A 57,286-nucleotide genomic window follows, 5' to 3' on the forward strand; every position below is an offset into this window, starting at 1 on the left:
GACTGGAACTGGAAACGATTCTTCACGGCAGCCTCCTCGGATGGAATGTGCCGTGATTATATGAACCACCTACGACGTAATATGTCGCGCTTGTCTTCCAGCGGAAGATTGGCGCTAATCAGGTAGAAAATTTTGTTCAGACTAACCTCGAAACAGCATTTCCAGAAGCGAGAGTGTTTTCACGCGAAATTTTAAATGGACCTGGTGGCAAAAGGGTGACAGATTTGTTAGTGAGAATAGGTGATCAGTTGTACAACATTGAATGTAAATCAAAAATTCCTCGTGCAGGTAGCGCATTCAGGCGACTTGTTGGTCAATTAAAAACATTTTCTGCCCCGTTAGAAGATGCAGCTAAGAATGCAACAGTTCTTGTTTATTCCAACGAATCAGAGGTTGCAGCCACAACTCTTACCAGGATATCTGGTGAATTAGGTTATGAAGTGGGGCCTCAAGTCATGAAAGGAATGGTCGAACTCATAGATTTCATAAGAACATCGCTTTTGATAGGGGGATAAGTTGAAAAAAATTTACTTAAATCACTTGAAAAAAGAATTAAGACATAGAATACCAGATGAACTGACAGGTTTCGAGTTTTTAGCTGTAAAGGTCCCTAGTGCTGACAAACAAAAATCACACCTTAGAACAAATGAACAGATATTTGCTCGAAATTTCAATGATAAGCTTTTACTGTTTTTGTGCATAACCCCTGACATTAAACAGGAAGCATTTTGGTTGGAAATAGGCTGGTCTAACAGAGGCAGGTTTCCTTACGATATAAATTTCCTATTGGCTGATATAGATGAGACCAAATCAGAATTTCAAAAAGATGAGTACGTTTTTAATTACAACTGTTTGTATGCCCTTAAAAAGGATAAGGCGTTGCCTAGCCACTCCACATGGAAAGTCTGGCAATGCTCTGTACCGGTAAACGACCCAACTTACGCTGCGAAATTTATTGCGGAAAGTTTAGCCCCTGTTAGTGAAGAGATGGCAAATCAGATGGTAAATCAGGCAATCAACATGCTTATTGAGGATGTAAAGCGGATTGTACTGCCATATTTTGAGGAGAGGATAGTTCATTTTTTAAAAACAAATTCATGAGCGAGGGGAAGGCGAAGGGGCCAGGCTGAAAGCGCCGGTGAAAGCCGGCAAAGAGTAGGAGGTGTAAGTCCTCTACACGATAACGGTTAGCGACCAGTCGTGGCCCCGAGTCATGCGTCGGCACATCGTGAGGTGGGCGGCGAAGCGTTGACAGGGGGCATGTAGGCTTGGCTATTGAGCTCCGAAATCACCTAATTCGGGTTGCCGACCTTGTAGTCTGGCTGGGAAGGCCGCACGGTTTGACGCGTTAGCGCGAGTGGCAAATCGAGCCCGCGGAGTCAAAGACCCAAAGCATGCATGCAAGCTCTTTGCACGGAAACCGGGAGATCCCGGGAGCGACCGGGTGTGTCCCGCACTCGGTCCGGTCGGGGAAGAGTACATGCTATGATCCCGACATGAACGCGAACGGGAAGTCGGACACGGGGGTAGTATCTGTGAAACGGACGAACGGAGGTGCACAACCGAATGGATTCGGCCAACCACCCGAGGAGTCCGTGGAGAGAAGCGCCGTGGCGAAGGGGAACCTTGGACGGACGCCCATGACCGGCACGCAGGGGCCGGAAGCAGTGTTGAGCGGGCTGGACAGGGTACGAGAGGCAGCAAAGAAGGACTCGAAGCAGCGGTTTACCAATCTGATGCACCACATCACCATCGATCTGTTGAGGGAGTCGTATCACGCGCTCAAGCGGAAGGCTGCTCCCGGCCTCGACGGGGTGACGTGGGAGGAGTATGGGGAGGAACTGGAAGAACGTCTCCCCGATCTTCTTGAACGCATCCGGAGCGGACGCTATCGAACAAGGCCAAGCAAGAGGGTATGGATTCCGAAACCCGATGGCAGCCGACGGCCGATAGGTGTCGCGGCAACGGAGGACAAGGTAGTTCAACAGGCGTTGGTGAGTGTCCTCCAGGCGGTATACGAGGAGGACTTTCTCGGGTTCAGCTACGGATCAAGACCGAAGCGTGGCCCGCATGACGCGCTCGATGCGATCTACGTTGCGATCAGGCGGAAGAAGGTAGGCTGGGTGCTCGATGCGGATGTCAGAAGCTTCTTCGACTCGGTAGATCATGGGGGGGCGCAGGGGGACGTTGTTAAGCAAGTTAAGTAAAAAGAACGAGAGGGCTTTGGTCGGAAGCTCAGCAGTTCTTTGATGTAACGCAAGGTGGCGGAGAAGGGCCTGATTCCTTCGTAGCGCCATGCTCTCTGACAATCAAGCGCAGATAGAGCCTTCACCTGTGGCGGTGGCATGCGTTTTTTCGCAGCAGGGAGGGGAAGGCCACCTGATCCAAACTCCACTAACCATCAGTTACCGCTTGGGCGGAGGTTGTGGTGGAGTCGGCATGGAAACGGCCGTGAAGGTGGGGCGACAAGTCGAGGATCCGCTCCCCTCTGGTGGCCGCCAAGCGGCCAGACGCGACCCCCAACCTGCGGTAGTTGGAAGCGTGGCGGGACGGGAACGATCTGGATGGAAGGGTCTACACTATAACGGCGGTGGTGATCGACCAGGCGGGCAACGTTACCACCAAGACGGCGACCGTGCTGGTGCCTCATGATATGTCACGGTAGGGAGTCACGGTACCTGGATCAAGGAGAGCGGTACCGAAACTTAGGGCTGCCATACGGAAACCGAGGATGGCGATAACGAAACTTAGGGCGGCTGTTGCCAAAATGGGGACAACGATACCGAAACTCAGGACAACGATACCGAAACTCAGGACAGCGATACCGAAACTCAGGACAGCGATACCGAAACTCAGGACAGCGATACCGAAGCTCAGGACGGCGATACCGAAGCTCAGGACGGGGATACCGAAGCTCAGGACGGCGATACCGAAGCTCAGGACGAGAATACTGAAGGTTAGGACGAGGATGCTGAAGGTTAGGACAGCAATACCGAAACTCAGGATGGTTATGCTGAAGCTTAGGATGGCGATAACGAGACGCGGGACGACGATACAGAAACTCATGATGGACACTAGGAGGATTTTTTGGGGGGGAGGGTGGGATGAGGGCGGCAGGAGGAACTGCCACTTCGGTCGAAGAGAGGAGCTATTCAGGAGGACACTGTACCAGCACCCCCCTGAACAGCTCCTTCAACAACTGGTGGATTCGGCGGATCAGGTGATCATGGTGCTCACGACGGCGGACCAGGGTCCAGGGCCATCGGGTCCGAAATGCCTCATACGGAAGAAGGTTTGTCCGGGCGGAATGCCGTCCATCGGCATCGCAAGGGGATCCGAAAAGTTGGACTTATGAAACCAGTCTTCCTCGACGGAGGGGTCCTTCTGATTGATGTGGATCTCGTGGATCAATGCGCTCGGGCAGTTACTGCCGGTCGCCAGCGCCTTGCCCGGGTCTCCAAGGTTGGAGACGCTGAAATCCACCGGTGAGACCAAGGGAAGCCTGACTCTGGCGGGACTTCTACGTTCCTGGGAAATGTTGAATCCGGTGGTCAGAAGGGCGTCGGGGTTCAGGACGCAGGCTGCTTCCAAGCCTGCCGCCAGCTGATCCATGAGCAAGACAAGCTCGTCGCTTATGCTTTCACGCTCGCGGATATCCGTGCGGCTACCATCGAGGGCTGCATGATAGGACAGGTCAAGGGCGTTCACCTTGTAGCTGAACTTTTCCACGAGGGGTTTAAGTGACTCGGGGCAATTGGGATTGTCCGTCATTCCGTGCTGCACCTTCTTGCAGCCATTCAAGAACTTGGTGGGGGTGCGCGTACCTCGGTAGTCCCGCAGTATCCTTCGTCGTATCACGTTGACACCTCCTTCGCTGATTTTTTGCCGCGGCCAGAGGAGTTTCCGGGGAGGCCGGAGGGCCGCATTGGTTAAAGCATATTAATCAGATATCAGCTGCCAGGCGCATGTCAAGTGGTTGGGGGGATAACGGAAGCCAGTGGACGATTCGCCCAGGCTATCTTCCCGCCCCTGGCCCCCTCCCTCCAGGGGAGGGGGAAGCTATTCCCCTATCGGGAAAAGGAAAGGGCGCCGGAGTTAATCGGCGCCCTTTTTTATTGCTGTTTTTTCTTCTCGTCGTCCTTCCCCCGACCGGAGGAGCATGCCGGCGACATTCAGGTCTCTACGCCCAGGCGCGGCAGGATGAAGCGCTGCAGCACCACCCAGAAGACCAGGAACCCGCCCATAAAGAGAAATCCTTCCATGGTTTACCTCCTGCGACCTCTATACCATACATTCCAGTAAAAATATATATGGAAAACCGGACCATCGAGTGGTGACGCGTACCCAAAACTCCCTCACCCCCGCCCCTCTCCCGGAGGGGGAGGGGATAGTTGGCCCTCTCCTTCCGGGAGAGGGTGGCCGAAGGCCGGGTGAGGGAGGTTTTTGCTACCCCACATCCATGCTCCGCTGCGGTATCCCCACCACGCTCATTTCGAGGATCAGGTCCTCCAGGTGGGCGAAGGACTCGGTAAGGGCCCCCGCCGGCTTCTGGATTTCGAGGTACCACTGGCCACCCGGTGTCTGGAGGCCCAATGGAGTGGCGTTAAGGAGCGTGTTCTCGCCGCTCATCTGGACCGGGCGGAGCGACTTGCGGTTTTCCACCCGCCCAAGCAGACAGGAGGCCCGGCCGGACTGGTCGACTTCGACCGATTGCCCCCACCGCTCGTACACCCCTTCCTCCGGCACCCGCACCACCAGCGTCCAGGGAACCGCCCCGCAATCCCCCATCAGCCACGCACCTATTCCCCTCAGGTGGCAGTTGTCGTGCCCCTTGAAAAGCTCGGGAGGGAGCCGGAAGCGCGTGGAGTAGCTCTCCCGCGACTGTTTGAGAACGGCCCAGGCGGTGCGCCCCATGAGCGCGCGTAACGAGATCACCCGGGTGAAGGATTGCTGGTGCTGTTCGTAGCGGGTCAGCCACTCGTTGGCGCTCCTGATCCAGATGGCGAGATTGGTGAGCGATTCGCTCAGCGTTTCCGCCTCGGTCGGCAGCGGGGAATCGAGTTCCTCATGGTCGTAGATCTTTCTCAGCCCCTGTTCGCAGACCCAGGCCCGGTTGACCGTCTCCTCGTAATCGCGGCATAGCCGCTTCAGGGTGAGGTCGCGCTGGTCGTTGAGGGCGAACGGTTGGCCGGGAGCGGATAGTTCCCGCTTCCTTTTGAGGGCTTCGACCTGGAGCTCGAGAGTGGTGAGGGGAGGGGTGGTCTCCGCCTGGTAGGTCTCTTCCGGGGGAGGTTCGGCTGCCGCTTCTTCCCCCCTCTCTTCGGCGGGGGGCTCCTCTTCGGCAGCCTCCACCCCTGAGGGTGCCGCCTCTTCCATGGCGGCGGCCGCTTCGGCCTCGCCCGGCGGCGTTTCCGGTTCGGTAACCCGGTCGATATCGATCTGCTTTTCCTGGATCTTCAGGCCGAGCTGGAACTGGGTCCATGCGTAGTCGAGGGAAGAGTATTCCCTGAATTCGGTGAGGCACCTTTCGATCAGGACCGAGGCTTCGTTGAGCAGGGCTTTCACGTGCCAGTTGCGATACCTGGCCGACAGTACTCTCAGATCCGGATGGTACATCGCCACGTTGCAGGCAGGCTTGCCCATGCTAGGCCCTCCTTTGCCTTTTTATACAAGTTTATCAAAATGAGAAGAATAGCGAAATGAACTACTTCGGCCGGTGTGCGGTCACAGAAAACCCTTGCCGGCCTCTGACAGTATTAAGCTATCACAGCGCGGCAAGGGTTCAAGGAGAGTGAATGAATCTAAGCGTGGGATAATGAGTATGCGGAGGCGGGTTGCGGGCTTTTTTTAGAGATCGCCGGTCATCTCCTGCAAAAGGTAGAGCTTCACGTTCACTTTGCGGACACAGTCGATGATGGCTTTCAGCTGGTCTTCGTCCAGTCCGCATTCTTCCTCGACGCCCTGGAAGTAGTCGTACCCCTTGGGAAGCGGCGTGAGGGCGCCGTCCCTAAGGAGCATGACGTCGACCAGGTCGTTGACCCGTCCCTCGGCCTCCCAGGGGTCCCGGTAGTTGAACTGGCGGGCGACGACGTGCATTGCCATGCCGTTGGGGAAGATCCCCTTGACCTCGAAGGAAAACTCCCTCGGTGCGCTGTAGTTCTCGCTGCGCCCGGAGCGGACCATCACCTCGGCGCCTGCCTCGGTGAGGAGTTCCCCCACCGACTCGGCGGTCATCGGCTTGAATTCGGTTTCCTCGTGGTACATCACACCTCCAATCTCAGTTCGATCCCCCAGGGGACCGGCTTTTCGCCTTTGGCGGTCAAAACCCACAGGGTCGGCCACTCCATCTCCGCGGGGGCTGGTCCCACCCCGTCGGTGAGATATATGACGGCGGCCGGCCGCGGGTGCATGGTTTTGGCGTACTCGAAGACGGGGCGCAGGTCGGTGAAACCTCCCCCGTCGTAGCGCTCGGGGACGAAGGCCGAGCCGGTCAGTGCCTCCACTCTCTGGATGCGGCTGTTGGCGTAGAGGACCGTTATGTGGGCGTCACGGCCGCGGGCGATCTGCACGAGCTCGCGGCCGAAGGCCTCCCGCATCTCGACGATGTCGGTGGAGTCGCTCACGTCGATCCCGACCAACAGGTTCAGCCGGTGGCGCTTCCTGGTCCCCGGCGTGTTGTGGGAGAAGCGGCGGTGCTCCCGCATCCAGGTGCTCTTCTTGCCGATCCTCCCGGCGGTGGCGACGAACTGCCTTAGGATCTGCCGCCAGGGAACCGGGGAGGGGAGCAGAAGCCCGTCCACCACTTCGCGGATCTCGGCCGGTACCTCGCCGTCGCTGCCGCGGAGGCTTTCCATGGTCACCGCCCGGACCATCTCCTCGGCCAGGTTGAGGGGGGTGCTGTCGGCGTCCTCCCATATGCCGTGATCGTCCAGGGTGGTCGCCGCCTCCTCTTTGCCCGAACCCGATGCCCCCCCGCTGTCCTCGAGCGCGTCGCCGAAGCCGCTACCGTCCAGGTTCCCGACGTCGAAAGGGGGGACCAGCGCGTCGTAGTACTCCTCGGCGGCCAGGCCGTCCGGCATCTTGAACTCGGCGGGGTAGGCCGCCCCCTCGGGAAGGCCCGGGGTCGACGGGTTGATGGCGAGATCGCAGGCGACGTCCCAGTCGTGCTGGTTGCGCCCCTTGCGCCGCAGCATGTGGAGATGGAGGAGGTGCTTGACCAGGTGCTCCAGCAGCGCGTGCTGCTCGGTCGCGGCCAGCAGCCGGAAGGCCGCCGGGTCGACCGCCAGGGTCGGGATTCCGTTTCTGATGGTGACCCCGGCCGGCTTGCCGTCCAGCCTGCGCTCCTCACGGCGGAGGTTCAGCAGGAAGTGCCCGTAGAAGGGCCGCTCCCGTAAAAGGCGCACCACCGCGTTCTCGAGTGTTGCCCCCTGGTGCCCATCCCGCGACTCCGCTTTCTCAGCTTCACTCCCCTTTGGAAAAGGAGGGGAGGGGGGGAGTTCTTCTTTTTTCGCCGCCATTCCCATGGATCAGTACGCCTCTTTCCTGATCGCCTGGACGGCGTCGAACACCACGCTGTCGTACTTGTCCTGGACGAGGGCGAGGGCTACTTCGGGGATTTTCAGGAGGGTTTTGACGAATCCGAAGCAGAGGTCGCGGGGGAGTACGGAGATGTAGGCGACGAGATTCTCCTCCTGCTCCGCCTCCAGCATCGGCGATGCCTTCAGGGTGGCCGTCAGGTCGTTGATGGTGGCGGCCTGCTGGTCGTCACGCTGGGCGCGCGCCTGATCGGCCACCGCGGTCCAATCGTTCAAGACCTGCTGCGCGGTGATCGGGCGCCCCTGCCGGTCGGAGAGCCAGCGCATGAAGGTGATGGCCGCTTCCTTCCCTATGATGCCGGCGTACACCTCCATCTCCAGTTCGCGCGGCAGGCGGCAGTTTTTTCTCACCGTGCTGACCATCTCCCAGCCGCGCTCGGTCGGCTCCACCTGGAGATCCATCGGCATCCCCTGCTTGGCCAGCATTCCGGTGTTACCGGCCAGAAACTGCCTGACGTCCCCGGAAAGATCGCGCTTCGCCGCGTAGTTCGACCAGCAGTTGAAGTCGCTTTCCACATAGATCATCACCATCCGGTCGATGAGCGCCCGGTCCAGGGTGGCCACCTGGTAGCTCCCGTCGGGCGGATTGATGCTGACCACCACCTTGTGCTTTCTGGAGAGATGATGGGTGTGGAGCGAGCGGAACATCCCCTCGGAGGGGGGCTCGACGAACTGGAAGATCGCCTGCAGGGTGTCCTCCTGCTGTGCGCGGTTCAGTTCGTCGCAGTGGATGACGGTCTCGGGGGAGTCCTCGTCGGGAAGCCAGGAAGGGCGGGACCACTGCATGATGTCGCCGTTTCGGAAAGGAATGCCGACCAGGTCGCCGACCTCCATCTGTCCCAGCCGAAGCGAGACGTAGCGCCTGCCGAGGTCGCGGCAGGCCTGGACGATGCCGGCCGTCTTACCCACCCCGCGATGACCGACCACACACGGGGTGAGGTCGGTCTTGGATATGATCTCCTTTACCACCAGTTTCATCTGTTCGACGTTCACGTTCTTCTTATCCTCCGAAGACGCCATCGCAATCAAGGGCGCTTTCATAGATGTAATATGCCATGCCGCCACCCAACGAGGTGTAAGGGGCGGTGGTGCACTGGCAGAGCAGGGACATATTACACGAGAATCCGGAAACAGTGAACAGTAAAAGACAATTTTTATCCGCTTTGCACGGGTTGGACAGGAAGGAATGTGTGGTAATATTAGGCAGTGTTTTCAATACTCCCAGGGAGGAAATGGGCTATGAGCCATGATAGAGAGTGCAGCTGTGAATCGTCCGATGTTGCGAAGATCATCGTGGGTGGCCTGATCGGTGCCGGTATCGCCCTCCTGCTTGCCCCCCAGGCAGGGAAGAAGACCAGGAAGTACCTGGCGGATTACGCCAAGAACCTCGGCGGCAAAGCTAACGAGGCGTGCAATGAGTTCGCCGACTCTCTGACCGACTTCGTCGACAATGCTGGTGAGCGTGCAGCCGAGATTCTTCATGAGGGTGGGAATCTCACCCAGGAATCGAAGAAGGCGCTGTTACGCGCGCTTGAAAAGGGACAGGAGATTCTCGAAAAACAGAGGAAACACCTGGAATCGATGCTCGACTGACCCGTTTCTTCATGACCCCTCCGCTTCTCCGAGATCCCCCGCATCTCCCTCTTCCGTGAGGGTGGGCGGGGGATCCTGGTATCTGCACCGACCGCACCCCGTCATATATGGCGGTAACGTCACTCTTGACGGTTTCCGCCACCAACTCCGTACCAATCCGGCCCCCCTTTTCCCCTCATAACCCGTAAAAGCGCACCCTTCCATCTCTCAGCCCCAGATTCCTTCTCTGGCACGTTAGTTGCCGGTTCCACCGATGGGAAGCTGCCGTTTGTGCGTCCCGTAGGGCAGCTCGTTGCATGAGGAGGCACCTCTGGGGAAAGGAATCCGGAATATGAAAAAATCGTCTAACATGCCGGCGCTGATACTGTTTACGGTCATAATCATGCTCCCCGGCATACTCCTTCCCGACGGCCCCCATCGCGGCGGGGGATACCGGGATGGGGGCCCAAGGCATGGGGAGGGATACCGCCGTTGAGGGGGAACGACGTTGGCCCGCAGCCAGCACGTACCGCAGGACTGTCAGTCACACACATGCAAAGGAGAGGGAAATGCGAATGGCTAAGGAAATGAGAGTATCACCGTTTCTGATCGCAGCCGCCTTCCTGGCGGCCATGTCGGGTTGCGCCAATTACGAGGTGAACAACAAGCGCGGCGGCGTCCCGGGACACTTCATCCGCACCGAGATGCAGGAGTCTGACAGAGCGTTGGATGCCGCCCGCCAGGCCGGGAAGGACAAGATCTGCCCCGCCGAGTACAAGGCCGCCGAAGACGCCAGGAAACACGCCTACGACGTGTACAGGGCCTGCTTGACCGATGAGGGGACAGCCCTGGCCAAACAGGCCACCGCAATGGCGAACGCCCTGTGTCCCGTTCATCCTGCCGCCGAGGCGCAGGTCCCGCCCGCGGCGGCGGTCGCCCCCGTACTGATCCCCGCCACCGAACCGACCCGGGAGATGATGAAATACTGCATCACCCTTGGTATCGAGTACGACATCAACCGGGCCGACATCCGCCCCCAATACCGGGACGAGGTCGCCAAGGTCGGTGATTTCATGACGAAATACCCCTCCACCACCGCCGTGATCGAAGGATATACCGATGAGGTCGGCAGCGATGAGGCCAACAGGATCCTATCCCAGCGCCGCGCTGAGACCGTGGTGAAGACGCTGGTGGATGAATTCGGCATCGCCCCCTCCCGCCTGTCGGCCAAGGGGTACGGCAAGGCAGGGGCCGTGGCAGACAACGCGACCGACGCAGGCCGCCAGAAAAACAGGCGCATCAATGCCATCATCGACTGCGCCCTAGATATCAAGGAAATCTCCCCGCCACCCGAGCGGCTCTGCATTTCCCTGAAGGTGGAATTCGCCACCGATAGTGCCGAGATCGATCCCCGCTATTTCAGTGAAGTGGACAAGGTCGGAGAGTACATGCAAAAGTATCCGACCACCACCGCCGTCATCGAGGGACACACCGACGACCGGGGCGACGCTGAGTATAACCGGCGGCTTTCCCTGCAGCGCGCCGAGAGCGTGGTGAAATACCTGAAGCAACGATTCGCTATCGAAGGCTCCCGTCTCTCGGCCAAGGGGTACGGTTCCACCCGGCGCATCGCCTACAACAACACCCCGGAAGGTAGACAGCAGAACCGGAGAATCAATGCCGTCATCGACTGCGTGACCGGGCGGTAGACAGCAGCGTGCCAAACGCCTTCTGACGCAGGATAAATCAAAGGGGGAGGCAGCCTGTACGGGCCGCCTCCCCCTTGTTGCCGAATCACTTGCCGAAGCTTTAGTACTTTTCCCGGTGGTAGAGCGAGAGGTCCTTCCCTCCTATTTCACCGTCTGATCGTTTTCACAGACTCCACGCCCTTCACCCGACGGGCAACCTCTCCCGGCTTGACGACGTTCTCCTGCCAATCGACAAAACCGCTTAACTGAACCACCGCCTTGTAGGTCTTTACATTGATCTGCGGCATTTTCAGCATTATCCCCAGACGTAGCTACTTCTGCTTGGCATACAGTTCCGCCTTGATGGCATCCAAAGCGACTAGCACCGGACCTAGGGACATCTTTAAGGCATCCCTGTCTTGGATGGATTTCTTTGCCACGGGATCTATGGCTTGAATCCCGCTAGGCGTCAGATCGTTGGAAAGAAATATCTGAATCTGCTTCAGATCGCTCAGGTAGGCGAGATAGGCACGTTGGACACCGGCGCCCGCCGCCGGTACCTGTGCGTAGGTGTCGGCCAGTTTGATGCGGCGCTCGTCGCTCAGTTCGCGGATCTCGGGATTGGTGTAGGTGTCTCCCTGCTTTTCCCACTCCGCGAAATACTCGGTATTGCGGGCCTTCATTTCCTCCATGTGTTTGATCACCTGCTTGCCTTTGTCGTCCAGCTTGCCCAGATCCTTGGTAAAGGTATCGAACGATTCCTTCAGATTGGGATTGCCGGCCGCCACCAACGCGTCCAGTGAGGCACCGGACACGTCGATCTTTACGATCAGCTCCCTGATGTCGGTGTCCACCTGCTGAATCGAGTTGGAGGCTTTCACCGACCGATCCATGCCGGTTGTTGCACATCCGCTCACCAACGTGGCCGCAGCAAGCAGGAGTGTGCCGAAACAAATTACCTTGTTGGTTCTGAAATTCATGACTGTCTCCTTAAGTTAGGCGCGAGTGGCAATGACCGGCGTTGCGTGTTCATCATAGGTGTGACAGCAAATGTTCTGCCAATGTCCGAACGGCGGTCGGCTCCGGCAACCCCTCATTGAAAACAAGGGATTAGGCCTGCTGAATGGCGGCCGGCACGGCGGCTGGATGGCTGCATCCCGCCATATTTAATAGAACCTCGATATGCGAAGGCTCCTGATGCCGGGCACCAAGAGGGGGCGGTAATGGTGAGGCGGCAACGTCGTCTGGTGAGTGCGTTGAACCCGCGCCTGACGCGGTGTGCCGCCTTCCGTCATATATGGCGGTTATGCGAAAAATGACGGATTCGGCTCACCGCTTCCGGCTCTGCCGCATGGGTCCCCGCCGCATTTCCCCATTACTTTCAACTCTTGTCCGTCGAGCGGCTGCAGGTTTTCTTTGGCACACAAGTTGCCGTTTATGAAAGGGAGGCCACCAGGGTGAAACAGGTCACCGTTGCCGCACGTCTCGCGATACTGAGGCGGTTTGGAGGGGCACTCTACATGGGCACCGTCAACCATACGCCGGATAACGGCCTGTCGCACGGTAGGTAGCGGCCCGGCAGAGCGGCGTCGCAGCTTTGGACGAAAGCCCTCTTGGTAAGAGAGGTGCATGGGGCCGGCGGCCATCGTCCGCTGTTGAAGTTGTCCCCCGGTGCCCCGTACGTTACTTGAACCGGTTCTCGGTGCAGGGGGGAAAGCTTATGAGGCGGATGACCATCTTCCTTGCTTTAGTCTTTTGTTGCACGCTATGCGCAGCCGTGCAGGCGCAACGCCCGGACCCGCTCGCGGAGCTGAAACGATTCGGCGATTTTCCCCGGATCGATACCAAACGGCTATTGGAAGGGGAGATCCTCACCCAGCGCGGCCCCTTGATGAAATTTCCCAACGGCATCTCCTCGCAGCTCTGCTTCGCCGTGCCGCTGTCTCCGGCGGAGACGGTCAAACAGCTCCAGAGCTGGGATTCGAAGCGTTATGCCGCTCTTAAGGTGTACGTCTCGCAAGACCTGAGCGACCCGGTGGCGCCGGATGCCTTCAACAGCCTTTCCCTCTACCTCGATCTCCGCAATGCTCCCGTCCGGTGGCTTTTGGACCAGACCCTGGCCACCACGGCCCGCCATTCCGACCTGAATCTCACCCAGATCTAGGCGCTGGAACTGGCCCGCTGCGCCGGCAAAGATGCCGGTGCGAAAAACATCGGCTCCTGCTGGGGCAAACTGTTGTTCGCCCGGGCCTCGGCCTTCCAGCGCCACGGCTTCGCCAGTACGCTCCCCTACGAATTCGACGTGGAAACCATCGACCCGGCCTCGCACATTAGGTCCCTGTTACAGGAACAGGAACCGATCGCCCGCGAGTTCACCCCTTTGCTGCAGAGTGCCGGCCTGATGGCCGGGAGCAACCCAAACTCGCCGTTCAAACCTACCTACTACTGTAGGCTTTACCAGGCGGACCATCACGCCACCGTAAGCCTGGGAGCCGTGTACCTGCGGGCGGTGGGCGACCGTTACCAACAGCTGGACCTCGAATACTACGTCAGCGGCACCTACTATGCCTCCGCCACCCTCTACGAAATCTGGCCGATCCGAGACGGGAGGCGAACCGGTTCCCTGGTCTGGTGCGACGTGCTCTGCTCGGCCCCGGTGCTCCGGTTCGGGTCTGGTATCGAGCGCCTGGCATCCGGCGTCATACTGACCCTGGAATTCAAGAAATTTGTCCGCTGCTTTCAGGACAGTATAAAGACCGCGGGGACGCTGCCTGCGCCGGCGGCAAGGTGATTGACATGAGACGCGACTTTTTACCCGCCGTCCTTGCGGCACTACTGCTGATGGCACTACTGGAGGGGCCGGGCGGTGCCGCGGCCGGCGAAGCGCCCCCCCTGTTCCAGGAATTAGATGTCACCCTGGGCTACGCGGGACGGTCCGCCACTCGGCTGGGCCCCGGAAGTGAACTAAGCGGTGGCCTCCGATACGTCGTCTCGCCGCAGGTGTCCAGAGACCTCTTGCTGCGCTTCGGCGCCGGGTGGCAGAGCTTTTCGTTTCCAGCCCCACGCTCCTCCACGGCGGCGCCCGCTACCCTGCAACAGGCCAATGCCGTTATCGGGTTCGACTATCAACTGGCCGAGCAGTGGCTCATGCGTGCGGAAACCCAGCCGGGCGTGTACGGAGACCGGGTACGGTTCGACGGACGGCGCTTTGACGCACCGTTGCTCGTGGGGGTGGTCTACCTGATCGATGCCGATCTGCAGTGGTTCTTCGGCCTGCGCGCCGACTTTAAGAGCCAGTATCCCGTGTTTCCGGCCGCCGGGGTCCGCTGGCAGTTCGCCGACCTGTGGACCTTGAACCTGATGATGCCCGATACCCGCCTGCAATACGACGTGAGCAGCAGGCTGCAAGCCTACCTCGGCGCAGGGGTGTCGGCGGGGACTTATGTGGTCGGCGATCATTACGGCGACGACCGCGGCAACCCGAAGTTGAACCACGCCACCCTCGACTTCACCGAGCTTCGCCTGGGTCCCGGGGTCTCGTGGAAACCCCGGGCTCACAGCAAACTGGCAGACCACGCAGCCAAACTGGTGATCGCCAATGCCGACCTGGAAGGATTCAACGCCACTGTTTTTCACGACCTTTGCACCCCCTTGACGACGATCAGCGGTTACTGCCAGGTAATTAAAGAGCTCGCCAAAGACCGGCTCGACATGCAGTGCCTTGGGTATCTCGAGGAAATCTATGACGGCACGCTGAGAATGAAACGGCTCATCGCCTCGCTGCTCGCCTTTTCCCAGGCAGCCCGTGTCGACCTGCACACCGAAAAATTCGATCTCAGCGCGATGGCGGAAACGATCGCCGATGGGTTGCAAAAGGGAGCACCCGGCAGACGGGCCACCTTCCGGATAGCCAAGGGGATAACGGGGACGGGGGACGCCGGACTCTGGCGGCTCGCTTTGGAAAACCTCATCGGCAACGCCTGGAAGTATTCCGCCCATCTGGAGGAGACGGCCATCACCATTGGCACCATCGGCATCCACGGGGAACGGGTCTGCTTCGTAAGGGACAACGGGCCGGGATTCGACATGACCCATGCCGACAGGCTGTTTGCCCCCTTTCAGCGCCTCCCCGGCGAAGAAGTCGAGGGGCACGGGGTTGGACTGGCCACCCTGGAGCGCATCGTCAGGCGTCATGGGGGGAAGGTCTGGGCGGAAAGCAAAACGGGGGAGGGGGCTACCTTCTACTTCACCCTGGAGTGAAGGCGGCCTGGCGGCCAAAGGAAACGGCAGCCGGCAGCGCCAGGTGCTTCCGAAGCGTTGCTCGCTGCCGCCATTCGATCAAAGTCATGAAAAGGCTCCTTTCTCGCGGTGCCTCCCCGCCGCCGTGATGGGGATCTAGAGTACCTTGCGCCCCTGAATGACGCGCACGAGCAATACGATGATGGCGACTACCAGCAGGATGTGGATAAGGCCCCCCATGGTATACGATGTGACGACACCAACAAGCCATAGCACTATGAGTATTGCGCAGATTGTCCAGAGCATGATGACTCTCCTTGCTGTCACGAGGTTGTTTGCTGCCCGTTATGGATTCATCTCGAGTAAAGGCAACTAACGTGCCGGAGAACCACGGAAGGCAGGGTGCTCTTAACGTTCGGATTGCACTGGCCAAACGAGGCTGCGGCGGCCGCCGGTGATGGCGGCCGCCGCAAGAGGAGGCCGCCATCCTTGACATAACTGCCAAATACGGCGGCTGCGGTGGTGGGGGGCGGGAGCTGGGGGGGGAACCTACGGCCTTTGGGCCTCCGGCAGGCCTTTGAGCCGGGCGTTTTCTTTGCGCAGTTCGGCCTCGGTATGCTTGGAGGCGGTGATGTTGGTAAAGGTGATCACCACGCCGCCGATCACGTCCTCCCCGGTGCGGTAGGGCATGATGCGCACGGTAAACCAGCGCCCGCCCGAGGCGGCTATCTCCCTTTCCGAGAAGACCAGCCTGTTCAGCACCTCCCGTGCCTCATCGATCATGTCCGGGTACTCCAGGTCGTTGGCGATGTCGGACAACGGCCGTCCGACATCGCCGGGGATCAGCTTGAAGAGCCTGTTGGCCCCGGGAGTGAAGCGCCGGATATGAAGGTCGTTGTCCAGGAACACGGTGACAATCTCGGTGCTGTTCAGCAGGTTCTTCATGTCATCGTTGATGCGCGCGAGCTCGTCCATCTTGGCCTGCTGCTCGGCATTCACCGTCTGCAGTTCCTCGTTGAGGGACTGCATCTCCTCCCGAGAGGTGGTCAGTTCCTCGTTGGTGGACTGCAACTCCTCGTTGGCGGACTGTAACTCCTCGTTGGTGGATTTGAGCTCCTCCTGGGAGGATTGCATCTCTTCGCGGGTGGTTTGCAGCGCTTCCCGTAACTGGCGGAGTTCCTGCTCGAGTTCCTGCACTCGGGCACTGTCCGAGGCGTCCGGGTTTCCCCTTCTGTGTACCCTCTTCTTCCCCGGCGGGGGGGCTTCGGTGAAGACGATCAGCACCAGGCCACATAACTGCTCCGGCTCCTGGATCGGCTGGACGGCGATGTCGACGGTTTGGATGGTTGCGCCATCCCCGACCTTGAGCCCTTTTACGGTGATGGCATCTTTGGTCTGAAGCGCCTTTTGAAATGCGCCGGCCAATTCGAAGCGGAGCCCCACCCGGGCCATGGCGAAAATGTTCCAGTTGGCTTTCCCGGCCGCGGGCTCAAGATACTTGCCGGTGCGCCCATTGATGAACAGTATGTCACCCCGGTCGTTGACCAGGACAGCGGGTGGAGAGAACTGTTGCAATAGCAGTTGTTCCGCCAGCAACTGAAGGTTTGCCGCGGTTTTCGGCATGGGTGGCTCCTTGAAGATGCCCGGCATGGGAGAGACAAATGATGGCGGAAAGACCACCTGGTCGGACGGCCCAACGGGTTGGCGCCGCTTGAACAGTCTCGACTTGAGGTTCAGAGGGAGGAAAAAGTCGGTAAAACCGTTGATGGACTCGGCACTTCCTAAAAAGAGGATCCCCCCGGGAGCCAGGCTGTAATGAAACAGCGGGAGTAATTTTTTCTGCAGTTCGGGCGTCAGGTAGATCAGCAGGTTGCGGCAGATCAGCACGTCGAGCTTCGTGAACGGGGGATCCATGATCACGTTCTGGGTGGCGAAGGTCACCATTTCCCGGATCTCCTTGCCGACCCGGTACCCCTTATCATCCTTGACGAAGAACCGCTGAAGCCGCTCGGACGAAACGTCGGCGGCGATTTCGGCAGGATAGAGACCCTGCCGGGCCTTGTCTATCGCGTCAGGGTCCAGGTCGGTGGCGAAAATCTGCACCGTGAAGTTCTGGGCCGAGGGGTGGCGGCCCAGCGCCTCCCGCAGGGAAATGGCCAGCGAATACGCCTCCTCGCCGGTCGAACACCCCGCGGACCAGCCGCGCAGCGACCCTCCCGCCGGCCGGTTCGCCAGCAGCGCCGGGATGGCCTCCTCCAGCAGGTGTTCCCAGGCGAGCGGATCGCGGAAAAAACTGGTCACCCCGATCAGCAGTTCCCTGAAGAGCAGCTCCACCTCCTGCGAGTTTTCCTGCAGGTAGCGGACGTAATCGGCGATCTTGGCGAGCTGGTGAATACCCATGCGCCGCTCGATCCGCCGGTAGACGGTGTTCTTCTTGTACATCGAAAAGTCCTGGCCGGTCTTGGAGCGAAGGAGAATGAGGATCTTCTCCAGGGCACTTTGATCCTTTTCTCCCAGGGGCATGGCGTCCCGGCCGGCAATGATCGGGTGGCGCAGATAGTCGGCGATTTTGCCGGCCAACTCCTCCGCCGGGGCCACCAGGTCGGCCAGACCCGCATCGATGGCGCTTCTCGGCATGCTGTCGAACTTGGCCGTGGCGGGATCCTGTGCCAGCGTCAACCCCGCCTTCTCCTTGATGGCCCGCATCCCCATGGTGCCGTCAGAACCCATGCCGGAGAGGATGACTCCGATACCGTATTCCTGGCGGTCCTCGGCCAGGGAGCGCAGAAACAGATCGATGGGGAGCCTGAGGCCGCGTGGGGCGGTTGGCTCGAACAGGTGCAGCACCCCGTGAAGGATGGACATGTCCTTATTGGGGGGGATTACGTAGACGCAGTTGGGCTTGACGCGGGTCCGGTCCCTGGCCTGGGAGACTGGCATGGCGGTGGTGCGCTGCAGCAGTTCGGGCATGATCCCCTTGTGGGTAGGGTCCAGATGCTGGATGATGACGAAGGCCATGCCGGAGTTCCTCGGGACCCGCCCCAGAAACTGCTCCAGCGCCTCCAACCCGCCGGCCGAGGCGCCGATGCCGACAATGGGAAAGGGGGCCTTCTGCCGCAACGACGCCTCTTTGGGGCGGGAATCTTCTCCGTTTTGTCCATCCGTCCGTGCTGTCGGTTTTTTCATAAGCGCAAATATAGCAGCATTTAAATGAATGCGCCAAAATTATTAGCCCGGCACGGGGCGCCCCCCCCCTGGCCGCGACGCATGGTCCTACCTTCCTCGCTCCTCACTCCCCGCCTGGCACCATCACGGCCCCCTCGTCTCCCGTCAAATATGGCAGTTTCGCCATGGGTGATGGACCCTGCCGGCCGCTGAGCGCCACTGCCTTACTCTGCTTCGCCCATTTCCGGAAGGGATTCTCGCCGTTGCCCCTGCGGCAGTGGCGGCAGGCCAATGGCACGCAACCTGCTGTCGTATTTTGGGGTCCTCCGGATCCTCCGGCCACCCGTGCCGGGTGCGGAGGAATCAGGTGCGGTCCAGGAAACTGGGCGGTAGGGCACGCCGCGAGCAAAAAGAAGAAAGGAGCGTGCAATGAAAAAATCTTCGATCGTATCGGCTCTGGTTTTAATCATGGCAGCCCTGACGTTATCCGGCTGCATTTGGCCCTATTGGGGCTACGAGGGTGGTGGCGGGCGTGGCGGAGGGTACCATGACGAGGGGCATCACGATGGGGGGCATCGCGATGGGGGCGGGCGCCGCTAGCTTGACAGCATGCCGGCTTCCCTCACCTCGACCGCAGCCGGCAACCCAATTCACCAGGCAGCAACAATGACCGAGGGGCGTCTATGTACCGGTGGCTTTTGTCCGCATGCTGGCTGTTGCTGTTCCCACTCCCAGGACTGGCGGCCGACGGCGGCTACGGGTACCCGATCCCGGGTGCCTACGAAGTCACCATCCTGGGAACTCCGGCCTCCCTCGTCCCCCCCCTGCCCACCAAGGTGCGCAGCAGGCAACTCGTGCTCGAGGTGCTGCCGGACCGGCGGAAACCTCCGGTTTTCTACTACGACCGGGGAGTGCGCTGCACCTTCGCCTACCAAAACAAGAAGGCGCCCCTGGTGTTCCTGATCGCCGGTGCCGGCGCCGGCGACCGGGCGGGAAAGCTTTTGACCATGATGAAAGCGCTCTACCAGGCGGGCTTCCACGTCGTCACGCTGCCGTCCCCCTCCCACGCGAATTTCATCATCTCCGCCTCGCAAAGCTGCGTTCCCGGAGACCCGGCCGAGGACGCGGCGGACCTCTACCGGGTGATGGCGGCCGTCTGGCGCGAGATCTCCGGCAGCATCGAGGTCTCCTCCTTTCTGCTGGGCGGGTACAGCCTGGGTGGCACCCAGGCCGCCTTCGTGGCCAAACTCGACGAGGAGCGCCGGCTCTTCAACTTCCGCAGGGTCCTCATGATCAACCCGGCGGTCAGCCTCTACAGTTCGGTGGGCAGGATAGAGGAGATGCTGAGGCAGATCCCCGGCGGGGGGAAGAAGCAGGGGATCTTCTTCAACAGGATGCTTTCCCGCCTTAGCGAATTCTACGGCTACGGCAATTTCGTCGCCATCAACGACGATTTCCTCTATTCCATCTACGCGGAAAAGCTCTTCTCACAGGAGGAAACCGCCGGGCTGATCGGCCTTACCTTCCGCATCAACCTCGCCGGTATGATCTTCGCCTCCGACGTGATGACCAACAGCGGGTACGTGGTTCCCAAGAACCGGGTGTTGCGGCCCACCGATTCCCTGGTCGACTATTTCCTGGTCTCCACCCACCTTAGCTACTTCGACTACTTCAATGAGTACTTTTACCCCTTCTTTCAGAAGAGTCGGCCGGGACTGAGAAGGCAGGCGTTCATCGATTCCCTGAGCCTAAAGAGCATAGAGGGATACCTGAAGTCCTCCACAAAATTCGGCGTGATGACCAACGAAAACGATTTCATCCTGACCAAGGGGGAACTCGACTACCTGCGAGCGCTGTTCGGGGAGCGGATCAAGGTCTACCCGCGCGGCGGGCATCTCGGCAACCTGGAATACCGGGAGAATCTCGCCTATATGATCGCCTTCTTCCAGGATAAGGAGCTGTCGCCATGACTACCTTCTGCCTTCGCCCGATACTCTGGCTGGCGCTCGCGCTCTTCCTGGGCGGTTGCGCCACGGCCCGGCGGGACAGCCGGGCGGAGGTGCAACCGCGGCACACGATAGAGGAGTTCCGGGACCAGCGCTTCGCCGAGGTGGCGGACCCGTGGGAGCGTTTCAACCTGCGGATGTAGCAGAGTTTCCGCTATTTCGAGAGCGGCTACCCCTTCGAGTACTACATGGTCCGTTTCCTCTACCACGAAAAGCGCGAGATAGAGACCGGCCGGGCGGAATAGCAGCGCCGGCGCGCGGCATGGCGTCCGGGAGCTTTAGAACCGGTAGCCTATCCCCCCCAGGAAAATGTCGGTGTCGCGGTCGTAGCTGGTGATCACCCGGTCGAAGGTGGCGCGGAAGACGAAGCGCTCGCTTAACCTAAGGCTCCCCGAGATCGAGGCGATCTTGGAGACGAAGGCGTTACGCCCCCCTGCGCTGCCGCCTCTGCGCTCGTCGATGGCGAAGTACCCCCCGAAGCCCGCTCCCAGGGAGATGGCGTCGTCCAGGAAGCGTTTGTCCAGCCAGAGCTGGGCGGTGAGGCCGTAGCGGTCTATCAGGTCGCTTTTCCCCTCGTAGAGGGCGCCGGCCGTCACCTCGAGATAGCGCCAGACGCCGCGCCGGTATTCGAGTTGGACGGCGGCCGATTTGCCGGGGCCGGAGATGTTTACCACCGTTTCGCCCCCCAGCAGGGTCAGTTCGTTGTCGGTGGTGTTTTCGCTCTGGTGGGTCCCTTTCACGTCCGGTCCCGGAACGGGCGGGGCGTCGAGCTGGTACCCCAGGCCCGCCAGGACCGACAGGGTGTCGAAGCTCTTGTCCCCCCTGATCCAGTACCCCTGCAACTGGTAGAAGAGACGGTGTTCGGTGTACCAGGTGGCGGCCAGGCTGGTGATGGTTCCCCAGCCGTGATAGTCGCGGGAGGGCGCACCTTCGATCTTGATGGTGTCGAAATAGAACAGGGGGCCCACGCCGACCCCGAGCGAGAGTCGTTTGCCCACCAGGTTGGTCCTTCCCCAAAGGCTCGCGGCATAGCCGTCGCGGTGGTGCTCGATGAAGTGCCCCTGGTTGACGTAGGAGAGGCTGTACGCGAGGTGATTGCCCAGCCCCTCCATGTACTGGGTCTGCCAGGCGTAGGTTTTCTCCCGCGGTTTATCGGTCCACCCGTATCCTCCGAGAAGGGCTATTTCCCCTGCAAAGGCCGGCCAGGCAACCAGAACTGAAACGATGGCAAGGGTGGCAGCACGCATGTCGGTTTCCTCCGCTGGTGCCCGGTGCATCCCAGCGGGAGACCCGGGCGCACTCTTACCGCCCCCGTCCTTCATCCCGATGCTGCTCTTGTCCCTGTCCGCCGTGACCCCGCTCCGGCGCCTCCCCGGCACCCCGCTGCTGGTGCGGCGCGGCTTGCGGTGCATGCTGTTGGTGCTGCGCCGGGGCCGGCTGCGCTCTCTGCACCGGGGCCGGCTGCACTTGCTGCCGGGGCTGGGATGGGACCGGTGCCGGCCGCTGCCCTGGCTCGTTCCCGCGACGCTGGGGCTGGGAAGCAGGGGAGGGCGCGGTACCCTGGCGCTGTTGGGCTGGGGGCTGTTTTTGCTGTCTGGCGGGGTGAGTTTGCGGCGTTTGCCGCCGGTTATCCCGCTGCGGAGCCCCGGCCCGCGGAGTTTCCGGTTTCGCCGCCCGGGATCCCGGCGGTTTCTGGTCCACCTGTTTGAGATGTTCACGGACCACCTTGTCGCGGGGCTGGTACCGGTACTGCTGTCTACGCAGCGTTTTTTGCTGCTCCGGCTTAGGATACGCGGCTCCGGCGTAGCGGCGCTGGTAGACCGGAAGCGGCGCGCGGGCGGGTGCCGAGCCCCGTTTCCAGCGGTCCCAGCCGCTGCGCCGCTGTTCCCAGCCACGGCCCCAGTGCTCGCCCCAGCGGGGGGGCGCGTTCCGTTGCCACCCGCCAAAGTACGCAGGGGGCCGGCGGTAATAGCCCACCGGGATACGGAGCACGAAAAGCGGTACCACGGCCGGGTCTACGTATCCCCAGGGGCCGTTGTACCAGGAGCTGGCGTACCAGTTGTCGTTCCAGTAGACCCAGTACAGGCCATCGTAGAAGAAATAGTTCCCGTCCACCCGGGGGGCGTAGTAGACGGGATAGCCCGGTACCGGTGCCAGTTCCGGGAACAGCGGGAGGTTGATCCCGATGCTCACGCTGGGGAGGCTGATGCCGATGCTTATCCCGGCCGGGGCCGAGGTTGCTAGACAGAGCAGCAATCCAAGCGCCATGAATCCGTGACGAGCCTTACGCATAGGTAACTCCTTGTCCGCCGATGGGCTTCGGCGCTGGTAGCGCAGCCGGGGGGACCGGCAACGGAGGCGCTACAACTAGCATGCCAAGAGAGTGGTGCGGGTTCCGTCCCCCCGGGGGCTTCGCCTGAAACGAAGCCGTGGCTAAACGCCCGCCATATGTGACGGTTACGTCATCAATGACGGTTTTCCCGGCGGATTTCCGCCTCGCCGGATCGGATTTCTTTTTAATTGGCGGCTACACATGGGAGCTGTTGCCCCCGAGTTCCTGCCCGCCTCTTTCGGCACGTGCCTTGCTGTTCAATAGGGGGAAACGAGACAGTTACGCGCCAGGTTGCCCGAACCGGACGCCGAAGGTGGCCTTCCGGACGGTCATTGCCGGGGAAAGGCCGTTGCCCGAACGCCACAGAGAGGGTGCGCCATGGAAATCATCGATTGCAGCAGAGAGAGGTCTGCGCCTGCCGATGCGGCACGCGAACGGGCGGATGGGGAGCGGAGCAACCAAAAAGGGGGGGGGGAGCCTGAGGTCAGCAGGCTCCTGGACGAGCTGTCCCGGGCGAACCTGCATCTCCGGGAGCAGATCGACGAGCACAGGAGGGCGGAGGGGTCGCTGCGGAGCGCCTATGCGGACCTCAAGGCCGTAAAGGGGCGCCTGCTCGCCGACAATCTCCTGCTGCAGCAGGAGATAGCACAGTCGCACAACTTCTACGAGCTGATAGGGGGGGGAAGCGCCATGGCGGCGGTCATGGCCGGGATCGAGCAGGTAGCTGCGCTGCAGGCGCCCGTCTTGTTGCGCGGCGAGGCGGGGACCGGCAAGGGATTGGCGGCACGCGCCATTCATGGCAAAAGCGCCCGCTGGAATCGCCCACTGGTTGTGGTAGACCTGGCAACCATGCCGGCCAACCTGGTGGAAAGCGAGCTTTTCGGTTGGGAGTCGGGGGGGTGGGCCTGCCCCGGGAGCACGGAGATCGGACGCCTGGAGATGGCGGACGCGGGCACCGTCTTGCTGGAGGCGATCGAGGAGCTCTCATGGGAACAGCAGGGGAAGCTGCTCCGGCTGCTAAAGGACGGGGAACTGGAGCGGCTGGGGGGGACGGCGGCCCTCAAGGTCGACGTGCGGGTCATCGCCGCGAGTTCCCGGGACCTGGAGCAGGAGGTCCGGCTCGGAAGGTTCCGGGAGGAGCTTCTCAGCCGGCTGGCGATCTTCTCCCTCACCCTCCCGCCGCTTAGGGAGCGCACGGAAGACATCCCGCTGCTGGTCGAGCATTTCCTCGCCAAATACACCAAATACTCCGGCGGCAAGGTCGCTACCGTTCCCGATGCCACCCTGAACGCGCTCAAGAAGTGCCCTTGGAGCGGCAACGTCCGGGAGCTGGAGAGGGCCGTCGAGCTGGCACTCATCACCAGCCAAGGGGGCGAGCTGCGCTTTCCTTTTCTGCCGGGCGGCGCGGCAGGGTCAGGTGGGGGGGGGACGCGGGAAGAGATCGACACCCTGGCCGAAATGGAACGCTACCATATCCTCCGCGTGCTGCAGATTACCGGCTGGCGCATCGAGGGGGATGAAGGGGCCTCCGGTGTCCTGGGGGTAAACCCCGGCACGCTCAGGGCCCGGATGCGCAAATACGGCATCCGGAGGCCGTGCATGGGCGACCGGTAAGCTCCGGTGCCCGCACGAATGGCCGTCGTATTCGGCAGAAGTGCGAAATGTGACGTGGACGATACACCGTCCATGCCACGGGAGCTCGTGATGGACCGGCCCGGCGATGCGGCAAAGATACCAGCGGTGCCGCCAGCCAAGAGAGGGGATGACCTTATGGACGTTTTCGATTGTGCCATCAAGATGGAAAAGGAAGCCAGGGGGTACTACCTGGAACTGGCGTCCAACGCCGCCAATGAGGAGCTGAAGAATCTGTTCTCCATGCTGGCGCAGGCCGAGCAGGAGCATCACGACGCCTTGGTGCGGGTGAAGGGGAGCCACGCCGCCCCCCATAAGCTCCGGTTCACGGCGTTGGACCAGGCGGAGTGCCTCTTCAAACCGCTCCTGGAAAAGCGCGGCCTGGTCGCCCAGCTGCATAGCGACCCCGATGCCTACCGGTTGGTGGTGGGGCAGGAGGAGAGGGGGGTGCGGTTCTACGAGGAACTGGCCGCCCGGACCGAGGACGAGGACGCCCGCCAGGTGCTGCTCGAAATAGCGCGGGAGGAGCGCAAGCACCTGAGCATCGTGGAGAACATCTACGCCTTCGTCGAGTCGCCCAAGACCTTCCTGGCCTGGGGGGAGTTCAGTAACCTCAAGGAGTACTGAGGGGGGGGGCATGGCGCGCAACGTCAAAGCCAAGCAGGCGCAGCCCGCGGCCGAAACGGAGGAAAGCGCGCTTGCGCGGTCGCTCAGGCTTTCCGAGCTCCGTTATCGAAGGCTCTTCGAGGCCGCGCAGGACGGCATCCTGCTCAAGGAAAGCAAGTTGATCGAGACCGAATGGGCCGTCATGAAAAAGCACCCGGTATTCGCCTACGAGATGCTCGCCCCTATCCGCTACCTCCGATCCGCGCTCGACATCCCCTGTTCGCACCATGAGAAGTGGGACGGGTCCGGCTACCCGCTCGGCCTGAAGGGGGAGCAGATCCCGCTGTCGGCACGGATCTTTGCGGTGGTTGACGTCTGGGATGCACTGAGGAGCGACCGGCACTACCGCCGCTCCTGGCCGTTGAAGAAGGTGCGCGAACACCTGCGCACGCTGGCGGGAACCCACTTCGATCCCCACGTCGTGAAGGTGTGCCTCGCTTCGGATATCCTGCGGGATTGAAAAAGGATGTGGCCGCCGGTTATGGAAAAAGCCGGAAGAGGTTTCCTAGCTGCGGACGATGCCAAATTTGCGCATGCGGGCGCGCAGGGTGCTGGCGTTGATCCCCAGCATCCCGGCCGCGCCGTTTTTCCCCTCGATGCGCCAGCCGGTTTTCTGCAGAACGCCCAGGATGTGATCGCGTTCCAGTTCGGCGAGGGCCTTGACCCCCTCCCTCCCTCCTTCAACATGCTGCACCGCCGACCCGGCGGCGCTCTCGGCCTTCGGGAGGCTGTCGAACGAGTCGGAAATCACCAGCGTGCTCCCGGGGCTGGTAATGACCGCGCGCTCTACGACGCTCTCCAACTCCCTCACGTTGCCGGGCCAGTGGTATTCCCGCAGTGCGTCCAGGGTCTCCCTGGCGACAGTGGCGATTTTCTTCCCCATCTTCTGGTTGAATTTGGCGAGAAAATGTTGGACCAGCAGCGGGATGTCCTCGGTGCGCTCTCTAAGCGGCGGCATGGTGATGGGGAAGACGTTCAGCCGGTAGTACAGGTCCTCGCGGAACCTCCCATCCCGAACCTCCTGTTTCAGATTCCGGTTGCTGGCGGCGATGATGCGGACGTCGGTCTTCAGGGTGCGGTTGCCCCCCAGCCGCTCGAACTCCCCGTCCTGGAGGACCCGCAGCAGTTTGCATTGCAGCGCCAGCGGCAGTTCGCCGATCTCGTCGAGGAAGACGGTGGAGCCGTCGGCCAACTCGAACCGTCCAACCTGGCGGGCGAAAGCCCCGGTGAAGGCCCCCTTTTCCCTGCCGAAGAGTTCGCTTTCCACCAGGGTCGCCGGCAGGGTAGTGCAATTGACCGTCATCATGGGACGTTCCCTGCGGGGGGAACTCGCGTGGATGGCCCGCGCCACTATTCCCTTCCCCGTGCCGGTCTCACCCATTAGGAGCACCGTCGCGTTCATGGGCGCCACCTGTTCGATCTGCTGCGTTACCCGGGCCAAGGCCTCGCTTTGGCCGACGATCTCCCCGGAGTTAAACTGCCGGCCGACCTCCTGCTGCAGGTAGATGTTCTCGGCCTGGAGCCGCTCCTTGAACCCCTTGATTTCCTGGTAGGCGTGCTGCAGCGACTGTTCCACCGCCTTGCGCTCCTCGATTTCCCGGGTGAGCAGGGCGTTTGCCTTGGCCAGTTCCTGGGTGCGCTCGTATACGGTCGTTTCCAGGGCCTGATGGGCCTTTTGCAGGTTCTCCTTGAGCCGCTTGGCCAGCGTGCCGTCGACCACCGAGCAGAGGATGCGGGGAACCCCCTCCTGGCCGCTTTGGCCGCCGATCGCTACGCTGCGCAGCAGGGCGTGAATGTCCGAGCCGTCTTTGCCGGTGAGCCTGATCTCGCACTGCTGCAGGGCCAGGTTTTGCGCGACGCCGGACAGGTAGCGGCCGAAAAATTCCCGCCCTTCGGCTCCGGCGATAAAGCGGGTGAAGGGGGCTCCCACCAGCAGCCGCCTCTCCAGCCCCAAAAGCTCCGCACCGGCCAGGTTCGCCTGCCGGATCACCCCCTGGGTGTCGAAGGTGAAGTAACCCACCGGGGCAAAGTCATAGAGCTCGGTAAAGTCGTTGCGGGAGATTTCAAGGTCCTGCTGAATGCGCCGAAGCTCATCGTTTTGCGTTTCCAGTTCGATCTGGTGGATTTCAAGCTGGCAGACAAGCCTGAGCATGCCCTCCTTTGTCATATCCTCCTTGGTGGCATCGGCGCCGTCACTCATACGCTTGGCTACCGGCCGTTTGGATTTTGCGGGGACAGTCAAAGGGGGCGGGGCTTTGTCGATAACCATTTGTGCTTCTCCTGTCGAGGCACCCGGTAACAGATTCGGGAATGCGCTTCAATCCAGATCTGCACCAATCCGGTCCTGAACCTTAAGGCTGCCAAATTGAAAACTTTTACTTTGATACTGAATTTATCACTGAATGATATTTCTGGCCATCGGAAAAAATGCAGGCCGTCACATTTGGCAGTTACGCCAAGCTTGACGGCGGTAACCGGCGGCTGCCGCCAAATACGACACGCCCCCTTTTTTTTGGGGGGGTGCAGATGCCGCCCCGTGCCACGCCGGACCGGCAAAATTGGCTCTGGCACGTTCGTTGCTGTCAAAACCCTTGCGGACCGACTGACCAAAGCTGGAGGGTGCATGCGCAAGACGCCCGGGGCCGCAAGGTCGCCCATCGCTGAAATGCTCGCCGTTTTTGCACTCCTGCGGCTTCTTACCGGTTTCGGCCGGTCAAGCCAGGCGGCGCCCCCGCCAGACCCGCCCGCCGCCTATCCCCAAGCGGTAGGCTCATCCCCGCCCGCCGCGCTTTCCCCCCCTGGAGACGCCCCCCCGTCCAACTGGCGCCGTGACCGGCTTGCGGAAACGGGAGCGGTAGCTGCCGCCGGCCCCGGCGCGGACCCGGCGCGGACCGAAACATCTGCGGGAACGGTCCACTCCTGGGAAACCGGGGCGGGCAAAAGTTATCTCATCCCGGCCCTTGAGGTGCCGGGCTTTCTGATCCTTCTGAACGCCTACGACCGGGTGGTCTATCCGAACCAGACCGAGGACGGGAAGAAGGTGTACAGCTCCACCTTCGCCACCACCTGGGATCACCTGCGAAAGCAGGAATGGGTGTTCGATAAGGACCCCTTCAACGTCAACCAGTTCGCCCATCCGTACCAGGGGGCCACCATGTACGGGCTGGCGCGCTCCTCCGGGCTGGGGTTTTGGGAGTCGCTCGCCTACAGCAACGTGGGGAGCTTCCTCTGGAAGATGGCCGGCGAGACCGACCGCCCCTCCATCAACGACATGATCACCACCGGCAACGCCGGGAGCCTTTTGGGCGAGGCGCTGTTCCGGATGGCGGGGCTGGTGCTGGAGGAGGGTGGCGGTGCCCACCCCGATACCATGCACGAGATCGGCGCCGCGATCATCTCCCCCCCTACCGCCTTCAACCGCTATGCCTTCGGCGAGCGTTTCAAGCCGGTATTTCCCAGCCGGAATCCGGCCACCGCCTGGCGATTCCAGGTGGGCTCCAGCTTCAACAGCGTTTCCCAGCTCAATGCGAACTTCGACTTCGCCATGTCCTACGGGCTCCCCGGCAAGCCCGGCTATACCTACCAGCGCCCCCTGGACTACTTCGACTTCGAGATCAGCGGGCAGGCCAGGGCCTCCAATCCCGTCAACGACGTCCTGCTGCGCGGCCTTCTGTACGGCAGGGATTACCACTCGGGTGACGACTACCGCGGCGTCTGGGGGCTCTACGGGAGCTACGACTACCTCTCACCCAGCGCCTTCCGCGTCTCGACGACGGCACTGTCGCTGGGGACCACCGGCCAGTACTGGGTTGGTCCCGCCATCGCGCTGCAGGGGTCGCTTCTGGGAGGGGTCGGCTTCGGCGCGGCGGGGGCGACTCCGGTAGCCTCGGGCGACCGTGACTACCACTACGGCGTCGACCCGCAGGCGCTATTGGCCCTGCGACTACTCTTCGGCGACCGGGCGGCGCTGGATCTGGAGACCCGCGGCTACTACGTGGTCGGCACGGGGCGCTTCATCAATACCAGCAATGCCTTGGACAACGACGGGGGGTCGGAGACCATCGTGCGCATCAAGAGCGGGTTCAACATCAGGGTCTACGGCCGCCACGGCCTCGGACTTCAGTTCGTCGAGTCGATCCGGGCATCGCAGTACGGCTCAGAGGTGAAAAGGCACCAAAGCGACGGCACCGTGAGCCTGGTCTACACCTTTACCGGGGATTCGCATTTCGGCGCGGTCGGCTGGCGCGAAGAGGAGAGGCGCTGATCCGGGGGGATTACTGAGAATTGCCAAAGGGGAATTGCGATGGGAAAAGGGAGGAAGCAGCCGGGAGGGATACCTCCGGCAGACGCCAAGCGGCGAACCTTGGCGGAAGGGAGATTGGACTCCGAGGAAGGCGTCTTCCCGCCGTCTCAGGAACCGGAGGATCCGCGCAGACTCCTCCATGAACTGCGGGTTCATCAGGTCGAGCTGGAGATGCAGAACGAGGAGCTGCGGCAGACCAGGGACGAGGCACAGACGCTTTTACAGAAGTACACCGACCTCTACGAATTTGCCCCGGTAGGCTACCTGACGCTCGATGCGACGGGGAACATCCAAAGCGTCAACCTCGCCGGAACGAACCTCCTCGGCTGGGAGCGCTCCCGGATCATCGGCCTGCGCTTTAAACATCTGGTCCACGAGATTGCGCGCCCCGTGTTCGAATGCTTCCTGGCCAAGGCATTCGCGAGCCGTGTCAAGGAGATGATCGAACTTGAGATCCAGGGAGCGGGGCGATCCCCATTTTGGGCACACGTCGAGGCCTCGGTGGAGGCCGGCGGGGAGAGGTGCCTGCTGGCCCTGTTCGACATCACTGAACGCAAGATGAGGGAGTCGCTGATTTACGCCAGCGAGGCCCATTACCGCCTGCTGACCGAGGACGTTGACGACGTGGCCTGGAAACTGGACAGCGACTGCCGGTTCACCTATATCAGCCCGGCGGACGAGCGGTTGCGCGGATACCCGGCCGGCGAGGTGATCGGAACCACGATCTTCGAGGTGACCAACCAGGCGGGACAGGCGGCGGTCCAGGAGATGATCGGCCGTCGGCAGGAGGAGGAACGTTTCGCCCCCCGGACCGGGTCCTTCACCCTCGAACTGCCTCAGCTTTGCCAAGACGGCAGGTTGATCTCGACCGAAATGGTCTGGGTGCCGGAACATGACCCGCGTGGCATCATCATAGGCTATCACGGCATTACCCGTGATATTTCGGAGAGGAAGCAGTCGGCAAGACGCGAAATGCAACTGCTTCACGCGCAGAAACTGGAGAGCCTGGGTGTGCTGGCAGGCGGCATCGCCCATGACTTCAACAACATCCTGATGGCGATCTTCGGCAATACGGACCTGGCCCTTTTGGAGGTCAAGGAGGATTCACGGGTCTCGTTGTATCTGCATAGGATCAAGCAGGCCGCGGCCCGTGCCGCGGAACTGGCCAAGCAGATGCTGGACTATTCGGGGAGGGGTAAATTCGTCCTCCAGAAACTCGACCTGAACCGGTTGCTGAAAAATTTGGAGCCCCTGCTCAAGGCCTCCATCTCCAAGAAAGCCGCCTTGAGGCTCGACCTGCACGACCCCTTGCCGCTGGTGGAGATCGACGCCGCGCAGATGAATCAGGCCGTCACAAACCTGGTGATGAACGCCTCGGAGGCGCTTGACAACGGGGCCGGCGCGATCATCATCACCACGGGGACGGCGCAGGGGAGCCATGCCAACCATGGGGTCATCTGGCACCGGGATACCCCCGGCAAGGGGGAGTATGTCTACCTGGAGGTGACCGATACCGGCTGCGGTATCGACCAGAAGGCCATGGACAAACTGTTCGATCCCTTTTTCAGCACCAAATTCACCGGCCGCGGCTTGGGGCTGGCTGCGGTGCACGGTATCGTCAAAGGGCACCGGGGGGGGATGGAGGTCTCAAGTGAACCAGGGAACGGGGCGAGCTTCAGGATAATGCTCCCTGCCGCTGGAAATACCGGCAAACAGACGCATCCGGAAGAGCCGCACCGAGCGGGGCAGGCTGAGATGTGGCGGACGGAAGGTACCGTCTTGCTGGTCGACGACGAGGAGTCCGTACTTTCCACTGGAAGCGACATGCTGAGGACACTCGGCTTTACTCCGGTCACCGCCAAGGACGGAGTGGAGGCGATCGGTGTCTTCAAGAAGACACCGGGCATCGCCCTGGTGATCCTCGATCTGACCATGCCGCACATGGACGGCGCGCAGTGCTTCCTTGAGCTGCGAAAACTCGACCCCGATGTCAAAGTGATCGTCTCCAGCGGTTACCACAAGCAGGATGTCATCGGGAATTTCGCCGGCGAGGGATTGTCCGGCTTCATCCAGAAACCCTACCAGCTGTCGTCGCTGGCCGCCGTGATCAAGGAAGTCATCGCGAGCCGGCTTCCCCCCAAAGCCTCACACCCTGCCTCCTCCGGCAAGTAGGGGCGCCTTCGTTGCCGGCAAAAGAGTGATGTCAAGAGGGGACCTTTTCCTGAGGTTTTCAGGTGAATCCTGGAATTTATGACAGTGGCCGAAAAATTGGTTGACACCCGAGCTGGTGGCGGCTATATTGACATCCACTTTCAACTTGGAGCCCTCATGAAACGAGCCAAGAAAAAGATCTTCGCTGACTTCATCGCACAGCGCGGGCTCAAGTCGACCAAGCAGCGGGATATCATCCTCGACAGCTTCCTCTCCAGCGACCGCCACCTGAGCATCGAAGAGCTCTACCTCAAACTGCGGGCCAAGCACTCCAACATCGGGTATGCCACCGTCTACCGGACGTTGAAGCTTTTCGCCGAGGCCGGCATCGCACGCGAGATGCAGTTCGGCGACGGCCAGACCCGCTACGAGCACGTGGGGGAGGGGGAGCACCACGACCACCTGGTCTGCACCAGGTGCGGCAACATCGAGGAGTTCGAGAACGAGACCATCGAAAAGCTCCAGGCCGAAATCGCCGCCAGCCGCGGCTTTTTGATCGAACGGCACCGGTTGGAGTTGTACGGGTTGTGCGTAAACTGCAGGAAGTGATCCTCCGGTTTTCCCAGGTCCATCTCCCAAGCCCCAATCCCCATCACCGACCTTCCGCCGACCGAACGTGGTGCGGCAAGCGCCGGGATTTTTTGTGAGAGACCGATGAAAGTGATTTTCATTGGCATAATAAGCAGGTTCTCACCTGCCGGCAAGACAAACAAGCAGAGGGGTCGTCGCAATCATGGCTTTATTCAAGAAAAAAGGTTCCTGTCACGAAACTCCTTCCGTCGCCTCCAGCGGTGCCCGTAAGGTCGCCCTGGTCGGCAACCCCAACGTCGGCAAAAGCGTTCTCTTCAATGCCCTGACCGGCGCCTACGTGACGGTTTCCAACTATCCCGGCACCTCGGTGGAGGTGAGCCGCGGCAATACGGTCGTCAACGGCGAGCAGTTCGAAATCATCGACACCCCGGGGATGTACTCGGTGCTCCCCATCACCGAAGAGGAGAGGGTGGCCCGGGAGATCCTCCTCAACGAGCGCCCCTACCTGGTGCTCCACGTGCTCGACGCCCGCAACCTGGAGCGGATGCTCCCCATGACCCTGCAGCTCATCGAGGCCGAGCTCCCGGTGGTGCTGGTGGTCAACATCATGGACGAGGCCGCCCGCATGGGGCTCGAGATCGACATCGCGCTCCTCTCCGAGCGGCTCGGCATCCCGGTCATCGGGGCGGCCACCGCCAAGAAGGTCGGTCTCCCCGAGATCCGGGAGGCGGTCTCCAAGGGGAGCGCCGCGGCTGTCTGCCGCTTCAGCTACTCGAAGTCGCTGGAGGGGGACCTCGCCCAGATCTCCGGGCTTTTGAAGGGGGAGTACATGCTCTCCAGTAAGGCGATCTCCATCCTGCTTTTGCAGGGGGACAAGGAGGTGGCCGAGCTGGTGCGGGTGGCGGAGGGGGAGGGCTATCCCGCGATCGATGCGGTCGTGAAGGAGAAGCGCTTCGAGCGGAGGGAATCGCTCCATCTCGACCTCTCCATGGAGAGAAAAAGGGTGGTGAAGGGGGTGCTCGACGGGGCCTTCAAGGCACCGGCCAAACGGGTGGTGACCCTGGCCGAGAAGATCTCGCGGCTCACCGTGCGCCCGGCCACCGGGGTCCCCCTCCTGCTGCTCGTCCTCTACTTCGGCCTGTACAAGTTCGTGGGGGACTTCGGGGCAGGCACCCTGGTGGACCTCCTCGAGGAGAAGGGTTTCAAGGAGTTCTTCAACCCGTGGATCACCGGGGTCGTCAGGCATTTCGTCCCCTGGGAGATGATCCAGGAACTCTTCATCGGCGAGTACGGGATCATCACGCTGGGCATCCGCTACGCGGTCGGCATCATCCTCCCCATCGTGGCCACCTTCTTCCTCTTCTTCTCCATGCTCGAGGATAGCGGCTATTTCCCGCGGCTGGCCCTCTTGGTCGACCGCCTCTTCAAGACCCTCGGGCTCACCGGCCGCGCCGTCATCCCGATGGTGCTCGGTTTCGGCTGCGACACCATGGCCACCATGGTGACCAGGACCCTGGAGACCGTGCGGGAGCGGGTGATCGCCACCTTGCTCCTGGCCCTCGCCATCCCCTGCTCGGCGCAGTTAGGCGTCATCCTGGCCCTCCTCTCCAAGGCGCCGGGGGCGCTCCTCGTCTGGGCCGTCTGCCTCCTCGTCATCTTCCTCTTCATAGGTCTTCTGGCCGCCAAGGTCCTCCCGGGCGAGACCCCCATGTTCTACATGGAGATCCCCCCCATGCGGCTTCCCCAGCTCTCCAACGTGCTGACCAAGACCTACACGAGGATGCAGTGGTACTTCATGGAGATCCTCCCGCTCTTCATCCTGGCCTCGGTGCTCTTGTGGCTTGGCAAGATCACCAACTTCTTCGAGACCATGGTGAGGGGCTTGAGCCCGGTGATGGCCGCCCTGGGGCTCCCCAAGGAGGTCGCGGTCGCCTTCATCTTCGGCTTCTTCCGCCGCGACTACGGCGCCGCCGGCCTCTACGACCTGCAAAGCCACGGCCTTCTCAACCCGCGGCAGCTGACGGTCGCCGCGGTCACCCTGACCCTCTTCATCCCCTGCGTGGCGCAGTTTCTCATCATGAAGAAAGAGCGCGGCTGGAAGACGGCCATCGCCATCGGCCTCTTCGTCTCCACCCTGGCCTTTGGCAGCGGCTGGATGCTGAACCGCTTCCTCCTTTTCACCTCGATCCTGTAGGGGACGCACGTTCATTAGCAATTGGCACCGCACGTTGTAAACTTTAGCGGTAAAAAGGAAGAAAGCAGATGGCGGCAGATAGTAACCTCATCCGGTGCGGGTTTTGCGGGCACGAGTTCGCCGAGGAGCAGGGCAACGTCGGGTGCAAGAATTGCCCGATGTCGGGCGGTTGCAAGATGATCAAGTGCCCCCGCTGCAACTACGAGAATCCTCCCGAACCGGCCCTGGTAAAGGGGATAAAGAGACTGCTTGGACGATGAAAATTGGCCAGGTGCGAACCCTTTCGCCCGCCGACGATACCGATACCACGATTACGATCAACCCCTTACGGGAAACAGGTTCCCCCGGGAGCCGGAAAAAGGAGATGTATATGAAGCTCAGTGACAAGGCCGAAGAGATCCTGGAAGCCCTCTGGATCGAGTCTGAAGAGAACGGACGCGGCTACGCCGAACTCGACCAGATGGAGTTCGCTCCCTCCGACCCCGCCTACCAGGAGCTCTCCTCCCAGGCCTTCGTGGAGATCAAGGGGGGGAGGATCTACTTCCGCCCCGAGGGTCGCGAAGAGGGGAGAAAGACCATCAGGCGGCACCGGCTTGCCGAGCGCCTCATGATGGACGTCCTCAACATCCGCGGCGAAAGCGGCGACATCAAGGCCTGCCAGTTCGAGCACCTCCTCAACGAGGGGGTCGACACCAAGGTCTGCACCATGCTCAACCACCCCTCCACCTGCCCGCACGGGAAACCGATCCCGGCCGGCGACTGCTGCGAGGAGGCGAAGAAAAGCGGCGACCTCGGCGTGGTGCCGCTCACCGAGCTCAACTCCGGGGAGGAGGGGGACATCGCCTACATCCAGACCGAGGACAGCAAGAAGATGCAGAAGCTCATGGCCATGGGGGTGTTGCCGGGAAACCGCATCTCCCTTTTGCAGTCGTTCCCCTCCTACATCTTCAGGGTCGGCTTCTCGGAGTTCGCCATCGATTCGGCCATGGCCCGCGAGATCTTCGTCCGCCGCTAACCCCTTGGTCCCACGGTTTCTTTCCAAAGCCCCGCCCCGCGGGGCTTTGGCTTTTTTTCCCGCCCGACTTCCCCCAGCCGACTTCCCCGCCAACCTCTTCAAAAATGTATTCAAGAATTCACTGCCCGGGTCGATAGATTAAGACAGTAACTCCATAACTCTCATAAAGATACCACCGCCTCACCGCCAGCACGGCTAAAAGGATAATGGGATGACAGCTGCTCTAAACGAGGATTTTGTGACCACGGCCCCCGGACGGGAAGCCGCCGGACTGGCCGTTCAATGGGCGCAGGTGCTGGCGGGGGTCGTCGAGGAACTCGGGGTCATCTCCCGCAGCACCGAGGACGAATTCCTGGCGATCGGGGCGCGGCTGCAGGACATCTACCAACAGGGGACCGGCATCTCCAAGCTGGCCACCGGCGTGGTGGAGGAAGTCGCCGGTGGCAAGGTCACCAACTCGATGGCCGAGCTCGGCCGGGCCCTCGACGAGATGGAACGCTACGTCAACCGGGCCGGGGAGGAGATCGGGGCGAGCTCCGACACCCTGCGGGAGATCCTGACCCTGCTGGAGCAGGTGGCCACCCCGCTCTCCGGGTTCAAGAAGGTCAACAAGGTGCTGAGGATGCTCGGCATCTCGACGAAGATCGAAAGCGCGCGGCTTGGCCAGAGCGCCGCCGGGTTCGATACCCTGGCGAGCGACGTCGGCCACCTCTCGGTACAGGTGAACGAACGGGCGGCGGATATCATCCGGAGAAAGGACGACCTTTCGCTGGCCATCGGGGAGACCCTGAAGGGGGTCTTGAGCTCCGGTGCCCACCAGCACGACCGGGTCCTCGCCATCGTCAAGAAGACCCGGTCGTGCCTCGACACGCTGACCGCCATCAACTCCCGCTGCTCGAACTCCGTCGCCGGGGTATCCGCCATATCGGAAGAGGTCTCCCGGGGGATCGGCGAGGTGGTCATGTCCATGCAGGCCCACGACATCGTGCGCCAGCAGATAGAGCACGTGGAGCAGGCGCTCGGCGACCTGCGCAGCGGGGTGCAAAGCGGGCTGGCGGGCGCCGACGACGCGGCCTGCATCTGCGAGCTGCAAAGCGCCCAGTTAAAGCACGCCTCCTCATCGCTCGACCAGGCCGCCAACACCATCATCGGCACCTTGCAGGATATCGCCCGCAAGCAGGGGACCCTCTCGGCCGAGATCAGCGGGCTCGCGGGGGCGGCCGACCAGGCGGGGGGGAGCTTCTTCAAGGGGATGGCCGGCGACATGTCGGTGGTCAACGAGGCGCTTTTGGAGAGCGCCCAGGCCAAGCGGAGCCTCTGCAACGCGATGACCTCGGTGGCCGACACCATCCAGGAGATCGCCTCCTTCGTGGGGGACATCGAGACCATCGGCGAGGAGATCAAGCTGATCGCCCTGAACGCTCAGATCAAGTCCGCCTACACCGGCGACGAGGGGGCTGCCCTGGGGGTGCTGGCGGAAGCGATCCAACGGCTCTCCATCGACGCCATCAACCAGACCGGCGCGGTTTCCGAGGTCCTGCAGTCGATCATCGCGGTCACCGAGCGCCTCAGCCAGGAGGCCTGCGGGCTCGACATGGAGGTGGAGGGGATGGTCACCACCCTCAACACCCTGGTGGGGGTCTTGAGCGAGGTGAACGAGACCCTGCGCGGCTCGCTGGCCGGCATGGACAGCCAGGCCGCCCTCCTGTGCGACGAGATCGAGCAGGTGACCTCCGGCTTCACGGTCCACCACAAGGTCACCCAGGTCCTCGACCGGGCGGTCCAGAAGCTTGGCGAGGTGATCCGCGAGGCCCGCCGGATCGCCCCGGGGACCGGCCAGGTGAGCCTGGAGGCCCTGGCCGAGCGCTACACCATGCAAAGCGAGCGGCACATCCACCAATCACTCGTCGATCAAGCACCGGCCTCGCCCGAGCCGGCTTCGGCAGGTGGCGACGACGGGCTGGGCGACAACGTTGAACTATTCTAGTCAGATGCGAGGAATACCATGGATGAACTGACCCTGAAGCGGGTAAAGCACCCCAAGAAGGATGGCATCGAGGAGCTGAAGGTCTCCGGAGGACTGCACATCGCCGAGGCCGCCAGGTTTCGCGAGGCGCTCATCGACGCCCTCGCCGCGGCGCCCAAGACGCTGCAGTTGAACCTCAACGAGGTCACCGAGATGGACCTCACCGGGCTGCAGCTCCTCTGCTCGGCCCATCACAGCGCCCTGCTGGTGGGGAAGGGCTTCAAGATCGTCGACCAGAACGAGGTGTACACCCGGGTGGCTTCCGAGGCCGGCTTCGAGCGGCACATCGGATGTCCCCGTGACAATAACAGCAGTTGTATCTGGGTGGGAGGAGCGCACTGATGGCAAAGGTAATCATGACGGCAGACGATTCCGCGAGCGTGCGGCAGATGGTGAGCTTCACGCTTAAGCAAGGTGGCTACGAGGTGGTCGAGGCCGTGGACGGAAAGGATGCCTTGCAGAAGCTCTCGACCACCAAGGTTGACATGCTGATCACCGACCTCAACATGCCCAACCTGGACGGCATCGGGCTGATCAAGGGGGCCCGCGGGCTCGCCAGCTGCAAATTCATCCCGATCGTCATGCTGACCACGGAATCCCAGGAATCCCGGAAACAGGAAGGAAAGGCCGCCGGCGCCACCGGCTGGATCGTCAAGCCTTTCAAACCCGAACAACTCATGGCGGTTGTTAAAAAGGTGCTCGGATGATCGACGTTCATCGACAGGCGTTCAAGGAAGAGGCCTACGAGCTCCTCTCGGAGCTGGAGAGTTCCCTTTTGGAGCTCGAAGAGAGGCCCGAAGACGAGGAGCTGATCGGCAGGGTCTTCAGGGCCATGCACACCATCAAGGGGTCCGGGGCCATGTTCGGCTTCGACGACATCGCGGCCTTCACCCACGAGGTGGAGACCATCTTCGACATGGTGCGAAACGGCAAGCTCCAGGTGACCAAGAAGCTGGTCAACCTCACCCTCCAGGCCCGTGACCTGATCAAGTCCATGCTGGACGGCTCCGATCTCGGCAACGGAGGGGACATCGACGCGAGTTTCCGGATCATCTCGGGGCTCAGGGAGCTGGCCGGCGAGGCGCCCCCCGAGGCCCCGGTCGAGGCGAGCGCCGAGCCGGTGCCCGTTGCGGTGGCGAGCGACGCCACCTACCGGATCCGTTTCATCCCCGGGCATCACCTCTTCACCTGCGGCTCGAACCCGCTGACGCTGCTGGCCGAGCTCAGGGATCTCGGGCCGTGCAACGTGGTGGCCCACACGGGAGGCTTCCCCACCCTGGAGGAGATCGATCCGGAGGGGTGCTACGTCTTTTGGGACATCATCCTCACCACCAACCGGGGAGAGGATGCCATCAAGGACGTCTTCATCTTCGTGGAGGACGACTGCGAGGTGAAGATCGACAAGATCGCCGACTACGGCCCCGATGCCGACAACGCCGACTACAAGAAGCTCGGCGAGATCCTCCTCGAGCGCGGCGAGATCAGCCGGGAGGAGATGAACGCGGTACTGGGCGAGCAGAAGCGGTTCGGCGAGCTGGCGGTCTCCAAGGGGATCGTCGAGCAGCAAAGCGTCATGAGCGCCCTGGTCGAGCAGCAGCACGTGAAGGAGGTGCGCCAGGCGGCCCAGCAGGCGGAATCGGCCTCCAGCATCAGGGTTCCCGCCGAGAGGCTCGACGTCCTGGTCAACCTGGTGGGCGAGCTGGTCACCGTCCAGGCGCGGCTCACCCAGACCGCGGCCTTACGGGGGGACGCCGAGCTGGTCGCCATCGCCGAGGAGGTGGAACGGCTGACCGGGGAGCTCCGGGACAGCGCCCTCAACATCAGGATGCTCCCCATCGGCTCGACCTTCTCGAAGTTCAAGCGGCTGGTCCGCGACCTCTCCTCGGAGCTTGGCAAGGAGATCGAGATGACCACCGACGGGGCCGAGACCGAGCTCGACAAGACCGTCATCGAGAAGCTCAACGACCCGATGGTGCACCTGATCCGCAACAGCCTCGACCACGGCATCGAGCTCCCCCAGGTCCGGGAGGCGGCCGGCAAGCCCCGCCAGGGGACGGTCCATCTCGCCGCGGTCCACTCCGGCGACAGCGTCCTCATCACCATCACCGACGACGGGGCCGGCCTCGACAAGGAGGCGATCCGCGCGAAGGCCATCGAGAAGGGGGTCATCCCGGCCACCGCCGAGCTCACCGAAAAGGAACTCTTCAACCTGATCTTCGCCCCCGGCTTCTCCACCGCCAAGAAGATCTCCTCGGTCTCCGGCCGCGGGGTCGGCATGGACGTGGTCAAGAAGGCGATCGAGGCGTTGCGGGGGAGTATCGACATCACCAGCGTGGCCGGGGAGGGGACCACCATCACGGTCCGCATCCCGCTCACCCTGGCCATCATCGAGAGCCTCCTCGTGAAGATCGGCGACGACTCCTTCATGATCCCGCTCGCCATGGTGGACGAGTGCGTGGAGCTCACCCGCGAGGACGTGGCCCGCTCCCACGGAAGAAACCTTGCCCACGTGCGCGAAACTCTGGTACCCTACATCCCCCTCCGGGAGCGCTTCCAGGTGGCGGGGAATCCGCCCGACATCGAGCAGATCGTCATCACCCAGGTCAACGGCACCCGCGTAGGCTTCGTGGTGGACAACGTGATCGGCGAGCACCAGACGGTCATCAAGTCGCTCGGCCGGGCCTACAAGAACGTGGAAGGGATCTCCGGCGCCACCATCCTCGGCGACGGCTCGGTGGCCCTGATCCTCGATGTCCCCCAACTCGTGCAATCGGTAGAGGCCGAAGCGGCCTGATGGAGATTTCATGCAATCCGGAGTGAATTCAATGGCCGAAACCGGCACGCTGATCGACCGACCGGCAACCCTTTCCACCAAGGACTTCAACCGGCTGAGCCGATTCATCTACGACACCTGCGGAATCAAGATGCCCGATGTGAAGCGGACCATGCTGGAGGCCCGCCTCCAGAAAAGGCTCCGTGCCCTGGGGATGCACAGCTTTTCCGACTACTGCGAGTACCTCTTCGACCCCCACGGGATGGAGCAGGAACTGGTGCACATGCTCGACATGGTCACCACCAACAAGACCGATTTCTTCCGGGAGCCGGACCACTTCGACTACCTGACCCAGACCGTGCTCCCGGACTGGTGCCACCGCCATCCCACCGGCACCCTCTCCATCTGGAGCGCCGGCTGCTCTTCCGGGGAGGAGCCGTACACCCTGGCCATGGTCCTCACCGAGTTCGCCGAGCGGACCCCCGGCTTCGACTTCAAGATCCTGGCCACCGACATCTCCACCCGGGTGCTCGACAAGGCCAAGGCGGCCATCTACCACGAGACCCAGGCCGACCCGATCCCCCTTTACCTCAAGAAGAAATACCTCTTGAGGAGCAAGGACCACACGAGCGGACTGGTCAGGATCGTGCCGGAGCTGCGTGAGAAGGTCCGCTTCCAGCGGCTCAACTTCATGGACGACGACTTCGGCCTCAGGGAGCAGATGGACATCATCTTCTGCCGCAACGTGATCATCTACTTCGACCGCCCGACCCAGGAGCGGCTGCTGCAGCGTTTCCACCGCCAGATGAAGCCGGGGGCCTTCATCTTCATGGGGCACTCGGAGACCCTTTCCGGGCTGGACGTCGCCCTGGCCAGCGTCTTCCCCACCGTGTACCGGAAGATGAGATGACCGCCGATGACCAGCCCGCCACGGTGTACCTGAAGCCGGGTGGGCTGGTCATCGCGTCCCAGCCCACCCTGGTGACCACGCTCCTTGGTTCCTGCGTCGCCGTCACCCTCTACTGCCCGAGGCTCAGGGTGGGGGCCATCTGCCACGCCGTTCTCCCCGCCTGCCGCCGTTCACCCTGCCGGGAGTGCCAGGTAGAGGGGGCCAAGTACGTTCTCTGCGCGGTACGGCTCATGCTGCGGGACCTGGCGGAGCGGGGGATCAACCGGAGCGAGATCCAGGCCAAGCTGTTCGGCGGGGCCGAGATGTTCAACTGCCGCGGAAAAGGCGGGAGCGTGGGGAAGCAGAACGCCGATTTGGCCCTGCGGCTGCTGCAGGACGAGGGGATCCGGCTGGTGAGCCACGACTTCGGAGGGGAGCGGGGGAGAAAGCTCATCTTCAACACCGACTCCGGCGAGGTCTACCTGAAGAAGCTGAAGAAATCGGAGCATTAGCATGCAGAAAAAGATTCGGGTCCTGGTGGTGGACGACTCCGCCGTCGTGCGCCAGACTATGGTGGAGATCCTCTCCTCCGACCCCCACATAGAGATCATGGCCACCGCCGGGGACCCCTTCATCGCGGCCGACCGGATACGCCACGAGGTCCCCGACGTCATCACCCTGGACGTGGAGATGCCCCGCATGGACGGGATCACCTTCCTTCAGAAGATCATGTCCCAGCACCCGATCCCGGTGGTGATGTGCTCGAGCCTCACCGAGCAGGGGTCGGAGACCGCCCTCAAGGCGCTCGAATACGGGGCGGTGGAGATCATCCAGAAACCGCGCCTGGGGACCCGCGAGTTCCTCGAGGAGTCCCGGATGAGGATCTGCGACGCGGTCAAGGCGGCCGCCCAGGCGCGGGTGAGGCGCTTCGTCCCGAGCCGGGCGGTGGCTCCCAAACTGACCGCCGACGTCATCATGGAAAAGCCCAAGAGCCACGCCATGATCCAGACCACCGAGAAGGTCGTGGTGGTCGGCGCCTCCACCGGCGGGACCGAGGCGCTGAAGATCTTCCTCGAGTCGCTCCCCGCCGACTGCCCGGGCATCGTCATCGTCCAGCACATGCCCGAGGGGTTCACCCGCGCCTTCGCGAGCCGTCTGGACGGCCTTTGCCGGATCACCGTCAAGGAGGCCGCCGACAACGACACCGTGGTCCGGGGGAGGGCGCTCATCGCCGCCGGCAACCACCACCTGCTTTTAAAACGCAGTGGTGCGCGGTATTATGTCGAGATCAAGGACGGCCCCCTGGTATCCCGCCACCGCCCGTCGGTCGATGTCCTCTTCCGTTCCGCCGCCCGCTACGCCGGCAAGAACGCGGTGGGGGTCATCATGACCGGCATGGGAGACGACGGCGCCCGCGGCATGCTCGAGATGAAGCAGGCGGGCGCCGTCAACATCGCCCAGGACGAGGCGAGTTGCGTGGTGTTCGGCATGCCCAACGAGGCGATCAAGATGGGCGGGGTCGACATCGTCAAGCCGCTGGACGCCATCAGCCGTGAGGTGCTGAAGCTCTGCGGCTGATCCCCGTTTTGGGGCTGCCGCAACAAACGAGGGGGAGGGTGGTTCCCCCGCATTCGAGGTTGCCATCATGGTGGACGAGCAATTCTTCCTCGGGCGCCAGCCCATTCTCGACCGGAGCCAGCGGCTCTACGGTTTCGAGATCCTCTTTCGTTCCGCCAGCAGCCTGAACTCCGCCGAGTTCTTCGACATCCAGGCGGCCAGCGCCTCGGTGATCCTCAACGCCCTTTCCGATTTCGGCTTCGAGGACGTCCTCGGCCGCCACAAGGGTTTCTTCAACGTCACCCGCGAAATGCTGATGACCGATGCCATCGAGCTCCTTCCCCGGGACCGGGTGGTGATCGAGCTTTTGGAGACCATCGCCGCCGACCAGGAGGTGGTGGAGCGCTGCCACGAGCTGAAAAGGCAGGGATTCACCCTGGCCCTGGACGATCACATCTATTCCCCCGCCTTCCATCCCATCTACGAGCTGGTCAAGATCGTCAAGCTGGACGTCCTCCAGATCCCCAGAAACGAGCTTCCCCCCATGGTGGAAAAGCTCAGGGAGTGGCCGCTCACCCTCTTGGCCGAGAAGGTGGAGAGCGCGCAACAGTACACCTTCTGCTCCTCCCTTGGGTTCGAGCTCTTCCAGGGGTACTACTTCGCCCGCCCCGTGCTCCTCAGGCAGAACAAGGTGGACGTGGGGAAGGTCACCATGCTCCAGCTCATGCAGCAGGTGATGGCGGACGCCGACATCTGCGACATCGAGGAGACCTTCAAGCAGAGCCCGCCGCTCACCTACAACCTCCTCAGGCTGGTCAACTCGGTCGCCATCGGCCTGCGGGTCCGCATCAAGACGCTGCGCCACGCACTCACCGTCCTCGGGCTCGAGCAGCTAAAGCGCTGGATCACCCTGGCCCTCTACGCGAGCGATTCCGAGGAGGGGGTGCAGGCGCCGCTATTGGAGATGGCGGCCACCCGCGGCAAGCTCATGGAGCTCCTGGTCCAGTCCCAGGGGATGGCCGGGTGGCGCGAGCTTTCGGAGCGGGCCTTCATGACCGGGATCCTCTCCCTGATCGACGTCCTCTTCGAGGATTCCATGGAGGACCTGGTCGGCAAGCTCAACCTGGTGGAGGACGTGCGCGCGGCGCTTTTGCGCCGGGACGGGAACCTGGGCGCCCTCCTCACCCTGGTGGAAAAACTGGAGCAGACCGACTTCGCCTCGCTCAACGACCAGCTCGATGTCTGCCGCTTATCTCATGAAAAGCTCCTCTCCGCCCAGATCGCGACCATCGCCTGGACCGACCGCCTGACCACATCCATCTGATTTCACACCTTGACACGGCGCTTCCTTTTGATGTAACGTTTTACGTCCCGCCAATGAGGGACGGAGCTGCCCGTTTTTAAGGCGGCTCCCACCGGCTCGCATCGTACGTCCAGCCACACGATCTCCAGATCACAAACGACAGAAGGGGAGCTCACGTCCGGTTTTCCGGCCGCATCCCCCACGAGAAGCCAATGAAAATTACCGCCGTTATTCCGGCCAGGTATGCATCCACGCGTTTTGAGGGCAAGGCACTGGCCGACATCATGGGCAAGCCCATGGTGCAGCATGTCTATGAGCGGGCGCTGAAGGCTTCTTTGGTCTCGGACGTGATCGTGGCCACCGACGACGAGAGGATCGCATCGAGGGTGCGCGCCTTCGGCGGGAAGGTGGAGATGACCTCGGTCTCCCACGAGACCGGCACCGACCGCCTGGCCGAGGTGGCGAAGCGGATCGACGCCGACATCCTGGTCAACGTCCAGGGGGACGAGCCGCTGATCGACCCGGCCATGATCGACCAGGCCATCGCTCCGCTTCTGGAGGATCCCACCCTCCCGATCGCCACCCTGAAGAGCCGGATCAAGACCCTGCACGACTTCCTCTCTCCCAACGTGGTCAAGGTGGTCGCCGACTTCAAGGGGAACGTCCTCTACTTCTCCCGTTCGCCGCTTCCCTTTTTCCGGGACAAGTGGAACGACCTGAAGGACGAGGCCTTCGTCTCCGGCAAGCTCCTCTGCTACAAGCACGTGGGGCTCTACGTCTACCGGCGCGAGTTCCTCCCGGTCTTCACCGCCTTGAAGCCAACCTACCTCGAGCTCTCCGAGAAACTCGAGCAGCTGAGGGCCCTGGAGAACGGGTACCGGATCAAGGTCGTCGAGACCGACTTCGAGTCCATCGGGGTCGACACCCCGGCCGACCTGGAGAAGGTGCTCTCCAGGCTGAAGGCGGGGTAGGGGGGCGCCCCGTCCCAAGGCGGGGGCAAGCAGCAAACGAAACACAGGATTTTCCAGTCAGGCCACACCGGCAGCCAACGTCAATGAACGGGGCCGCGGGTGCCGCCTGTTACACCCGGGGGTTTTAAACAGTGAAGACAAAATTCATCTTTGTGACCGGCGGCGTTGTTTCTTCGATAGGCAAGGGACTCGCCGCCGCTTCTTTGGGCGCTCTTCTCGAAGCGAGGGGGCTGAGGGTCACCATCCAGAAGCTCGATCCGTACATCAACGTCGATCCCGGCACCATGTCTCCCTTCCAGCACGGCGAGGTCTTCGTTACCGATGACGGCGCCGAGACCGACCTCGACCTCGGCCACTACGAGCGCTACACCTCGTCGAAGCTCTCCAAGAAGAGCAACTTCACCACCGGCCAGGTATACTTCTCGGTCATCGAGAAGGAGCGCCGGGGTGACTACCTGGGGGGGACCGTCCAGGTCATCCCGCACATCACCGACCAGATCAAGCAGAACATCCTGGAGAACGCCAAGGGAAGCGACATCGCCATCGTGGAGATCGGCGGCACCGTGGGCGACATCGAATCGCTCCCCTTCCTGGAGGCGATCCGGCAGCTGAAAAGCGACCGCGGGGCGGGGAACGTCCTCTACCTGCACGTCACCCTGGTCCCCTACATCAAGACCGCCGGCGAGCTGAAGACCAAGCCGACCCAGCACTCGGTCAAGGAGCTCCGCGAGATCGGTATCCAGCCGGACATCCTCCTTTGCCGCTGCGAGCAGGAGATCCCGCAGGAGATGAAGGCCAAGATCGCCCTCTTCTGCAACGTCGACGAGAAGGCGGTCATCACCTCCCAGGACGCCGAGCACATCTACGCCGTGCCGCTCGCCTTGAACCGCCAGGGGCTCGACGAGCAGGTGGTCGAGAAGCTCAACATCTGGACCAAGGCTCCGGATCTCTCCCACTGGCAGAAGGTGGTCTCCAAGCTGACCGATCCGGGCTCCGGCGAGGTCAGCATCGGCGTGGTCGGCAAGTACGTCGACCTCAAGGAGTCCTACAAGTCGCTCTCCGAGGCGCTCACCCACGGCGGGATCGGCAACGACTGCCGGGTCAAGATCGTCTACTTCGACTCCGAGAAACTCGAGGAGGAGGGTGCCGAGGCGACGCTTGCCCAGGTGGACGGCATCCTGGTCCCGGGCGGCTTCGGCGAGCGCGGTACCGAAGGGAAGATCAAGGCGATCCGCTACGCCCGCGAGAACAAGGTTCCCTTCTTCGGGATCTGCCTCGGGATGCAGATGGCAGCCGTCGAGTACGCCAGAAACGTCTGCAACCTCCCGGAGGCCTTCTCCAGCGAGTTCAAACCCGAGTGCGCAAGCCCGATCATCCACCTCATGGAGGAGCAGAAAGGGGTCGAGCGCAAGGGTGGCACCATGAGGCTCGGCGCCTATCCCTGCTCGCTCACCAAGGGGACCTTCGCCCAGAAGGCCTACGGTGCCACCGAGATCTCCGAGCGTCACCGTCACCGTTACGAGTTCAACAACCAGTTCCGCAACCAGCTGGTCGAAAAGGGGATGGTGGTGTCCGGCCTCTACCGCGAAGGCGACTTGGTCGAGATCGTCGAGCTCCCGGACCACCCCTGGTTCCTGGGATGCCAGTTCCACCCGGAATTCAAGAGCAAGCCCTTGAATCCCCATCCGCTCTTCAAGGCGTTCATCGCGGCTACCAAAGAGCACCGCAAAGGGTAGCGGTTCACGGGGACCGGCTCCTGAAAGGTGCCTGTCCCCCTTTCCGGCCGGCAGTGGGCTTCATTAAAACGTGCCTGACCCTCTCGGGGGGAGACTGCTGCCGCTTACAGGGGAACTGAATGACGAGAGAAGTAGCCGTAGGCGGAGTGAAAATAGGCGGAGGGAAACCGCTCGTGCTGGTGGCGGGCCCCTGCGTGATCGAAAACGAAAAAGCGACCATGCGCCATGCCGAACGGCTGATGACCATCTGCAACGGCGTCGGCATGCCGCTCATCTTCAAGGCATCCTACGACAAGGCCAACCGCACCTCGGTGACCGCCTACCGTGGGCCGGGGCTCAAGGAAGGGCTCCGCATCCTGGCCCGGGTGAAGGAATCGCTCGGGGTTCCCGTCCTGTCCGACATCCATTCCATCGAGCAGGTCGCACCGGCCGCCGATGTCCTCGACGTGATCCAGATCCCGGCCTTCCTCTGCCGCCAGACCGACCTGCTGATCGCCGCCGCCCAGACCGGGAAGGTGATCAACGTCAAGAAGGGGCAGTTCCTGGCGCCTTGGGACATGAAGAACGTGGTCGGCAAGCTCCTCTCCTGCGACAACGAGAACATCGTCCTCACCGAGCGGGGCGCCTCCTTCGGCTACAACAACCTGGTGGTCGACATGCGGAGCTTCCCGATCATGCGCGCTACCGGCTGCCCGGTGATCTTCGACGCCACCCATTCCGTCCAGCTTCCGGGCGGGGAGGGGAGCTCGTCCGGGGGGCAGCGCGAGTACGTGGAGTTCCTCTCCCGGGCCGCGGTGGCCGCCGGCGTCGACGGCGTCTTCATGGAGGTCCACGAGGCCCCCGAGCAGGCGCTTTGCGACGGCCCCAATTCCGTTCGCCTCGACGACCTCCCTGCGCTTTTGAAGAAGCTCAAGGCCATCGACCAGGTGGTGAAGCAGTGATACTGGAAGAAGCGAAAAGGGTAATCAGGGTCGAGGCCGAAGCGCTCAAGAACCTCGAATCCTCCATCGACGGCACCTTCGAGCGTGCCGTGGAGATGATCCTCAGGGCCCCCGGCCGCGTGGTGGTGACCGGGATGGGCAAGTCGGGGCTGATCGGCCAGAAGATCGCCTCCACCATGGCCTCCACCGGCACCCCGGCGTTCTTCCTTCATCCGGCGGAAGGGATCCACGGCGACCTCGGCATGATCATGAAGGGTGACGTGGTGATCGCCATCTCCAACTCCGGCGAAACGGAAGAGGTGGTCCGCATCCTCCCGATCATCAAGCGCCTCGGCGCCTCACTGATCGCCATGGCGGGTAACCCCAACTCCTCCCTGGCCAAAAGCGGCGATCTCTTCCTCGATATCTCCGTAAAGGAAGAGGCCTGCCCCCTGGGGCTCGCCCCGACCGCCTCGACGACGGTGACACTCGCCATGGGGGACGCCATCGCGGTGGCGCTCCTGGTTTCCCGCGGCTTCAAGGCCGAGGATTTCGCCCTCTTCCATCCGGGGGGGGCGCTCGGGAAGAAACTCCTCCTGAAGGTCGAGAACGTCATGCACTCCGGGGAAAACCTCCCGCTGGTAAGCGCCGACACCCTCATGAGGGAAGCGCTCTTCACCATCACCTCCAAGGGGCTCGGGATCACCGGGGTCACCGACGACCGGGGGGCCTTGGTGGGTGTGATCACCGACGGCGACCTCCGCCGTGCCCTGGGGAAGGGGCTCGACATCATCAACCTGCCGGCCTCCGCACTCATGAAGACCAAGCCGAAGCGGATCCGCAGCGACGAACTGGCCGCCCGCGCCCTGCAGCAGATGGAGCAGTACTCGATCACCTCGTTGTTCGTCTTCGCCGACGACGAGAGCGCCGCCCCGGTCGGCATCGTGCACCTGCACGATCTCCTCAAGGCCGGTATCGCCTGACACCTTCCACATGGCGCTATCTATAAACCCTCGCCCCTTTAGGGGAGAGGGTGCCCGGAGGGCGGGTGAGGGCGGTTCTTCACTCTTTCCCCCATCACCCTAACCCTCTCCCCCAAGGGGGCGAGGGGATGTACGTTGAGACAATCGGAATACAACAAGAAGACCACCGAACATATAGAGGTACCCGTGGAAGAGAGAGTGAAAAAGATCAAGCTTTTGATCCTGGACGTGGACGGTGTCATGACCGATGGCCGGATCATCTTCGATTCCAACGGGGTGGAGAGCAAGTTCTTCAACGTGAAGGACGGCCACGGCATCAAGATGCTCCAGCGGGCCGGCATCGAGGTGGCGATCATCTCCGGCCGCGAATCGGTGGTGGTGACCAACCGGGCCGCCGAGCTCGGCATCAAGATCGTCTACCAGAAGTCGCTCAACAAGCTCGAGCCGTACCAGAAGATCCTTTTAGCCACCGGCCTCACCGACGAAGAGGTCGCCTTCATGGGGGACGACGTGATCGACATCCCGGTCCTTCGCCGGGTCGGCTTTGCCGCCGCCCCCGCCGACGCCATCGCCGAAGTGCTCCCCCACGTCCACTACGTGACCCAGGCCCGCGGCGGCTGGGGTGCCGTCCGCGAGGTCTGCGATCACATCATCAAGGGGCGGGGGCTCTGGGAAGAGATCACCAGCCGCTACTACGTTTGAAAGGCGAGAACCTCCCTCACCCGCCCTTCGGGCACCCTCTCCCCTGAAGGGGCGAGGGTATATCAAATGGCCCTTCGGACACCCTTCCCCGTGAAGGGGCACCGGCATCTCCCCCCCGTTTAACCTTTACCCGAAGTATCGGGCCCAACCTTCCAACTTCCTGCCGTTTTTCTCTCCCGTCCCCCCGTTTTCACCCTCCCTGTTTTTCTGGTGGCCGGCTTATTAATGAAAATGTTGCTTTTTTACCCAATTCCCCACAATTCCCGTTTACTTTGGGGATTCCTAATGCTATAAGACAACACTCGGTCATCATCTCTCATATCCCTTGAGCTCTCAGTATTTGGTGGTCTTAGCCTCCGATTTTAACTCATGGTGAATGCATCTATAGCAGGGGATTGTATGGTGGATAAGCTGGGCCTGGTTCAAGATAGTTCGGGAAAACAGATCACTCTGCTCGAACTGCTCAAAGTTCTCGTCAAACGCAAACTTCTCATCATTTCTGTCTGCGGCGTCACAGCCCTGGCAACCTGCGTAGTCACTCTTTTCCTCCCCAATGTCTATGAAGCCTCCGCCAAGGTGCTCCCCCCACAGAAGGAGGGTGGAGCCGGACCGCTCTCCGCGGTACTGAGCCAGGCGGGAGGCATCGCCGCACTGGCTGCCGGAACGCTCGGCGGCGGCGACGTCTACGTCGACATCCTTAAAAGCCGTTCCCTTAAAGACAATGTCATCCAGAGGCTCCATCTCTCGCGGAGCGCCTCTCCGCAGGCCATGGACGACGCCCGCGACCAGCTCGACCGCAAGCTCTCCATCCAGGCCGCCAAGAACGGGATCATCACCATCGCGGTACGCGACCGCGACCCCAAGCAGGCGGCCGTGGTGGCCAACGCCTTCTCCGATGAACTGAGCCGGACCATGGTCCGCCTGAACCTCACCAAGGCCGGGAGCGAGCGGCTTTTCCTCGAGAAACGCCTCGATGTGGTCAAGGGGGACCTGAAACGGGCCGAGGAAGACCTCAAGAACTTCGCCCAGCAGAACAAGGTCATGCACGTCGACTCCCAGGTCACCCAGTCCTTCACCATCATCTCGAAGCTGAAGGGGGAGATCACCACCAACGAGGCCAAGCTGGCCGCTCTTAGGCAAGCCCAGACCGACCAGAGCCCCGAGGTGCGGGCCCTTTCCACCAGTATCAAGAACATGAGGGCCAACCTGGCGCAGATGGCCGGTTCGGGCGGAGCGGCCGAGGGGCTTCCCTCGATCGGCAGCGTCCCCGCCCTCGGGCTCGAATACGCGCGGCGCGAGAGGGAATTCAAGATCCAGGAAAACCTCTACGAGCAGCTCACCAAGCAGTACGAGATGGCCAAGCTGACCGAGTCCAAGGATTCCTCCTCCCTCCAGGTCCTGGACGAGGCCATCCCGCCGGTTCGCAAGGTGTTTCCAAGGCGTGCCGCGACGGTGGTGATGGCCACCACGGCGGCCCTGGTGGTTTCCATCCTCCTCGCCTTCTGGCAGGAGTACCTGGACCGTCTGGACCCCGTCGAGCGCAAAAACTGGAACGAGATGAAACGCCAACTCTTAAGGCTTCGTTAGCATGTGGTACTTTCTTGTTCGTCGCGGTGCGCTTTTCGCGGAACAGTGCCTGAAGGAGTGACGTCATGCTGGTCCTGAAACCATACGGCGGCCTGGGAAACCAGATGTTCCAGTACGCCTACGCCAGGTGGCTCCAGTCCCGTTACCGGGACGACCTGGTGCTCGACCTCTCGTGGTTCGCCGAGAACGGGGGGCGCTCCTTTTCCCTGGGCAGATTGAACCTGCCCGATAACCTCCGGGTGCTGGACCCCGCCGAACTCCCGGGCGTTTACAACCTTTTCTACAAGCTTTGCTACCGGTTGTTCGGGGGAAAGTTCCACGGACCGCTTTCCTTCGCCCTCATGAGCAAGTTCGGCCTCTACGTTTCCGAGGACGTCTGCTACTACCCCTTCGTCCGTTCCACCTTTTCGAACAAGTACGTGATCGGGCTTTTCCAGTCGGAGCGGTATTTCAGGGACATCGCGCAGACCCTGAAGGGTGAACTCAGGGTGAAGGAGCCTCCCTCCGCCTCGAACCTCAAGCTGACCGAAGAGATCTCCTCGTGCAACTCCGTCTGCGTCCATGTGCGCCGGGGTGATTACGTCGGGTGCTCCCGTCACGAGGTCTGCGGGGAAGAATATTTCCGCAAAGCCCTCGACATCACGGGTACCCGGCTTGCCGACCCGGTCTATTACATCTTCTCGGACGATATCGCCTGGGTGAAGGAACACTACCGGTTCCCGGGCACCGTCCGCTTCGTGGAGCAGGACAATCCCGACTATGAAGAGCTGCGCCTCATGTACTGCTGCAAGCACTTCATCATGTCCAACAGCAGTTTCAGCTGGTGGGCGTCCTACCTGGCGGACAACCCCGGCAAGGTGGTGGTCGCCCCGAGCCGGTGGTTCAACGGCGAGCTGAAGACGGACGTCCATCTCGACAGCTGGACGGTGGTGCCGGTATGACCATCCCCAAGGTGATCCACTACTGCTGGTTCGGTCACAACCACAAGCCTCCCCTGGTCGAGCGCTGCATGGCCAGCTGGCGGCAGGCGCTCCCCGGGTACCGGATAAAGGAGTGGAACGAGAGTAACTTCGACACGGGGTGTTTTCCGTACGTGGCCGAGGCGTATGAGGCCCGTAAGTTCGCCTTCGTGAGCGACGTGGCCCGCGGCCAGGCGCTCTACCGCGAGGGGGGGATCTACCTCGACACCGACGTCGAGGTGCTGAAATCGTTCGATCCCCTCCTGGTCCACCGATCCTTCTGGGGGTTCGAGGCCGGGAACTTCCTCGCCACCAGCACCTTCGGTTCCATCGCCGGTCACCCGCTTTTGGCCGCCTACCTGGAGCACTACCGGGACCGCCACTTCGTCAAAGAGGACGGAAGCTACGACCTGACCACCAACGTGTCGCTTTTGACCTCGCTCTGGGAAGGGGAGGGGATCGCCCTGGACAACGCGATGCAGCGGACCTACGACGGCGACTGCATCTACCCCCAGCGCTACTTTTCCCCCTACGATTACCGGACCGGGGGGACGGCGAGCTATCCGGAGAGCTACACCATCCATCACTACACCGGGACCTGGAACTCCTCCCGGCTGGCCGAGATAAAAAGGGCGGTGAAGCGGGTCTCCCACGCCATCCTCGGGGAGCGGCTCTCCTCGGCGCTCTGGCTTAAGAACCATGCCAAGTAGCACGCCGAGGGTCCTCATCGTCTCGGCCGGGCTCGAGATCGGCGGCATCGAACGAAGCCTCCTCGGGCTCTTGGGAGGGCTCGACTACCGGCGCTGCCGGGTGGACCTCCTGCTGCACCGCCACGACGGCCCGTTCATGCGTTATCTCCCGGAGGGGCCGCGGCTTCTCCCGGAAGTGCGCTCCTACGGGAGTTTCGAGCGGCCGATCCAGCTCCTCGTGCGGGAGGGGAACGCGGGGCTCGCCGCCGCCCGCCTCCTCGCCAAGGCGCGGTCGTTTGCCGACCGTTGGAAGGAAGGGGTGGTCGAGCCGGGCTACCTGCAACTGCAGAGGAGCTGGCGGTACGCGCTCCCGCTTCTTCCGGAGGTGGCGGGAGAGTACGAACTCGCGGTCAGCTTCATGGTGCCGCACTACCTGGTGGCCCGGCGGGTGCGGGCCAGGGTCAAGGTAGGCTGGATCCACACCGACTACACGAGTATCCCGGTCGAGGAAGGGCCCGAGGATGCCATGTGGGGGAGCCTCGACCGGTTGGTCGCCGTCTCCGATGAGGTCGGCAATTCATTCGGGAAAAGGTTCCCCCGTTTCGCGAGCCGCGTACAGGTCATCGAGAACATCCTCGCCCCCGAGCTGATCCGCCGGCAGGCCTCCGAATTCACCCCGGACGAGATGCCTTCCCTCCCGGGGGTGACCCGCATCCTCAGCGTCGGCCGCTTCTCGCACGCCAAGGGGATCGACCAGGCGGTGCTCGCCTGCCGCCGCCTCCTCGACAAGGGGCGCCGGGTTCGCTGGTACGCGATCGGCTACGGCCCCGACGAGCCGATGATCCGCGCCCTGATCGCCGAGCACGGCCTGCAGGAAGATTTCGTGATCCTGGGGCAGAAGATCAACCCGTACCCGTACATGGCGGCCTGCGACCTCTACGTGCAGCCCTCCCGCTACGAGGGGAAGGCGGTCACCGTCCGCGAGGCGCAGGTCCTCGGGAAGCCGGTGGTCATCACCAGGTATCCGACCTCGTCGAGCCAGGTGGCGGACGGGGTGGACGGGCATATATGCGAGATGGGAGTGGAGGGGATCGCCGAAGGGATCGGCCGCCTGATCGACGACCCCGGCTACCGCGAGGCGCTGGCCGCTGCGGCCCGTGAAGGGGATTACAGCAACCGCTGCGAACTGGAAAAGATCTACCGCCTGCTGTCTCCGCTTGGCTGAAACGGGCTCAGCCCCGGTTTCGGGAAAAAAAGCAGGCTTTTCGAGGAAAAAATGGGCATGGTGAAGCGCTACCTCTGGAAATTGTATAACGGCATGGTACTCTTCGGGTTCGATCCGATGAAGACACTGGCCACCTGCCGGGCTTTGCCGGTCTATTACCGTGAACTGGCCGAGTTCAAGCGACAGGCGCAAGCCGCGGGTGGCACCTTCCATTTCGGCGAACTCTGGCCGCTGCTCCACGATCGGAGCTCCGAAAGCGGGGTCGCATCGGGACCCTATTTCCACCAGGACCTCCTGGTGGCCCGCCGCGTGCTCGAAAACAATCCGCAACGGCATGTCGATATCGGTTCCCGGGTGGACGGCTTCGTGGCCCACGTCGCCACCTTCCGCGAGATCGAGGTGTTCGACATCAGGCCGCTTGAGAACCGGGTCCCCAACATCCACTTCTCCTGCGTCGACCTGATGTCCCCGATGGAGGAGCGCTATCGCGAGTGCTGCGATTCGCTCTCCTCGTTGCATGCCGTGGAACATTTCGGGCTCGGCCGTTACGGCGACCCGATCAACTACAACGGCTACCTTGACGGCATCAACAACATGGGGCAGGCCCTCAAGAGGGGAGGGAAGTTTTACTTCTCGGTCCCGATGGGGCCGCTCAGGGTCGAGTTCAACGCGCACCGGGTGTTCAGCCTCCGCTTTCTGCTCGACCTGTTCGCCCCCAACTACCGGGTCGACCGTTTCAACTACGTGGACGACCGGGGGCTTTTGCACGAAAACGTCACCCTTACCGACGCGGTAATTGCCGACAACTGCGGATGCCGCTGCGGCTGTGCGATCTTCGAAATGACCAAACTTTAACGCCGCCACCGCGGCCAGGAGAGCTCATGATCCAAAGCATTAAGAGTGTCCTTAAGAAAACGCCCGTCTACACCGTCTATCGCAAGTACCGGGAAGCCGAGGAACTGCAGCAACTCTCCAAGGGGATTCTGGAATGGACCCAGGAAGACGACCACATGATGGAGTTCTACCGGCAGTTCGTGAACCCCGGCGACACGGTCTTCGACGTGGGGGCGAACCTCGGCAACCGCACCAAGGTGTTCCTCAAGCTCGGCGCCAAGGTGGTGGCGGTGGAGCCCCAGAAGCGCTGCGGCGACTTCCTCGAGCAGACCTTCGGCACCAATCCCAACTTCAGGCTGGTCAGAAAGGCGCTCGGCCCCAAACCGGGCCAGGCGGAGATCAACATCTGCCCGGAAAGCACCGTCACCTCGCTCTCGCAGCAGTGGATCGAGGCGGTCAAGGAGAGCGGGCGCTTCGGCGGCTACCAGTGGGACCGCAAGGAAGTCATCCAGATGGACACCCTCGACAACCTGATCGCCTCCCACGGCTCCCCCGCGTTCATGAAGATCGACGTGGAAGGGTTCGAGTACGAGGTGCTCTCCGGCCTCTCCCGGCCTGTGAAGGCGATGTCGCTGGAGTTCATACCGGAGTACCTGGAGAACACCTTCAACTGCATCGACCACGTCAGCAAGATCTCCCCGGCCCGCTTCCAGATAAGCCTCGGGGAGTCGCTCTCCTTCCACTTCCCCGAGTGGATCGGTGAGGACCAGATCAAGCCGCGTCTCTCCGCGGTCGATGCCAAGGCCTTCGGTGACCTGTACATCAGAACCGGTGACTGATCCCGCCCGCATCCGGCCTTCGGCCGCGGGGGCAGGGGAGGGGGCGGCGATCGAACTGGTGACCGTCATCGTCGGCGCCTACAACGTCGAGCAGTTCCTTCCCCAGGGGATGGAGTGCATCCGCAACCAGAGCTATCCCCACTTCGAGGTGATCCTGGTGGACGACGGCTCCACCGACGCAACCGGGGCACGCTGTGACGCCCTGGCGGCGGAAGACCCGAGGATCCGGGTGGTGCACCAGCCAAACGGCGGCCTGGCCAGCGCCCGCAACACCGGGCTTGAGCACGCACGCGGGACCTACGTCGCCTTCTACGACGTCGACGACGCGGTCGATACCGACTGGCTCGAACACAACGTCGAGATGATGCGGAAGACCGGCGCCGAACTGGTCATGCACGGGCTCACCGTCTGCGACCACCAGGGAGCGCTCCTCGATACGCTCGCCTTTCCCGAGCTCCACCTGGTCGAGAACCGGCAGATCAAGGAGCGCTTCGCCGAGCTCTTCGTCTTCGTCCGCCACGGCAACGGCTTCATGATGAACAAGTTCTACCGCAAGAGCTTCCTGGACCGCCAGGGGGCCCGCTTCGGCGACGAGAGGATCCGCCAGGACGAGCCGTTCAACCTCCGGCTCTACCCGCACCTCTCGAGCCTGGCGGTTTCCGGGCGCACGCCGTACCACTACGTGGTCTACCCGCACGGTAACGCCGGGACCCGTTACGTCCCGGAGAAGTTCGCCATCTGCCGGTCGATCTACCGGGGCTTTCGGCAGTTCTGCCGTCAGTGGGGGCTCGAGGACCCGGCGCTTGACGCCTACAACCATGGGCGCTACCTGGGGAACCTGGTCGAGATCTTCCTGCTGAACCTCGTGCACGACGATTGCCGGCTTCCGGTCGCCAAAAGATGGGAGGAGGCCCGGAAAATCATGGCCGATCCCGATACCTCCGCCTGTCTGCGGTCCGTTGCCGCCCCGGCCGAGGGGGGGGAGGAGCGCTTCTACCGCTTCTGCCTGAAACACCGGCTGGCCCTGACCATGCTCGGCGCCTGCTGGATGAGGAAGCAACTGAAACGGCTTTTAAAAGGTGGCACCAGATAAATGTCCCAAGGCAGCAGCTATCGTAACATCCTGAAGTCCACCATCCTGATCGGCGGTTCCTCCGCGCTCAACATCCTGATCGGGATGGTGCGCGCGAAGTTCGTGGCAACCCTGATCGGCCCGGCCGGGGTCGGGTTGATCGGGACCTACAACCAGATAACCGGCCTGGTGACCACCGTCTCCGGCCTGGGGCTCGGGAGAAGCGGCGTCCGCCAGGTGGCCGAGGCGGTGGGGAGCGGCGACGACGCCGTGGTCGCCCGCACCGTGCTTACCCTGCGGCGCACGGTCTGGATTACCGGCGCCATCGGCATGCTGGCCATGGTGCTCTTTTGCTTCCCGATCTCGCACATCACCTTCTCCGGCGGACAGTACGCCTGGAGCATCGCGCTTTTGGGGATCACCATCCTCCTCTCCTCCATCGCCTCGGGGCAGGCCTGCGTGCTGCAGGGGAACCGGAGGGTGGGGGACCTGGCCCGCATCAGCGTGCTCGGGGCCTTGAACGGCACCCTGATCAGCATCCCCTGCTTTTACCTCTGGGGGATGAACGGGATCGTGCCGAGCATGATCCTGAGCGCGGCCGCCGCACTGGTCACCTCGTGGTGGTTCGCCCGCCGCGTCCCGGTCCGGAAGGTCCCCTTAAGCTGGGGGGAGAGCCGCGACGAGGCGAGGCAGCTCCTCTCCCTGGGGGTGGGACTCATGGGGGGGAGCCTGGTGTCGAACATCTGCACCTACCTGGTCCAGATCCTCATCGTCCGCCAGTTCAACCTGGAGGGGGCCGGGATCTGCCAGGCGGCGCTCGGGCTTTCCGCGGTCTTCGTCGGTTTCGTGCTGAGCGCCATGGGGACCGACTACTACCCGCGGCTGGCGGCGGTCTCCAACGACCACCAGGCGCTGGAGCGGATGGTCAACGAGCAGCTCGAGGTCTCCATCCTGCTGGCGCTCCCGGGGCTTGCCGCCATGATCGTGATGGCCCCCTGGATCATCCGGCTGTTCTATTCGTCATCCTTCGTGGCCGCGGTGCCGGTATTGAGGTGGTGCTGCTTCGGGATGC

General features: G+C 62.2%; 52 protein-coding genes and 1 pseudogene (1 of these 53 cut by a window edge). 40 read left to right on the forward strand and 13 right to left on the reverse strand.

Annotated elements, in window-relative coordinates; genetic code table 11:
- Positions 1–248: 248 nt before the first annotated feature.
- The 3 genes from ACYVL5_RS10110 (at position 249) to ACYVL5_RS10120 (ending at position 2,207) form a co-directional block, all read left to right on the forward strand.
- Positions 249–515 carry a hypothetical protein gene (locus ACYVL5_RS10110; RefSeq protein WP_460595445.1) on the forward strand — a complete coding sequence of 89 codons (267 nt, stop codon included), beginning with the start codon at positions 249–251 and terminating at the stop codon, positions 513–515.
- A gap of 1 nt (position 516) precedes the next feature.
- A complete protein-coding gene (locus tag ACYVL5_RS10115) occupies positions 517–1,101 on the forward strand; it encodes a hypothetical protein (protein WP_460595446.1) in 585 nt (194 codons plus the stop codon).
- 395 nt (positions 1,102–1,496) lie between these two features.
- The gene (locus tag ACYVL5_RS10120; RefSeq protein ID WP_460595447.1) at positions 1,497–2,207 is read left to right on the forward strand and encodes a reverse transcriptase domain-containing protein; all 711 of its coding nucleotides are present in this window, start codon (positions 1,497–1,499) and stop codon (positions 2,205–2,207) included.
- A gap of 439 nt (positions 2,208–2,646) precedes the next feature.
- Here the strand turns inward: ACYVL5_RS10120 and ACYVL5_RS10125 are convergent, their stop codons facing one another.
- The 6 genes and pseudogenes from ACYVL5_RS10125 to ACYVL5_RS10150 all read right to left on the reverse strand — a co-directional run bounded on the left by ACYVL5_RS10125 (position 2,647) and on the right by ACYVL5_RS10150 (position 8,588).
- Positions 2,647–3,066, reverse strand: coding sequence for a hypothetical protein (locus ACYVL5_RS10125; protein ID WP_460595448.1), 420 nt, complete (start codon positions 3,064–3,066; stop codon positions 2,647–2,649).
- Positions 3,067–3,216: 150 nt separating this feature from the next.
- Complete coding sequence (locus tag ACYVL5_RS10130; protein WP_460595449.1) at positions 3,217–3,858, reverse strand: hypothetical protein; 642 nt, start codon at positions 3,856–3,858, stop codon at positions 3,217–3,219.
- A 588-nt stretch (positions 3,859–4,446) separates the two neighbouring features.
- A complete protein-coding gene (locus ACYVL5_RS10135) occupies positions 4,447–5,643 on the reverse strand; it encodes a hypothetical protein (RefSeq protein ID WP_460595450.1) in 1,197 nt (398 codons plus the stop codon).
- A 204-nt stretch (positions 5,644–5,847) separates the two neighbouring features.
- On the reverse strand, positions 5,848–6,264 hold the full coding sequence (locus ACYVL5_RS10140) for a hypothetical protein (protein ID WP_460595451.1): 417 nt from the start codon (positions 6,262–6,264) through the stop codon (positions 5,848–5,850).
- Positions 6,264–7,418, reverse strand: a pseudogene (locus tag ACYVL5_RS10145) (vWA domain-containing protein); the annotation flags it as partial. The pseudogene ACYVL5_RS10145 and the gene ACYVL5_RS10140, both read right to left, overlap by 1 nt.
- A 108-nt stretch (positions 7,419–7,526) precedes the next feature.
- Complete coding sequence (locus ACYVL5_RS10150; RefSeq protein WP_460595452.1) at positions 7,527–8,588, reverse strand: hypothetical protein; 1,062 nt, start codon at positions 8,586–8,588, stop codon at positions 7,527–7,529.
- A gap of 246 nt (positions 8,589–8,834) precedes the next feature.
- Between ACYVL5_RS10150 and ACYVL5_RS10155 the strand changes: the two genes are divergently transcribed.
- Together ACYVL5_RS10155 and ACYVL5_RS10160 are read left to right on the forward strand one after the other, a co-directional pair.
- Entirely contained in the window at positions 8,835–9,188 is a 354-nt protein-coding gene (locus tag ACYVL5_RS10155) for a YtxH domain-containing protein (protein WP_460595453.1), read from the forward strand.
- 548 nt (positions 9,189–9,736) lie between these two features.
- Positions 9,737–10,876: an OmpA family protein gene (locus tag ACYVL5_RS10160; protein WP_460595454.1), complete on the forward strand. Its 1,140-nt coding sequence runs from the start codon at positions 9,737–9,739 to the stop codon at positions 10,874–10,876.
- A 146-nt stretch (positions 10,877–11,022) separates the two neighbouring features.
- On the opposite strand, the gene ACYVL5_RS10165 is transcribed toward ACYVL5_RS10160, so the two are convergent.
- Both ACYVL5_RS10165 and ACYVL5_RS10170 read right to left on the reverse strand, forming a co-directional pair.
- Positions 11,023–11,163, reverse strand: a complete 141-nt coding sequence (locus tag ACYVL5_RS10165) for a BON domain-containing protein (protein WP_460595455.1) — start codon at positions 11,161–11,163, stop codon at positions 11,023–11,025.
- 24 nt (positions 11,164–11,187) lie between these two features.
- The gene (locus ACYVL5_RS10170; protein WP_460595456.1) at positions 11,188–11,835 is read right to left on the reverse strand and encodes a DUF2959 family protein; all 648 of its coding nucleotides are present in this window, start codon (positions 11,833–11,835) and stop codon (positions 11,188–11,190) included.
- A gap of 740 nt (positions 11,836–12,575) precedes the next feature.
- Between ACYVL5_RS10170 and ACYVL5_RS10175 the strand changes: the two genes are divergently transcribed.
- The 3 genes from ACYVL5_RS10175 to ACYVL5_RS10185 all read left to right on the forward strand — a co-directional run bounded on the left by ACYVL5_RS10175 (position 12,576) and on the right by ACYVL5_RS10185 (position 15,115).
- The gene (locus tag ACYVL5_RS10175; RefSeq protein WP_460595457.1) at positions 12,576–13,019 is read left to right on the forward strand and encodes a hypothetical protein; all 444 of its coding nucleotides are present in this window, start codon (positions 12,576–12,578) and stop codon (positions 13,017–13,019) included.
- Between the two features lie 72 nt (positions 13,020–13,091).
- Positions 13,092–13,646 carry a hypothetical protein gene (locus tag ACYVL5_RS10180; protein ID WP_460595458.1) on the forward strand — a complete coding sequence of 185 codons (555 nt, stop codon included), beginning with the start codon at positions 13,092–13,094 and terminating at the stop codon, positions 13,644–13,646.
- A 224-nt stretch (positions 13,647–13,870) separates the two neighbouring features.
- Entirely contained in the window at positions 13,871–15,115 is a 1,245-nt protein-coding gene (locus tag ACYVL5_RS10185) for a sensor histidine kinase (protein WP_460595459.1), read from the forward strand.
- 135 nt (positions 15,116–15,250) lie between these two features.
- Here the strand turns inward: ACYVL5_RS10185 and ACYVL5_RS10190 are convergent, their stop codons facing one another.
- Both ACYVL5_RS10190 and ACYVL5_RS10195 read right to left on the reverse strand, forming a co-directional pair.
- The gene (locus ACYVL5_RS10190; RefSeq protein ID WP_460595460.1) at positions 15,251–15,400 is read right to left on the reverse strand and encodes a lmo0937 family membrane protein; all 150 of its coding nucleotides are present in this window, start codon (positions 15,398–15,400) and stop codon (positions 15,251–15,253) included.
- Between the two features lie 243 nt (positions 15,401–15,643).
- Positions 15,644–18,214: a chemotaxis protein CheB gene (locus ACYVL5_RS10195; RefSeq protein WP_460595461.1), complete on the reverse strand. Its 2,571-nt coding sequence runs from the start codon at positions 18,212–18,214 to the stop codon at positions 15,644–15,646.
- Positions 18,215–18,942: 728 nt separating this feature from the next.
- Here ACYVL5_RS10195 and ACYVL5_RS10200 point away from each other — a divergent pair.
- Complete coding sequence (locus ACYVL5_RS10200) at positions 18,943–20,229, forward strand: alpha/beta hydrolase (RefSeq protein WP_460595462.1); 1,287 nt, start codon at positions 18,943–18,945, stop codon at positions 20,227–20,229.
- Positions 20,226–20,408, forward strand: a complete 183-nt coding sequence (locus ACYVL5_RS10205; protein ID WP_460595463.1) for a hypothetical protein — start codon at positions 20,226–20,228, stop codon at positions 20,406–20,408. The genes ACYVL5_RS10200 and ACYVL5_RS10205 overlap by 4 nt, the downstream gene beginning before the upstream one ends.
- Positions 20,409–20,543: 135 nt before the next feature.
- Here ACYVL5_RS10205 and ACYVL5_RS10210 read toward each other — a convergent pair whose 3' ends face one another.
- Positions 20,544–21,512: a hypothetical protein gene (locus ACYVL5_RS10210; RefSeq protein WP_460595464.1), complete on the reverse strand. Its 969-nt coding sequence runs from the start codon at positions 21,510–21,512 to the stop codon at positions 20,544–20,546.
- A gap of 55 nt (positions 21,513–21,567) precedes the next feature.
- A complete protein-coding gene (locus ACYVL5_RS10215) occupies positions 21,568–22,557 on the reverse strand; it encodes a hypothetical protein (protein ID WP_460595465.1) in 990 nt (329 codons plus the stop codon).
- A 418-nt stretch (positions 22,558–22,975) separates the two neighbouring features.
- Here ACYVL5_RS10215 and ACYVL5_RS10220 point away from each other — a divergent pair, with 418 nt between their 5' ends.
- The 3 genes from ACYVL5_RS10220 to ACYVL5_RS10230 all read left to right on the forward strand — a co-directional run bounded on the left by ACYVL5_RS10220 (position 22,976) and on the right by ACYVL5_RS10230 (position 25,355).
- Positions 22,976–24,211 carry a transcriptional regulator gene (locus ACYVL5_RS10220; protein WP_460595466.1) on the forward strand — a complete coding sequence of 412 codons (1,236 nt, stop codon included), beginning with the start codon at positions 22,976–22,978 and terminating at the stop codon, positions 24,209–24,211.
- A gap of 156 nt (positions 24,212–24,367) precedes the next feature.
- Positions 24,368–24,856: a ferritin-like domain-containing protein gene (locus ACYVL5_RS10225; RefSeq protein ID WP_460595467.1), complete on the forward strand. Its 489-nt coding sequence runs from the start codon at positions 24,368–24,370 to the stop codon at positions 24,854–24,856.
- Between the two features lie 10 nt (positions 24,857–24,866).
- On the forward strand, positions 24,867–25,355 hold the full coding sequence (locus ACYVL5_RS10230; RefSeq protein WP_460595468.1) for an HD-GYP domain-containing protein: 489 nt from the start codon (positions 24,867–24,869) through the stop codon (positions 25,353–25,355).
- Positions 25,356–25,400: 45 nt separating this feature from the next.
- Here ACYVL5_RS10230 and ACYVL5_RS10235 read toward each other — a convergent pair whose 3' ends face one another.
- Positions 25,401–27,062, reverse strand: a complete 1,662-nt coding sequence (locus ACYVL5_RS10235) for a sigma 54-interacting transcriptional regulator (protein ID WP_460595469.1) — start codon at positions 27,060–27,062, stop codon at positions 25,401–25,403.
- 456 nt (positions 27,063–27,518) lie between these two features.
- Here ACYVL5_RS10235 and ACYVL5_RS10240 point away from each other — a divergent pair, with 456 nt between their 5' ends.
- The 27 genes from ACYVL5_RS10240 to ACYVL5_RS10370 form a co-directional block, all read left to right on the forward strand.
- Complete coding sequence (locus ACYVL5_RS10240) at positions 27,519–29,159, forward strand: DUF3943 domain-containing protein (protein WP_460595470.1); 1,641 nt, start codon at positions 27,519–27,521, stop codon at positions 29,157–29,159.
- Positions 29,160–29,198: 39 nt separating this feature from the next.
- Entirely contained in the window at positions 29,199–31,370 is a 2,172-nt protein-coding gene (locus ACYVL5_RS10245; protein ID WP_460595471.1) for a hybrid sensor histidine kinase/response regulator, read from the forward strand.
- A 156-nt stretch (positions 31,371–31,526) separates the two neighbouring features.
- Complete coding sequence (locus ACYVL5_RS10250) at positions 31,527–31,958, forward strand: Fur family transcriptional regulator (protein ID WP_460595472.1); 432 nt, start codon at positions 31,527–31,529, stop codon at positions 31,956–31,958.
- A 184-nt stretch (positions 31,959–32,142) separates the two neighbouring features.
- On the forward strand, positions 32,143–34,134 hold the full coding sequence (gene feoB / locus ACYVL5_RS10255; protein ID WP_460595473.1) for a ferrous iron transport protein B: 1,992 nt from the start codon (positions 32,143–32,145) through the stop codon (positions 34,132–34,134).
- A gap of 68 nt (positions 34,135–34,202) precedes the next feature.
- The gene (locus ACYVL5_RS10260; RefSeq protein ID WP_460595568.1) at positions 34,203–34,394 is read left to right on the forward strand and encodes a hypothetical protein; all 192 of its coding nucleotides are present in this window, start codon (positions 34,203–34,205) and stop codon (positions 34,392–34,394) included.
- A gap of 110 nt (positions 34,395–34,504) precedes the next feature.
- Positions 34,505–35,149 carry a metal-dependent transcriptional regulator gene (locus ACYVL5_RS10265; protein WP_460595474.1) on the forward strand — a complete coding sequence of 215 codons (645 nt, stop codon included), beginning with the start codon at positions 34,505–34,507 and terminating at the stop codon, positions 35,147–35,149.
- Between the two features lie 211 nt (positions 35,150–35,360).
- Positions 35,361–37,136, forward strand: coding sequence for a methyl-accepting chemotaxis protein (locus tag ACYVL5_RS10270; protein WP_460595475.1), 1,776 nt, complete (start codon positions 35,361–35,363; stop codon positions 37,134–37,136).
- 18 nt (positions 37,137–37,154) lie between these two features.
- On the forward strand, positions 37,155–37,517 hold the full coding sequence (locus tag ACYVL5_RS10275) for an STAS domain-containing protein (protein ID WP_460595476.1): 363 nt from the start codon (positions 37,155–37,157) through the stop codon (positions 37,515–37,517).
- Positions 37,517–37,882: a response regulator gene (locus tag ACYVL5_RS10280; RefSeq protein ID WP_460595477.1), complete on the forward strand. Its 366-nt coding sequence runs from the start codon at positions 37,517–37,519 to the stop codon at positions 37,880–37,882. Before ACYVL5_RS10275 ends, ACYVL5_RS10280 begins: the two co-directional genes overlap by 1 nt.
- Positions 37,879–39,969 (forward strand): chemotaxis protein CheA, encoded by a 2,091-nt coding sequence (locus tag ACYVL5_RS10285; protein WP_460595478.1) that lies wholly within the window; start codon positions 37,879–37,881, stop codon positions 39,967–39,969. The genes ACYVL5_RS10280 and ACYVL5_RS10285 overlap by 4 nt, the downstream gene beginning before the upstream one ends.
- A 10-nt stretch (positions 39,970–39,979) precedes the next feature.
- Complete coding sequence (locus ACYVL5_RS10290) at positions 39,980–40,858, forward strand: CheR family methyltransferase (RefSeq protein WP_460595479.1); 879 nt, start codon at positions 39,980–39,982, stop codon at positions 40,856–40,858.
- On the forward strand, positions 40,855–41,349 hold the full coding sequence (locus ACYVL5_RS10295) for a chemotaxis protein CheD (protein WP_460595480.1): 495 nt from the start codon (positions 40,855–40,857) through the stop codon (positions 41,347–41,349). Before ACYVL5_RS10290 ends, ACYVL5_RS10295 begins: the two co-directional genes overlap by 4 nt.
- Before the next feature lies 1 nt (position 41,350).
- The gene (locus ACYVL5_RS10300; protein WP_460595481.1) at positions 41,351–42,415 is read left to right on the forward strand and encodes a protein-glutamate methylesterase/protein-glutamine glutaminase; all 1,065 of its coding nucleotides are present in this window, start codon (positions 41,351–41,353) and stop codon (positions 42,413–42,415) included.
- Positions 42,416–42,482: 67 nt separating this feature from the next.
- Positions 42,483–43,718: an EAL and HDOD domain-containing protein gene (locus ACYVL5_RS10305; RefSeq protein WP_460595482.1), complete on the forward strand. Its 1,236-nt coding sequence runs from the start codon at positions 42,483–42,485 to the stop codon at positions 43,716–43,718.
- A gap of 191 nt (positions 43,719–43,909) precedes the next feature.
- On the forward strand, positions 43,910–44,668 hold the full coding sequence (gene kdsB / locus ACYVL5_RS10310) for a 3-deoxy-manno-octulosonate cytidylyltransferase (protein ID WP_460595483.1): 759 nt from the start codon (positions 43,910–43,912) through the stop codon (positions 44,666–44,668).
- Between the two features lie 131 nt (positions 44,669–44,799).
- Entirely contained in the window at positions 44,800–46,404 is a 1,605-nt protein-coding gene (locus ACYVL5_RS10315; RefSeq protein ID WP_460595484.1) for a CTP synthase, read from the forward strand.
- A gap of 119 nt (positions 46,405–46,523) precedes the next feature.
- Positions 46,524–47,345: a 3-deoxy-8-phosphooctulonate synthase gene (kdsA, locus tag ACYVL5_RS10320; protein WP_460595485.1), complete on the forward strand. Its 822-nt coding sequence runs from the start codon at positions 46,524–46,526 to the stop codon at positions 47,343–47,345.
- On the forward strand, positions 47,342–48,307 hold the full coding sequence (locus ACYVL5_RS10325; protein ID WP_460595486.1) for a KpsF/GutQ family sugar-phosphate isomerase: 966 nt from the start codon (positions 47,342–47,344) through the stop codon (positions 48,305–48,307). Before kdsA ends, ACYVL5_RS10325 begins: the two co-directional genes overlap by 4 nt.
- Before the next feature lie 186 nt (positions 48,308–48,493).
- Positions 48,494–49,009 carry a KdsC family phosphatase gene (locus tag ACYVL5_RS10330; RefSeq protein ID WP_460595565.1) on the forward strand — a complete coding sequence of 172 codons (516 nt, stop codon included), beginning with the start codon at positions 48,494–48,496 and terminating at the stop codon, positions 49,007–49,009.
- A gap of 399 nt (positions 49,010–49,408) precedes the next feature.
- Positions 49,409–50,596 carry a GumC family protein gene (locus ACYVL5_RS10335; protein WP_460595487.1) on the forward strand — a complete coding sequence of 396 codons (1,188 nt, stop codon included), beginning with the start codon at positions 49,409–49,411 and terminating at the stop codon, positions 50,594–50,596.
- 65 nt (positions 50,597–50,661) lie between these two features.
- Positions 50,662–51,537: an alpha-1,2-fucosyltransferase gene (locus ACYVL5_RS10340; protein ID WP_460595488.1), complete on the forward strand. Its 876-nt coding sequence runs from the start codon at positions 50,662–50,664 to the stop codon at positions 51,535–51,537.
- A complete protein-coding gene (locus tag ACYVL5_RS10345) occupies positions 51,534–52,265 on the forward strand; it encodes a glycosyltransferase family 32 protein (protein ID WP_460595489.1) in 732 nt (243 codons plus the stop codon). The genes ACYVL5_RS10340 and ACYVL5_RS10345 overlap by 4 nt, the downstream gene beginning before the upstream one ends.
- On the forward strand, positions 52,255–53,469 hold the full coding sequence (locus ACYVL5_RS10350; protein ID WP_460595490.1) for a glycosyltransferase: 1,215 nt from the start codon (positions 52,255–52,257) through the stop codon (positions 53,467–53,469). Before ACYVL5_RS10345 ends, ACYVL5_RS10350 begins: the two co-directional genes overlap by 11 nt.
- A gap of 57 nt (positions 53,470–53,526) precedes the next feature.
- On the forward strand, positions 53,527–54,324 hold the full coding sequence (locus ACYVL5_RS10355; RefSeq protein WP_460595491.1) for a DUF268 domain-containing protein: 798 nt from the start codon (positions 53,527–53,529) through the stop codon (positions 54,322–54,324).
- Between the two features lie 26 nt (positions 54,325–54,350).
- Positions 54,351–55,142 carry a class I SAM-dependent methyltransferase gene (locus ACYVL5_RS10360; RefSeq protein WP_460595492.1) on the forward strand — a complete coding sequence of 264 codons (792 nt, stop codon included), beginning with the start codon at positions 54,351–54,353 and terminating at the stop codon, positions 55,140–55,142.
- A complete protein-coding gene (locus ACYVL5_RS10365; RefSeq protein ID WP_460595493.1) occupies positions 55,135–56,235 on the forward strand; it encodes a glycosyltransferase family 2 protein in 1,101 nt (366 codons plus the stop codon). The genes ACYVL5_RS10360 and ACYVL5_RS10365 overlap by 8 nt, the downstream gene beginning before the upstream one ends.
- A protein-coding gene (locus ACYVL5_RS10370; protein ID WP_460595494.1) for an O-antigen translocase crosses the window boundary here: on the forward strand, positions 56,236–57,286 show its 5' portion. Its footprint extends 437 nt past the window's final position; 1,051 of the gene's 1,488 nt are visible here — the first part of the coding sequence; it begins with the start codon at positions 56,236–56,238; the stop codon falls past the right edge of the window.

Source organism: Geomonas sp. Red276 (genome assembly GCF_054784495.1).

Bases quoted from the DNA above. Each gene is read 5' to 3' on its own strand.
- ACYVL5_RS10135 (WP_460595450.1), bottom strand. From the start codon at position 5,643: ATGGGCAAGCCTGCCTGCAACGTGGCGATGTACCATCCGGATCTGAGA.
- ACYVL5_RS10305 (WP_460595482.1), top strand. From the start codon at position 42,483: ATGGTGGACGAGCAATTCTTCCTCGGGCGCCAGCCCATTCTCGACCGG.
- ACYVL5_RS10160 (WP_460595454.1), top strand. From the start codon at position 9,737: ATGCGAATGGCTAAGGAAATGAGAGTATCACCGTTTCTGATCGCAGCC.
- ACYVL5_RS10165 (WP_460595455.1), bottom strand. From the start codon at position 11,163: ATGCCGCAGATCAATGTAAAGACCTACAAGGCGGTGGTTCAGTTAAGC.
- ACYVL5_RS10240 (WP_460595470.1), top strand. From the start codon at position 27,519: ATGCGCAAGACGCCCGGGGCCGCAAGGTCGCCCATCGCTGAAATGCTC.
- ACYVL5_RS10120 (WP_460595447.1), top strand. From the start codon at position 1,497: ATGAACGCGAACGGGAAGTCGGACACGGGGGTAGTATCTGTGAAACGG.
- ACYVL5_RS10140 (WP_460595451.1), bottom strand. From the start codon at position 6,264: ATGTACCACGAGGAAACCGAATTCAAGCCGATGACCGCCGAGTCGGTG.
- ACYVL5_RS10215 (WP_460595465.1), bottom strand. From the start codon at position 22,557: ATGCGTAAGGCTCGTCACGGATTCATGGCGCTTGGATTGCTGCTCTGT.
- ACYVL5_RS10190 (WP_460595460.1), bottom strand. From the start codon at position 15,400: ATGCTCTGGACAATCTGCGCAATACTCATAGTGCTATGGCTTGTTGGT.
- ACYVL5_RS10125 (WP_460595448.1), bottom strand. From the start codon at position 3,066: ATGAGTTTCTGTATCGTCGTCCCGCGTCTCGTTATCGCCATCCTAAGC.
- ACYVL5_RS10200 (WP_460595462.1), top strand. From the start codon at position 18,943: ATGTACCGGTGGCTTTTGTCCGCATGCTGGCTGTTGCTGTTCCCACTC.
- ACYVL5_RS10260 (WP_460595568.1), top strand. From the start codon at position 34,203: ATGGCGGCAGATAGTAACCTCATCCGGTGCGGGTTTTGCGGGCACGAG.
- ACYVL5_RS10235 (WP_460595469.1), bottom strand. From the start codon at position 27,062: ATGACAAAGGAGGGCATGCTCAGGCTTGTCTGCCAGCTTGAAATCCAC.
- ACYVL5_RS10220 (WP_460595466.1), top strand. From the start codon at position 22,976: ATGGAAATCATCGATTGCAGCAGAGAGAGGTCTGCGCCTGCCGATGCG.
- ACYVL5_RS10245 (WP_460595471.1), top strand. From the start codon at position 29,199: ATGGGAAAAGGGAGGAAGCAGCCGGGAGGGATACCTCCGGCAGACGCC.
- ACYVL5_RS10340 (WP_460595488.1), top strand. From the start codon at position 50,662: ATGCTGGTCCTGAAACCATACGGCGGCCTGGGAAACCAGATGTTCCAG.
- ACYVL5_RS10350 (WP_460595490.1), top strand. From the start codon at position 52,255: ATGCCAAGTAGCACGCCGAGGGTCCTCATCGTCTCGGCCGGGCTCGAG.
- ACYVL5_RS10280 (WP_460595477.1), top strand. From the start codon at position 37,517: ATGGCAAAGGTAATCATGACGGCAGACGATTCCGCGAGCGTGCGGCAG.
- ACYVL5_RS10230 (WP_460595468.1), top strand. From the start codon at position 24,867: ATGGCGCGCAACGTCAAAGCCAAGCAGGCGCAGCCCGCGGCCGAAACG.
- kdsB (WP_460595483.1), top strand. From the start codon at position 43,910: ATGAAAATTACCGCCGTTATTCCGGCCAGGTATGCATCCACGCGTTTT.
- ACYVL5_RS10225 (WP_460595467.1), top strand. From the start codon at position 24,368: ATGGACGTTTTCGATTGTGCCATCAAGATGGAAAAGGAAGCCAGGGGG.
- ACYVL5_RS10285 (WP_460595478.1), top strand. From the start codon at position 37,879: ATGATCGACGTTCATCGACAGGCGTTCAAGGAAGAGGCCTACGAGCTC.
- ACYVL5_RS10210 (WP_460595464.1), bottom strand. From the start codon at position 21,512: ATGCGTGCTGCCACCCTTGCCATCGTTTCAGTTCTGGTTGCCTGGCCG.
- kdsA (WP_460595485.1), top strand. From the start codon at position 46,524: ATGACGAGAGAAGTAGCCGTAGGCGGAGTGAAAATAGGCGGAGGGAAA.
- ACYVL5_RS10270 (WP_460595475.1), top strand. From the start codon at position 35,361: ATGACAGCTGCTCTAAACGAGGATTTTGTGACCACGGCCCCCGGACGG.
- ACYVL5_RS10290 (WP_460595479.1), top strand. From the start codon at position 39,980: ATGCAATCCGGAGTGAATTCAATGGCCGAAACCGGCACGCTGATCGAC.
- ACYVL5_RS10250 (WP_460595472.1), top strand. From the start codon at position 31,527: ATGAAACGAGCCAAGAAAAAGATCTTCGCTGACTTCATCGCACAGCGC.
- ACYVL5_RS10170 (WP_460595456.1), bottom strand. From the start codon at position 11,835: ATGAATTTCAGAACCAACAAGGTAATTTGTTTCGGCACACTCCTGCTT.
- ACYVL5_RS10265 (WP_460595474.1), top strand. From the start codon at position 34,505: ATGAAGCTCAGTGACAAGGCCGAAGAGATCCTGGAAGCCCTCTGGATC.
- ACYVL5_RS10300 (WP_460595481.1), top strand. From the start codon at position 41,351: ATGCAGAAAAAGATTCGGGTCCTGGTGGTGGACGACTCCGCCGTCGTG.
- ACYVL5_RS10155 (WP_460595453.1), top strand. From the start codon at position 8,835: ATGAGCCATGATAGAGAGTGCAGCTGTGAATCGTCCGATGTTGCGAAG.
- ACYVL5_RS10360 (WP_460595492.1), top strand. From the start codon at position 54,351: ATGATCCAAAGCATTAAGAGTGTCCTTAAGAAAACGCCCGTCTACACC.
- ACYVL5_RS10355 (WP_460595491.1), top strand. From the start codon at position 53,527: ATGGTGAAGCGCTACCTCTGGAAATTGTATAACGGCATGGTACTCTTC.
- ACYVL5_RS10205 (WP_460595463.1), top strand. From the start codon at position 20,226: ATGACTACCTTCTGCCTTCGCCCGATACTCTGGCTGGCGCTCGCGCTC.
- ACYVL5_RS10295 (WP_460595480.1), top strand. From the start codon at position 40,855: ATGACCGCCGATGACCAGCCCGCCACGGTGTACCTGAAGCCGGGTGGG.
- ACYVL5_RS10175 (WP_460595457.1), top strand. From the start codon at position 12,576: ATGAGGCGGATGACCATCTTCCTTGCTTTAGTCTTTTGTTGCACGCTA.
- ACYVL5_RS10275 (WP_460595476.1), top strand. From the start codon at position 37,155: ATGGATGAACTGACCCTGAAGCGGGTAAAGCACCCCAAGAAGGATGGC.
- ACYVL5_RS10335 (WP_460595487.1), top strand. From the start codon at position 49,409: ATGGTGGATAAGCTGGGCCTGGTTCAAGATAGTTCGGGAAAACAGATC.
- feoB (WP_460595473.1), top strand. From the start codon at position 32,143: ATGGCTTTATTCAAGAAAAAAGGTTCCTGTCACGAAACTCCTTCCGTC.
- ACYVL5_RS10345 (WP_460595489.1), top strand. From the start codon at position 51,534: ATGACCATCCCCAAGGTGATCCACTACTGCTGGTTCGGTCACAACCAC.